51 protein-coding genes (2 of these 51 running past the window's edge) are annotated in these 57325 nt (G+C 61.3%); 27 read left to right on the top strand and 24 right to left on the bottom strand.

Annotated features, from left to right (window positions below):
• Both mpl and J2X66_RS26210 read right to left on the bottom strand, forming a co-directional pair.
• Positions 1-437 carry the 5' end (the start) of a UDP-N-acetylmuramate:L-alanyl-gamma-D-glutamyl-meso-diaminopimelate ligase gene (mpl, locus tag J2X66_RS26215; protein WP_310270450.1) on the bottom strand. The gene continues 913 nt to the left of window position 1, outside the view, so the window shows 437 of its 1350 coding nt (coding positions 1-437); the start codon lies at positions 435-437; its stop codon lies off the left edge, out of view.
• Positions 438-588: 151 nt separating this feature from the next.
• A complete protein-coding gene (locus J2X66_RS26210) occupies positions 589-2502 on the bottom strand; it encodes a sigma-54-dependent Fis family transcriptional regulator (RefSeq protein WP_310270448.1) in 1914 nt (637 codons plus the stop codon).
• Positions 2503-2835: 333 nt separating this feature from the next.
• On the opposite strand from J2X66_RS26210, the gene J2X66_RS26205 reads away from it, so the two are divergent.
• The 9 genes from J2X66_RS26205 to J2X66_RS26165 all read left to right on the top strand — a co-directional run bounded on the left by J2X66_RS26205 (position 2836) and on the right by J2X66_RS26165 (position 12168).
• Positions 2836-4356 (top strand): aldehyde dehydrogenase family protein, encoded by a 1521-nt coding sequence (locus J2X66_RS26205; RefSeq protein ID WP_310270446.1) that lies wholly within the window; start codon positions 2836-2838, stop codon positions 4354-4356.
• Between the two features lie 217 nt (positions 4357-4573).
• Positions 4574-5944: an ethanolamine permease gene (gene eat / locus J2X66_RS26200; RefSeq protein WP_027924316.1), complete on the top strand. Its 1371-nt coding sequence runs from the start codon at positions 4574-4576 to the stop codon at positions 5942-5944.
• Positions 5945-6047: 103 nt separating this feature from the next.
• Complete coding sequence (locus J2X66_RS26195; RefSeq protein ID WP_310270443.1) at positions 6048-7442, top strand: ethanolamine ammonia-lyase subunit EutB; 1395 nt, start codon at positions 6048-6050, stop codon at positions 7440-7442.
• Between the two features lie 8 nt (positions 7443-7450).
• On the top strand, positions 7451-8275 hold the full coding sequence (eutC, locus tag J2X66_RS26190; protein ID WP_310270441.1) for an ethanolamine ammonia-lyase subunit EutC: 825 nt from the start codon (positions 7451-7453) through the stop codon (positions 8273-8275).
• Between the two features lie 115 nt (positions 8276-8390).
• The gene (locus J2X66_RS26185) at positions 8391-8852 is read left to right on the top strand and encodes an N-acetyltransferase (RefSeq protein ID WP_027924319.1); all 462 of its coding nucleotides are present in this window, start codon (positions 8391-8393) and stop codon (positions 8850-8852) included.
• A 223-nt stretch (positions 8853-9075) separates the two neighbouring features.
• Positions 9076-9732: a DedA family protein gene (locus tag J2X66_RS26180; protein ID WP_310270439.1), complete on the top strand. Its 657-nt coding sequence runs from the start codon at positions 9076-9078 to the stop codon at positions 9730-9732.
• Positions 9733-9738: 6 nt separating this feature from the next.
• Entirely contained in the window at positions 9739-10551 is an 813-nt protein-coding gene (locus tag J2X66_RS26175) for a zinc-dependent peptidase (RefSeq protein WP_194940774.1), read from the top strand.
• A 113-nt stretch (positions 10552-10664) separates the two neighbouring features.
• On the top strand, positions 10665-11192 hold the full coding sequence (gene ppa / locus J2X66_RS26170; RefSeq protein WP_027924322.1) for an inorganic diphosphatase: 528 nt from the start codon (positions 10665-10667) through the stop codon (positions 11190-11192).
• A 229-nt stretch (positions 11193-11421) separates the two neighbouring features.
• Positions 11422-12168, top strand: a complete 747-nt coding sequence (locus tag J2X66_RS26165) for a S24 family peptidase (protein WP_310270436.1) — start codon at positions 11422-11424, stop codon at positions 12166-12168.
• 382 nt (positions 12169-12550) lie between these two features.
• Here J2X66_RS26165 and J2X66_RS26160 read toward each other — a convergent pair whose 3' ends face one another.
• The 6 genes from J2X66_RS26160 to J2X66_RS26135 are packed head-to-tail and all read right to left on the bottom strand — an operon-like array spanning position 12551 to position 22725.
• Positions 12551-13366, bottom strand: a complete 816-nt coding sequence (locus J2X66_RS26160; RefSeq protein ID WP_310270434.1) for a DUF2135 domain-containing protein — start codon at positions 13364-13366, stop codon at positions 12551-12553.
• Positions 13367-13369: 3 nt separating this feature from the next.
• Entirely contained in the window at positions 13370-14989 is a 1620-nt protein-coding gene (locus J2X66_RS26155) for a DUF2300 domain-containing protein (protein ID WP_310270432.1), read from the bottom strand.
• A gap of 1 nt (position 14990) precedes the next feature.
• Positions 14991-19556 (bottom strand): alpha-2-macroglobulin, encoded by a 4566-nt coding sequence (locus J2X66_RS26150; protein WP_310270430.1) that lies wholly within the window; start codon positions 19554-19556, stop codon positions 14991-14993.
• Complete coding sequence (locus J2X66_RS26145) at positions 19553-20203, bottom strand: DUF1175 family protein (RefSeq protein ID WP_310270428.1); 651 nt, start codon at positions 20201-20203, stop codon at positions 19553-19555. Before J2X66_RS26145 ends, J2X66_RS26150 begins: the two co-directional genes overlap by 4 nt.
• Complete coding sequence (locus tag J2X66_RS26140; RefSeq protein WP_310270426.1) at positions 20188-21897, bottom strand: DUF2138 domain-containing protein; 1710 nt, start codon at positions 21895-21897, stop codon at positions 20188-20190. The genes J2X66_RS26145 and J2X66_RS26140 overlap by 16 nt, the downstream gene beginning before the upstream one ends.
• 36 nt (positions 21898-21933) lie before the next feature.
• Entirely contained in the window at positions 21934-22725 is a 792-nt protein-coding gene (locus J2X66_RS26135) for a DUF2135 domain-containing protein (RefSeq protein ID WP_310270424.1), read from the bottom strand.
• Positions 22726-23003: 278 nt separating this feature from the next.
• On the opposite strand from J2X66_RS26135, the gene J2X66_RS26130 reads away from it, so the two are divergent.
• The 5 genes from J2X66_RS26130 (at position 23004) to J2X66_RS26110 (ending at position 29487) form a co-directional block, all read left to right on the top strand.
• Positions 23004-24146 carry a Fic family protein gene (locus tag J2X66_RS26130; protein ID WP_310270421.1) on the top strand — a complete coding sequence of 381 codons (1143 nt, stop codon included), beginning with the start codon at positions 23004-23006 and terminating at the stop codon, positions 24144-24146.
• Positions 24147-24316: 170 nt separating this feature from the next.
• On the top strand, positions 24317-24559 hold the full coding sequence (locus J2X66_RS26125; RefSeq protein ID WP_007894317.1) for an exodeoxyribonuclease VII small subunit: 243 nt from the start codon (positions 24317-24319) through the stop codon (positions 24557-24559).
• On the top strand, positions 24556-25443 hold the full coding sequence (gene ispA, locus J2X66_RS26120) for a (2E,6E)-farnesyl diphosphate synthase (protein ID WP_310270418.1): 888 nt from the start codon (positions 24556-24558) through the stop codon (positions 25441-25443). The genes J2X66_RS26125 and ispA overlap by 4 nt, the downstream gene beginning before the upstream one ends.
• A 92-nt stretch (positions 25444-25535) precedes the next feature.
• Complete coding sequence (gene dxs, locus J2X66_RS26115; protein WP_310270415.1) at positions 25536-27434, top strand: 1-deoxy-D-xylulose-5-phosphate synthase; 1899 nt, start codon at positions 25536-25538, stop codon at positions 27432-27434.
• 169 nt (positions 27435-27603) lie between these two features.
• Positions 27604-29487, top strand: coding sequence for a TonB-dependent receptor domain-containing protein (locus J2X66_RS26110; RefSeq protein ID WP_310270412.1), 1884 nt, complete (start codon positions 27604-27606; stop codon positions 29485-29487).
• Between the two features lie 49 nt (positions 29488-29536).
• Here J2X66_RS26110 and J2X66_RS26105 read toward each other — a convergent pair whose 3' ends face one another.
• The 12 genes from J2X66_RS26105 to nrdR form a co-directional block, all read right to left on the bottom strand.
• Complete coding sequence (locus J2X66_RS26105; RefSeq protein ID WP_310270409.1) at positions 29537-30337, bottom strand: cobalamin-binding protein; 801 nt, start codon at positions 30335-30337, stop codon at positions 29537-29539.
• Complete coding sequence (locus J2X66_RS26100) at positions 30337-30756, bottom strand: hypothetical protein (protein ID WP_027924334.1); 420 nt, start codon at positions 30754-30756, stop codon at positions 30337-30339. Before J2X66_RS26100 ends, J2X66_RS26105 begins: the two co-directional genes overlap by 1 nt.
• The gene (gene ribA / locus J2X66_RS26095) at positions 30753-31370 is read right to left on the bottom strand and encodes a GTP cyclohydrolase II (RefSeq protein WP_027924335.1); all 618 of its coding nucleotides are present in this window, start codon (positions 31368-31370) and stop codon (positions 30753-30755) included. The genes J2X66_RS26100 and ribA overlap by 4 nt, the downstream gene beginning before the upstream one ends.
• Before the next feature lie 162 nt (positions 31371-31532).
• Positions 31533-32267 carry a transporter substrate-binding domain-containing protein gene (locus tag J2X66_RS26090; protein ID WP_310270407.1) on the bottom strand — a complete coding sequence of 245 codons (735 nt, stop codon included), beginning with the start codon at positions 32265-32267 and terminating at the stop codon, positions 31533-31535.
• A 21-nt stretch (positions 32268-32288) separates the two neighbouring features.
• Positions 32289-32792, bottom strand: a complete 504-nt coding sequence (locus J2X66_RS26085) for a phosphatidylglycerophosphatase A (RefSeq protein ID WP_123433385.1) — start codon at positions 32790-32792, stop codon at positions 32289-32291.
• Positions 32789-33754: a thiamine-phosphate kinase gene (thiL, locus tag J2X66_RS26080; protein ID WP_310270403.1), complete on the bottom strand. Its 966-nt coding sequence runs from the start codon at positions 33752-33754 to the stop codon at positions 32789-32791. The genes J2X66_RS26085 and thiL overlap by 4 nt, the downstream gene beginning before the upstream one ends.
• Positions 33755-33772: 18 nt before the next feature.
• Complete coding sequence (gene nusB / locus J2X66_RS26075; protein ID WP_310270401.1) at positions 33773-34273, bottom strand: transcription antitermination factor NusB; 501 nt, start codon at positions 34271-34273, stop codon at positions 33773-33775.
• Entirely contained in the window at positions 34270-34746 is a 477-nt protein-coding gene (gene ribE, locus J2X66_RS26070; RefSeq protein WP_003185938.1) for a 6,7-dimethyl-8-ribityllumazine synthase, read from the bottom strand. Before ribE ends, nusB begins: the two co-directional genes overlap by 4 nt.
• 91 nt (positions 34747-34837) lie before the next feature.
• Positions 34838-35929, bottom strand: coding sequence for a bifunctional 3,4-dihydroxy-2-butanone-4-phosphate synthase/GTP cyclohydrolase II (ribBA, locus tag J2X66_RS26065; protein ID WP_310270398.1), 1092 nt, complete (start codon positions 35927-35929; stop codon positions 34838-34840).
• 16 nt (positions 35930-35945) lie between these two features.
• Entirely contained in the window at positions 35946-36611 is a 666-nt protein-coding gene (locus J2X66_RS26060; RefSeq protein WP_027924341.1) for a riboflavin synthase, read from the bottom strand.
• Between the two features lie 47 nt (positions 36612-36658).
• A complete protein-coding gene (ribD, locus tag J2X66_RS26055) occupies positions 36659-37792 on the bottom strand; it encodes a bifunctional diaminohydroxyphosphoribosylaminopyrimidine deaminase/5-amino-6-(5-phosphoribosylamino)uracil reductase RibD (RefSeq protein WP_310270392.1) in 1134 nt (377 codons plus the stop codon).
• Positions 37789-38253 (bottom strand): transcriptional regulator NrdR, encoded by a 465-nt coding sequence (gene nrdR / locus J2X66_RS26050; RefSeq protein WP_003228656.1) that lies wholly within the window; start codon positions 38251-38253, stop codon positions 37789-37791. The genes ribD and nrdR overlap by 4 nt, the downstream gene beginning before the upstream one ends.
• A gap of 127 nt (positions 38254-38380) precedes the next feature.
• Here nrdR and J2X66_RS26045 point away from each other — a divergent pair, with 127 nt between their 5' ends.
• From J2X66_RS26045 to trxA, 3 genes are read left to right on the top strand one after another with little or no spacing between them, the layout of a single operon-like run.
• Positions 38381-38845: a YbaY family lipoprotein gene (locus J2X66_RS26045; RefSeq protein ID WP_027924343.1), complete on the top strand. Its 465-nt coding sequence runs from the start codon at positions 38381-38383 to the stop codon at positions 38843-38845.
• Positions 38842-39498 carry a 50S ribosomal protein L11 methyltransferase gene (locus J2X66_RS26040; RefSeq protein WP_310270388.1) on the top strand — a complete coding sequence of 219 codons (657 nt, stop codon included), beginning with the start codon at positions 38842-38844 and terminating at the stop codon, positions 39496-39498. Before J2X66_RS26045 ends, J2X66_RS26040 begins: the two co-directional genes overlap by 4 nt.
• A 39-nt stretch (positions 39499-39537) precedes the next feature.
• Entirely contained in the window at positions 39538-40410 is an 873-nt protein-coding gene (gene trxA / locus J2X66_RS26035) for a thioredoxin (RefSeq protein ID WP_310270386.1), read from the top strand.
• Here the strand turns inward: trxA and J2X66_RS26030 are convergent.
• Positions 40407-40754, bottom strand: coding sequence for a hypothetical protein (locus tag J2X66_RS26030; RefSeq protein ID WP_310270383.1), 348 nt, complete (start codon positions 40752-40754; stop codon positions 40407-40409). The two genes, trxA and J2X66_RS26030, sit on opposite strands and share 4 nt — an antisense overlap.
• Positions 40755-40889: 135 nt before the next feature.
• Here J2X66_RS26030 and J2X66_RS26025 point away from each other — a divergent pair, with 135 nt between their 5' ends.
• The 5 genes from J2X66_RS26025 (at position 40890) to J2X66_RS26005 (ending at position 44972) form a co-directional block, all read left to right on the top strand.
• Positions 40890-41468: a DUF2796 domain-containing protein gene (locus tag J2X66_RS26025; protein ID WP_310270381.1), complete on the top strand. Its 579-nt coding sequence runs from the start codon at positions 40890-40892 to the stop codon at positions 41466-41468.
• 73 nt (positions 41469-41541) lie between these two features.
• The gene (locus J2X66_RS26020) at positions 41542-42252 is read left to right on the top strand and encodes an ABC transporter ATP-binding protein (RefSeq protein ID WP_027924348.1); all 711 of its coding nucleotides are present in this window, start codon (positions 41542-41544) and stop codon (positions 42250-42252) included.
• A 1-nt stretch (position 42253) separates the two neighbouring features.
• Entirely contained in the window at positions 42254-43519 is a 1266-nt protein-coding gene (locus J2X66_RS26015) for an ABC transporter permease (protein ID WP_310270378.1), read from the top strand.
• Between the two features lie 11 nt (positions 43520-43530).
• A complete protein-coding gene (locus tag J2X66_RS26010; RefSeq protein WP_027924350.1) occupies positions 43531-44049 on the top strand; it encodes a DUF3299 domain-containing protein in 519 nt (172 codons plus the stop codon).
• A 221-nt stretch (positions 44050-44270) separates the two neighbouring features.
• A complete protein-coding gene (locus J2X66_RS26005) occupies positions 44271-44972 on the top strand; it encodes an OmpW family protein (RefSeq protein ID WP_027924351.1) in 702 nt (233 codons plus the stop codon).
• A gap of 54 nt (positions 44973-45026) precedes the next feature.
• On the opposite strand, the gene J2X66_RS26000 is transcribed toward J2X66_RS26005, so the two are convergent.
• Positions 45027-45956, bottom strand: a complete 930-nt coding sequence (locus tag J2X66_RS26000) for an NAD-dependent epimerase/dehydratase family protein (protein ID WP_310270376.1) — start codon at positions 45954-45956, stop codon at positions 45027-45029.
• The gene (locus J2X66_RS25995; protein ID WP_310270375.1) at positions 45949-46833 is read right to left on the bottom strand and encodes a sugar nucleotide-binding protein; all 885 of its coding nucleotides are present in this window, start codon (positions 46831-46833) and stop codon (positions 45949-45951) included. The genes J2X66_RS26000 and J2X66_RS25995 overlap by 8 nt, the downstream gene beginning before the upstream one ends.
• A 234-nt stretch (positions 46834-47067) precedes the next feature.
• On the opposite strand from J2X66_RS25995, the gene J2X66_RS25990 reads away from it, so the two are divergent.
• Positions 47068-51384, top strand: coding sequence for a DEAD/DEAH box helicase (locus tag J2X66_RS25990; protein WP_310270374.1), 4317 nt, complete (start codon positions 47068-47070; stop codon positions 51382-51384).
• Positions 51385-51411: 27 nt separating this feature from the next.
• On the opposite strand, the gene J2X66_RS25985 is transcribed toward J2X66_RS25990, so the two are convergent.
• On the bottom strand, positions 51412-53520 hold the full coding sequence (locus tag J2X66_RS25985) for a mechanosensitive ion channel family protein (protein ID WP_405046809.1): 2109 nt from the start codon (positions 53518-53520) through the stop codon (positions 51412-51414).
• Positions 53521-53747: 227 nt separating this feature from the next.
• Between J2X66_RS25985 and J2X66_RS25980 the strand changes: the two genes are divergently transcribed.
• The 4 genes from J2X66_RS25980 to clsB form a co-directional block, all read left to right on the top strand.
• Positions 53748-54947, top strand: a complete 1200-nt coding sequence (locus tag J2X66_RS25980) for an MFS transporter (protein WP_310270359.1) — start codon at positions 53748-53750, stop codon at positions 54945-54947.
• A gap of 119 nt (positions 54948-55066) precedes the next feature.
• Entirely contained in the window at positions 55067-55993 is a 927-nt protein-coding gene (locus tag J2X66_RS25975; RefSeq protein WP_310270356.1) for a DUF72 domain-containing protein, read from the top strand.
• Positions 55990-56787: an endonuclease/exonuclease/phosphatase family protein gene (locus J2X66_RS25970; RefSeq protein ID WP_310270353.1), complete on the top strand. Its 798-nt coding sequence runs from the start codon at positions 55990-55992 to the stop codon at positions 56785-56787. The genes J2X66_RS25975 and J2X66_RS25970 overlap by 4 nt, the downstream gene beginning before the upstream one ends.
• Positions 56784-57325: the start of a cardiolipin synthase ClsB gene (clsB, locus tag J2X66_RS25965; protein WP_310270350.1), read on the top strand. 754 nt of this gene lie beyond the right edge of the window; 542 of the gene's 1296 nt are visible here — the first part of the coding sequence; its start codon is at positions 56784-56786; its stop codon lies off the right edge, out of view. Before J2X66_RS25970 ends, clsB begins: the two co-directional genes overlap by 4 nt.

Here is a 57325-nt window from a genome sequence, read left to right as displayed (position 1 = left end):
GACACCGAGAAGTTTTGCGGCACGCCGCCGATCAGGAAACCCGGGCTCATGCCGGCGTGTTCCAGCACCCAGGCAAGCATGCTGCTGGTGGTGGTTTTGCCGTGGGTACCGGCGACGGCCAGCACCCAGCGACCTTGCAGCACGTGATCCGCCAGCCATTGCGGGCCGGAAACGTACGGCAGGCCTTTGTTCAGCACGTACTCGACGGCCGGGTTGCCGCGTGACATGGCATTGCCGATGACCACCAGGTCCGGGGCCGGATCGAGCTGGGAAGGATCGTAGCCTTGGGTCAACTCAATGCCCTGAGCCTCAAGCTGAGTGCTCATCGGCGGATAGACGTTGGCGTCGGAACCGGTCACGTGATGGCCCAGCTCCTTGGCCAGAACCGCCATCGACCCCATGAAAGTGCCGCAGATACCCAGAATATGAATGTGCATTAGTCGACCTCGTAAAACATGGCCGCAGGTTAGCGTAGGGAGGGGAAAATCGCACCTTGTCTTTGATGATCGTTCCCACGCTCCGCGGGGTAATGAAGCCAGGGAGGCATTCCCACGCAGAGCCTGGGAACGATCAACTACAGAAGCAGGTCTAGCGCTCGATACCGTGCTTACGCAGCTTTCTATAAAGCGTATTACGGCTGACACCCAACTGCTCGGCGGTATGGGTCATGTGCCAACGCGTATGCTCCAGCGCATTCAGCAACGCCAGCCGCTCGGCATCGTCCAACGGATGCTCGGACGGCGCTTCGACCGCCGATGAAACCGCCGGCCGCGCCTGACGAATCATCGCCGGCAAATCCTCCAGCCCGATTCGCCCGCCGTCACACAACGCCGTCAACGTACGCAGCACATTGCGCAGCTGCCGCACGTTGCCCGGCCAGGCAAACCCCAACAAGGCTTCCCGCGCCGGCCCGTCGATCAAAACCGTTTCCCCACCCGCCTCTTCCGCCAGCAAAAAATCGAGCAACCGGGATTTATCACTGCGATCACGCAACGCCGGCAACGCGACTTCCAGCCCGTTGAGCCGGTAATACAAATCCTCACGGAAGCTGCCATCGCGCACCCGGTCCAGCAGGTTACGGTGAGTCGCGCTGATGATTCGAACGTTGACCGCCTCTGGCTCGCCGCCAATTGGCACTACCTGTCGGTCTTCCAGCACCCTTAACAGCCGGGTCTGCAAGGCCAGCGGCATGTCGCCGATTTCGTCGAGAAACAGGGTCCCGCCATCGGCCTGCTGCAACTTGCCCCGCATGCCTTCCTTGCGCGCGCCGGTAAAACTGCCGCCGCGATAACCGAACAGTTCGCTCTCGATCAGGCTTTCAGGAATGGCCGCGCAGTTAAGGGCGACGAAAGCTTTTTCCGCTCGTTGACTGGCCTGGTGCACGGCTTTGGCGAAGGCTTCTTTGCCGGAACCGGTTTCGCCGTTGATCAGTAGCGGTACATCGCGCTCGAACACTCGCAGCGACTTGCGAAAATCTTCCTGCAGCGCAGCATCACCGATGCAGATGCCCGACAGCCTTGGACGTTCGGCAATCGCCGGGCTTTGCACCACCGGCACCGGGATGCTGCGCGGCTGCCCGCGTAAAACCGCAAACAGACTGCGACCGTCACGGGTGCGCAGCGGCCAACTGGCGCTGGCATTCACACTGGCACGACCGAGCAACTCATCCAGCGAGCAATCGAAAAACGCTTCCACCGGTTTGCCCAGCAGGCCGCCACGAACGTGCCCGAGCAGGTTCAGCGCACTTTGATTGACCGCACAGATCCGCCCTTCCCCGTCGAACGCCAGCAGGCCTTCGCTGAACAGCCCTACGGACTCGGCCTGCAAGTGAAAACGCAGCAGCCATTGATTGTCGAAATAGCGCAGGAAATAGCAGCTTTCGATCATCTTCGCCGACAGATTGACCAGGGCCATGGTGTGGAATTGACTCTGGCGCGAGACATCGTGGCGCGCCGATGACACGTCGAGCACCGCCAGCAATTCGCCATGGGGGTCGAACACCGGGCTCGCCGAGCAGGTCAGGCCGGTGTGGCGACCGCGAAAATGTTCATCTTGATGGATGGTCAGAGACTGGCGTTCCACCAGGCAGGTGCCGATGCCGTTGGTGCCTTCGCAGGCCTCGCTCCAGTCAGCGCCAAGCCAGAGGCCGGCACGCTCGAAAATCTTCCGTTCGGCGGGGGCGGTGACGCAGTTGAGGATCACGCCACGGGCATCTGTCAGCAGCACCGCGTGGCCGGCGCCGGAGAGTTGTTGATGGAGGCTGGTCATTTCATTGCCGGCAATCTGCAGCACTTGCTGCAAGCGTTCGCGGCTCTCCAGCACTCGGCCATGTTCCAGCACCGTGGGCGCGATGGTCAGGGCCGGGTCGAGGTGATAGTCCTCAAGACAGCGCAGCCAGGAGCGGGCGATGGACGGATCGCTGCCGGGACCGTGCAGGTGCGATTTGCCCTGAGTGACGGTCAGGACTTGCCGGGCATGGCGACTCAAATGGTTGTCGTGCATTTCTTATTATTCTCCCCGGGAGTTGTGCTGGAGCCCACTGACGGGTCGGCACAAAGGGTGACGTGTGTAGCAACTGAGGCCGAGCATCCTCCAGCCGAACGCACATTGCAATGCTGGCAAGACCCGTCAGTCACACCCTGTGCCACAAGCGGTACAAAGTGTCACGACGGCTGTACCGAAAGCGTCACAGCGTGCATCCGCCGGTCCGACAAAAACCACGCAAGGCCTTGATTTTTCTGACCTGCAAGGCGGTGGCCCGACCTTTGCTCTACGCTTATAGCAAGCGCACTTGCGCGTTTCTCTAATAAGTACAAAGCCAAGGAGAACATCACCATGCGTTACGCTCACCCCGGTACTGAAGGCGCTATCGTTTCGTTCAAGAGCAAATACGGTAACTACATCGGCGGCGAGTTCGTCGCGCCTGTCAAAGGTCAGTACTTCACCAATACCTCGCCAGTGAATGGCCAACCGATTGCCGAATTCCCACGTTCCACCGCCGAAGACATCGACAAGGCCCTGGACGCCGCCCACGCCGCCGCTGATGCCTGGGGCGCCACTTCCGCCCAGGCGCGCTCGCTGGTGCTGCTGAAAATCGCCGACCGCATCGAGCAAAACCTGGAACTGCTGGCAATCACCGAATCCTGGGACAACGGCAAAGCCGTCCGCGAAACCCTCAACGCCGACATCCCGCTGGCTGCCGACCACTTCCGCTACTTCGCCGGTTGCATCCGCGCGCAGGAAGGCAGCGCCGCCGAGATCGACGGCAACACCGTGGCTTATCACATCCATGAACCGCTGGGCGTGGTCGGGCAGATCATCCCGTGGAACTTCCCGATCCTGATGGCCGCCTGGAAACTCGCCCCGGCCCTGGCCGCCGGTAACTGCGTGGTGCTCAAGCCTGCCGAGCAGACCCCGCTGGGCATTACCGTATTGGTCGAGCTGATTGGCGACCTGCTGCCACCGGGCGTGCTGAACATCGTGCAAGGCTTCGGCAAAGAAGCCGGCGAAGCGCTGGCCACCAGCAAACGCATCGCCAAAATCGCCTTCACCGGCTCGACCCCGGTCGGCTCGCACATCATGAAATGCGCTGCCGAAAACATCATTCCGTCCACCGTGGAGCTCGGTGGCAAGTCGCCGAACATCTTCTTCGAAGACATCATGCAGGCCGAACCGACCTTCATCGAAAAAGCCGCCGAAGGCCTGGTGCTGGCGTTCTTCAACCAGGGCGAAGTCTGCACCTGCCCGTCGCGCGCGCTGGTGCAAGAGTCGATCTACGACGACTTCATGAAAGTCGTGATGAAAAAAGTCCTGTCGATCAAACGTGGCGACCCGCTGGACACCGACACCATGGTCGGCGCCCAGGCGTCCGAGCAGCAATTCGACAAAATCCTTTCGTACCTGGAAATCGCCAAGGGCGAAGGCGCCGAACTGCTGACCGGCGGCAAGGTTGAAAAACTCGAGGGCAACCTGGCGACCGGGTATTACATCCAGCCGACCCTGCTCAAGGGCACCAACAAAATGCGCGTGTTCCAGGAAGAAATCTTTGGCCCGGTGGTGAGCATCACCACCTTCAAGGACGAAGCCGAAGCCCTGGCCATCGCCAACGACACCGAGTTCGGCCTCGGTGCCGGCCTCTGGACCCGCGACATCAACCGCGCCTATCGCATGGGCCGCGCCATCAAGGCCGGTCGTGTGTGGACCAACTGCTACCACCTGTACCCGGCGCACGCCGCGTTCGGCGGTTACAAAAAGTCCGGCGTCGGCCGTGAAACCCACAAAATGATGCTCGACCATTATCAGCAGACCAAAAACCTGCTGGTGAGCTACGACATCAATCCGCTGGGCTTCTTCTAACCCGGCGCGATATCGCGTAACGGCCATCGCGAGCAAGCTCGGCTCCTACAGGATTGCGTTGTACCTGTAGGAGCATGGCTTGCCAGCGATGGCGCCCTCCATGACACACCAACATCGCCATGGCCGCTCTGGCACGGGCCTTGCGTGCCCGCTTCACAGCTAAAACGTCGTACCGCAAGTCCAAAAGATCAAACAATAAAAAAGACAGCGAGGACTTATGACTTCTTCCACACAGCTCAAACCCACACTCGGCACCCTGCACCTCTGGGGTATTGCCGTCGGCCTGGTGATTTCCGGCGAGTACTTCGGCTGGAGTTACGGCTGGGGCACCGCCGGCACCCTGGGCTTTCTCGTCACCGCCCTGATGGTGGCGACGATGTACACCTGCTTCATCTTCAGCTTCACCGAATTGACGACCGCGATTCCCCACGCTGGAGGGCCATTTGCCTACAGCCGGCGGGCGTTTGGCGAGAAAGGCGGACTGATCGCCGGCATCGCCACCCTGATCGAATTCGTGTTTGCCCCCCCGGCCATTGCCATGGCCATCGGCGCCTACCTGAACGTGCAATACCCGGAACTGGACCCCAAGATCGCCGCAGTTGGCGCGTATTTCGTGTTCATGGGCCTGAACATCCTCGGCGTCAGCATCGCGGCCACCTTCGAATTGGTGGTCACCGTGCTGGCGGTCGCCGAGTTGCTGGTGTTCATGGGCGTCGTGGCACCCGGCTTCAGCTTCAGTAATTTCGTGCTCAATGGCTGGTCGGGGTCCAATGAATTCACCATCGCCTCCATTCCCGGGATCTTTGCCGCCATTCCCTTCGCGATCTGGTTCTTTCTCGCGATCGAAGGTGCGGCGATGGCCGCTGAAGAAGCCAAGGACCCCAAACGCACGATTCCCAAGGCTTACGTCAGCGGCATTCTGACCCTGGTGTTCCTGGCCATCGGCGTGATGGTGATGGCCGGCGGCGTCGGCGACTGGCGCCAACTGTCGAACATCAACGACCCGTTGCCCCAGGCGATGAAAGCCGTGGTCGGCAACAATTCGAGCTGGATGCACATGCTGGTCTGGATCGGTCTGTTCGGCCTGGTGGCGAGCTTTCACGGGATCATCCTCGGCTACTCGCGCCAGTTCTTCGCCCTGGCGCGGGCCGGTTACCTGCCGAGTGGTTTGGCCAAACTCTCGCGCTTCCAGACCCCGCACCGCGCCATTCTGGCCGGCGGCGTAATCGGCATCGCGGCGATTTACAGCGATGGCCTGGTCAACTTGCAAGGCATGACACTGACGGCAGCGATGATCACCATGTCGGTATTCGGTGCCATCGTGATGTACATCATCAGTATGCTGAGTCTGTTCAAGTTGCGTAAAACCGAACCGAACCTTGAGCGCACCTTTCGCGCACCGGGCTACCCGATTGTTCCGGGGATCGCGCTGTTCCTGGCGGTGGTGTGCCTGGTGGCGATGGCGTGGTTCAACACGCTGATCGGCTGTGTGTTCCTCGGTTTCATGGCCGCCGGTTACCTGTATTTCCAGCTGACCGCCAAGCAACGCGCCGACGCGCCGGCCGATGCGATGCTCGAAGGTATCTGAGTTGCACCAGCGCCGGGCCAATCCCCCGGCGCCTGCCCTATTTGGGGTCGACTTACCCTTGCTCCTACAGGTCATCATTTCAAAATAAGGAGGACACCATCCCATGGCCGCATTTGCCCACTCCGTCGGCGCTCAGACCTACCGCTTCGAGAGCCTCAAGGACGTCATGGCCAAGGCCAGTCCGGCGCGCTCCGGGGATTTCCTGGCGGGCGTCGCCGCGCTCAACGATGGCGAGCGTGTGGCCGCGCAAATGGCCCTGGCTGACATCCCGCTGAGCCACTTCCTGCAGGAAGTACTGATTCCTTATGAGTCCGATGAAGTCACCCGACTGATCATCGACACGCACGACACACACGCCTTCGCCATGGTCAGCCACCTCACCGTCGGCGGTTTTCGCGACTGGCTGCTCAGCGATGCCGTCGATGAACAAAGCCTGCGCGCGCTCGCCCCCGGCCTGACCCCGGAAATGGTCGCCGCCGTGTCGAAGATCATGCGCGTCCAGGACCTGGTGCTGGTCGCGCAGAAAATCCGCGTGGTCACGAAGTTTCGCGGCACCATGGGCTTGCGCGGACGCTTATCCACCCGCCTGCAACCCAATCACCCCACCGACGAGCCCGCCGGTATCGCGGCGAGCATCCTCGACGGCCTGCTGTACGGAAACGGCGATGCGATGATCGGCATCAACCCGGCCACCGACAGCATCGCCTCGATCTGCGCCATGCTGGAAATGCTCGACGCGATCATCCAGCGCTACGAAATCCCGACCCAGGCCTGTGTGCTGACCCACGTCACCACCTCGATCGAGGCAATTAATCGCGGCGTTCCGCTGGACCTGGTGTTCCAGTCGATTGCCGGCACCGAAGCGGCCAACGCCAGTTTTGGCATCAACCTGAATGTCTTGAAGGAAGGTTACGACGCCGGTTTGAGCCTGAATCGCGGCACGCTGGGCCAGAATCTGATGTATTTCGAAACCGGCCAAGGCAGTGCGCTGTCCGCCAACGCCCACCACGGCATTGATCAGCAAACCTGCGAAACCCGCGCCTACGCCGTAGCCCGTCACTTCAAACCGTTTTTGGTCAACACGGTGGTCGGCTTCATTGGCCCGGAATACCTCTACAACGGTAAACAGATCATTCGCGCCGGCCTCGAAGACCACTTCTGCGGCAAGTTGCTGGGCGTGCCAATGGGCTGTGACATCTGTTACACCAACCACGCCGAAGCCGACCAGGATGACATGGACACCCTGCTGACCTTGCTGGGCGTCGCCGGGATCAACTTCATCATGGGCATCCCCGGTTCCGACGACATCATGCTCAACTACCAGACCACCTCGTTCCATGACGCCCTCTACACCCGCCAGACGCTGGGCCTGAAACCCGCGCCGGAATTCGAGCAGTGGCTGACGAAAATGGGCATCTTTACCCAGGCGGACGGCAAAATTCACTTCGGCGACAGCCTGCCCCCGGCCTTCCGCCAGGCGATGGCGCAATTGGGATGAGTGCTTTCATGGATAAACCACCCGTTGATCCGCAGAACCCGTTGCTGGAGTTGCGCCGGCTGACACCCGCGCGGATTGCCTTGGGGCGCACAGGCACCAGCATGCCAACCAGCGCCCAACTGGATTTCCAGTACGCCCATGCGCAGGCGCGGGATGCCGTGCATTTGCCGTTCGACTCGGCGGGGCTCCGCGCTCAACTGACCGAGATCGGGCGCGACAGTTTGTTGCTGCACAGCGCCGCCACGAACCGGGACAGCTATTTGCAGCGCCCTGATCTGGGGCGCAAGTTGAGCGATGAGTCCGCGCAGACGCTTCGAGCGTATGCGGCGGCCAATCCCGGCGACATCGATCTGGTGATTGTGGTGGCCGACGGATTGTCGGCACTGGCCGTGCATCGCCATACCCTGCCGTTTCTCTCACGCCTGGAAGAACAGGTGCTGGCCGAAGGCTGGTCCGTGGCACCGGTGATGCTGGTGGAACAGGGCCGCGTAGCGGTGGCCGACGAGATCGGTGAACTGATGGGGGCGAAAATGACGGTCATCCTGATCGGTGAACGCCCCGGGCTCAGCTCCCCCGATAGTCTGGGTTTATATTTCACTTACAATCCAAAGGTTGGCCTGACGGATGCTTATCGCAATTGCATCTCCAACGTTCGACTCGAAGGCCTGAGTTACGGCATGGCCGCTCACCGTTTGCTGTATTTGATGCGGGAAGCCTGTCGTAGACAGTTGTCGGGGGTCAATCTCAAGGACGAAGCACAGCTTCAGACGCTGGAATCGGACGCCGGTACGGACATGAAACGAAACTTCCTGCTGGGGCAGACAGATGCCTGAACCGTTTCCGCATTGCGTTTGCGAATGGGTTTCAGGCAGGATCGACGAACGGCCGCCACGGGTTTCCCATCGCCGTCAACGCACGTAAGACAGCCACTTGAAGACGAGACCTACCATGCGGATTATTCAAGCGACCCTCGAACACCTGGACCTATTGGCGCCAATGTTCGTCAAATATCGTGAATTTTATGGATCCCTGCCGTACCCGGACTCGTCCCGAGCGTTCCTCGAAAAACGCCTGCGCCGCAAAGAGTCGGTGATTTATCTGGCGTTGTCCGATGACGACAGCAACAAACTGATGGGTTTCTGCCAGTTGTACCCTAGCTTTTCGTCCCTTTCGCTGAAGCGTGTATGGATCCTCAACGACATTTATGTCGCCGAAGACGCCCGCCGCCAATTGGTCGCTGACAACCTGATCCGTACCGCGAAAAAAATGGCCAAGGAAACCAATGCCGTGCGCATGCGCGTTTCCACCAGCAGCAACAACGAAGTCGCGCGTAAAACCTATGAATCCATCGGGTTCAAGGAAGACACCGAGTTCAAGAACTACGTGTTGCCGATCAGCGACGAGCTCTGAGCCCCAGCCGTCCACTGTGGGAGCCAGCTCGCTCCCACAGAAAACCTGCCTGGACCATCGGTCTAATGCGACATTCCCCGCTACAAACTGAACGCTCTTTTCACTTTTCAGTCCGTATAATCCCGATCTTTCCGACTTGTAAGAAAAACTACACCCCCATGTAGTCTTATACGCAGTCATCCGCACAGGCCTGCTGAGTCGGGCCGTCACCACAGGTGCCCCCATGGATTTCAACCCGATCGACATTATTCTGCATCTCGACGTTTACCTCGACATGCTGGTGACCAACTATGGGACCTGGATTTACGCCATCCTGTTTCTGGTGATTTTCTGTGAAACCGGTCTGGTGGTCATGCCGTTCTTGCCGGGCGACTCGCTGTTGTTCATCGCCGGTGCCGTGGCGGCCGGTGGCGGCATGGATCCGGTATTGCTGGGCGGCCTGTTGATGCTCGCGGCGATTCTCGGCGACAGCACCAACTACCTGATTGGTCGAACGGCCGGCGAAAAACTGTTCAGTAACCCGGACTCGAAGATCTTCCGCCGTGACTACCTGCAACAAACCCACGATTTCTACGAAAGGCACGGCGGTAAAACCGTGACCCTGGCGCGTTTCCTGCCGATCATTCGTACCTTTGCACCGTTCGTCGCCGGTGTCGGCAAGATGCCTTACCCGCGGTTCTTTTTCTTCAGCGTGCTCGGCACGATCCTCTGGGTCGGCGGCCTGGTGACCCTCGGTTACTTCTTCGGCAACGTACCGTTCATCAAGAAAAACCTGTCGTTGCTGGTGGTCGGCATCATCCTGCTGTCGCTGGTGCCGATGATCATCAGCATGGTCCGCAGCCGCCTCGGCAACGCCGCGTCCAAAGCCCAATCGCGCTGACAGGTGATGTGGTCGCTTAGCGCCTGGCGTCGCCAGCGCACCCTGGCCAAGCACCCGATTGCCGACGACATGTGGCAGCGGGTGCGCCATCACCTGAGCTTCCTCGATGGCATCAGCGCCACTGAAGACCAGTGGTTGCGCGAAGCCAGCGTGCTGTTCCTCGAAGACAAACACCTGACCGCCCTGCCCGGCGTCGAACTGCACCAGGAGCAGCGCCTGCTGCTGGCCGCGCAGGCACAATTGCCGCTGCTGAACCTGGGCGATTTGAACTGGTACCAGGGTTTCCACGAAATCATCCTCTACCCCGACGACTTCCTCAGCCCCCAGCGCCATCGCGATGCCAGCGGCGTCGAGCACGAGTGGGACGGCGAACACAGTGGCGAGGCGTGGCAACAGGGCCCGATCATCCTCGCCTGGCCGGGCGTGATGGCCAGTGGTGGCTGGGAAGGCTACAACCTGGTCATCCACGAACTCGCGCACAAACTCGACATGCTCAACGGCGTCGCCAACGGCCTGCCGCCGCTGCACCCGGACATGCGGGTCAGCGATTGGGCCAAGGTGATGCAAGAGGCCTACGACGACCTCGACCGGCAACTGGAGCGCAATCCGGACGCCGAAACCGCGATCGATCCGTATGCGGCGGAAAACCCTGCCGAGTTTTTCGCCGTCACCAGTGAATACTTCTTCAGCGCTCCGGATTTGCTGCATGAGGCTTATCCCAAGGTGTATGAACAGCTGAAGTTGTTTTATCGACAGGATCCACTGAGCCGGTTGCAGCAACTTCTGGCCGAGGACCCGGTCTATCAGGCACGCGACTAAGGTCTACACGACTTCTGGTACATGGCGTCATCGGCGGAATATGCCTATAATCGCCGCCACTTTTTGGTCAATCCGGCCAAGTGTTTTTGGTCAACTAACGGGGGCACCGCCCAATGAGCTACAGCAAGATTCCGGCTGGCAAAGACCTGCCGAACGACATCTACGTCGCGATCGAGATCCCGGCCAACCACGCGCCGATCAAATACGAAATCGACAAAGACAGCGATTGCCTGTTCGTTGACCGTTTCATGGCCACCCCGATGTTCTACCCGGCCAACTACGGTTATATCCCGAACACCCTGGCTGACGACGGTGATCCCCTCGACGTGCTGGTCGTGACCCCTTACCCGGTTGCTCCAGGTTCGGTGATCCGCGCTCGTCCAGTCGGCATCCTGAACATGACCGACGACGGCGGCGGCGATGCCAAAGTCATCGCAGTCCCACACGACAAGCTGTCCCAGCTGTACGTCGACGTGAAGGAATACACCGACCTGCCTCCACTGTTGATCCAGCAGATCGAGCACTTCTTCGCGAACTACAAAGATCTCGAAAAAGGCAAATGGGTGAAGATTGAAGGCTGGGCCGGCGCTGATGCCGCCCGCGAAGCGATCACCAAGTCGGCTGCCGCCTACAAAGGCTAAGACGCCATTGGCCTTGCGCCACTGACGACTTGAAAAAAACCCCGGTTGATCCGGGGTTTTTTGTGGGCGCTCACAAAGGGCTTTAAACAGCGTGTTTATCTTTTCGCCGCTGCGGTTTTTCTCTGTTTAATTTGTTCCAAATACGTCTTACATCCGGTCGTAAATTTCCCTCGAAATTTGAACGGTTCGTTTATTCAAAGCCCCGCCCTGCGCCCGTAGACTCGTGTTTATGAAAAAGAACACTAGCGGCCCACGGTTCAAAGCATTGCTCGAAAAAGCCAAGATCACGACGACAGGATTTGCCGCTTTTTTCGACACGGAAGCTCAAAACATCCACAACTGGTACACCCGCGGTGTGCCCGCTTACCGCATGGAAGAGGTTTCCAGATTACTCTCGGTCAACAGCCACTGGCTCAAAACCGGCGAAGGCCCGGAAGACGCCAAACACCTGCGCCTGCTCGACGAGTCCGGCAACACCTTCGACGCCCAGGCGATTCGTGGCATCTACACGGTGATCGAGCCGACCGACGTCGAACTGCCCCTCTACAAAGAAACACCCATCGCCCCCGGGTCTCACAAAACCCACATCGTGGAAGACACCGGCCAATTCATCCGCCTACCCAAAAGCCACCTCGACTCCCTTGAAATCAACCATGCCGATGCGATCTGTATTCACATGCTCGGTAATAGCATGGGCGCGAGAATTGAGGACGGCTCGATCCTCGCCATCGACCGTGGGCTGACCAAAGTTATTGATGGGGAGATTTACGCCCTCGACCATGACGGGATGCTGCGCATCAAATACCTGCACCGGATGCCCGGGAATGCGCTGCGGTTGCGCAGCTACAACAAAACCGAGCACCCGGATGAGATTTTCAGCGCAGAGCAGATTGATAAGCAGAACATCAGGGTGCTGGGCTGGGTGTTCTGGTGGTCGACGCTCAACAAACGGCGACCGTCAGTGCCGTTCCTGTAAACACCCGCCGTCGCGCCCACATTGGAATGCGATCAAATGTGGGAGCGAGCCTGCTCGCGATGGCGGCTGAACATTCACCCTACAAACCCGGACGGGTGACTGAACTCAATGCACCAATCGCTCTACACCACACTCCACGCTGGGAATTTCCTCAAATAATCAGTATGCTGCGCCCCACATTTGCGCATCGACCCGCCTCGCGGCGGAGAATCGCACCGACAAGGCAGATGATCTTCTCGCCGAGTCCCACAGCCGGACGCAAGATCCGGGTGTACGTTTTGAAGGCTGGCGCGGTTTACCAAAAATGAACCAAGCCAGTCCCCGAGAAGCCGGCCACAAGCCGGCTTTTTAATGCCTGCGATTTGAGAACCTTCGTGCAACGTCACGGATAACTAAACGACTTAACCAACGTCAACTCCCCCACCGCCCGCATCGGCACCAGAAACGTCTCCATCTTCTCGCTCGGCGTCCCTTCCTCGGTAATCACCGTCACCTGCGCAGTCGTCAGCGGCTGAACCGCATCCTCCTGTCCTTCCTCATCACTGCTATACCCACCGCCAAAGTAATTCACATACACCAGATACTGCCCTTTGATCGGCGCCGGCATGGCAAAGATCTCCGGCCCATACCCGGTCGTCACGTCAACATCCAGCGCCGCACCATTCGGCGCAACTCGATCGCCGTACCAGATGTGCGCCCCATCCGGCGTAATCAGGTGTAAGTCGAGGTCGGTGCCGTCACTGTCCCACGACAATAACACCCGCAACTTGGCCGGTGTCGCACCGCCACTGGCATTGAGGAACTGCGTGCGATGGCGCTGCTGCCCATCGGGGCTGCGCACTTCGACGCTGTTGCTGCCATTGGGAAACGAAAACGGCCGATCAAAGCGGCCTGCCGGATCAATCTTCAGCGGCATGCTCACGCCGTTGACGATCAAGCGACCAGGCTCCTTCGACTTGGGCGTGGCTTTGATCTGGCCGCTGATGCGCGCGGTGTTGGCCTGCCCTACCGGGGTGTTCACCGACGAAGCGGGATAGTTGACGGTCTGGCGAAAGTTTTCGCCTTCGCCCTCTACCGCGCCCGTGCGCCAACCGCCGACGGGGGTGTCGAGTTTGACGGCGGCGTCTGCGGCGAAAATCGTCGGCATCGCGCAAAAAGTACAGAGGAACAGGAGGACCTGTGGATAACGGAGTTTCATGGCCTATTCCAGCAAGAGGTGGCGGGCGAGCCCTTCGATGTAGGTTTCATCCTGGCCGTTGGGGTGTGCTTCGAAGGCCAGGTGCAGGTATTCGTGGGTCAGGTCGAGGCGGTCTTGCAGCGAGAGCACGCCGCGCACGTAAATGCGCTGGCGTTCGCGGTCGACGTAGGGACGACCGAAAGCCAGGCGGCAGACGGCGAAGGTGCTGACTTCGTTGTAGCCGACCTCGCTTTCCAACCGCGCACGCCAGCCGCGGCGCTGGGTTTGCAGCCAGTCTTGCGCGGCGGGCAGCGCTTCGCAGGAGGCGACGGGGTTGTCCCAGCGGCTTAGACTCGCGCGTGGGTAGGCGTGCAGCAGGATCGCGTCGTAGCGCTGGCCGGCGTTGGCTTGTTCGACGGCTTGTTGCCAGGACAGTTTGTCCGGGCCGGGTTGGTCGGAGTGGTAGGTGACGGTGCTGCCGGCCAACACGAGATCACTGGTCCATGCGGCGATGTTGCGTGATTCAAGCGTGGCCGGGCGCGGGGCGACGCGTTGGCGGCTGCTGCTGTCGTCGATGCTCAGGCAGTCGCCACTGCGCGTGGCGTTTTGCAGCAGATAAGTGCGGATGGCGACGGCCAGGGCTTTGGCGGCTTCGGCAGGTTCGGGCTTGGCTTCGCGCTGGAGGACGCGGGCGACGTATTCTTCGCGGTCCAGACGGGCGACGAGTTTGTCCTTGAGCAAAAAAAGTTCGCCGTCGCTGTGAATATCCAGTTGGTTGCCGTTGCTGAATTCGACGCGGTAGTCGCCCTGCAATGGCCCGGAAGACACAACACGATCTCCCGCCAAAACGCGCTCGATCGGATAGCGAGAAAACAGTCCGACTTCGACGCAGCGTCCCGTGTCCGCTGGCCAGTCAGTCGGCAACACCGAAGCCAACGCCTCAGCGTAATGACGAAGCACCATTTGACTGGTCCCGCGCCCACCCGCCCAGATCGGCGTGCTATCCGTTGTCCAACCGGCAAAACCGCCCTGACGCGACGACGGATCCTGATCCCCCAGCCAGCTCCAGGTTTTCACCCGCAACCGGCCACCGAGTTCGCCCACCACATTGCCGTCGGCGGCATTGAGCACCACGTCCAGCAACACCCGCCGCGCCTGATCCTGCGCGGGCATCACGGCCAACACCTTGAGCAATTCAGCGACGGACACTCGCATAGAGGGTTTTAACGACGGCAGATCCAGCAACCACTCCGGCGCCTGTCGCGCCTGCCAATACGTGCGCCAGTCAGCGGCAGTGATGCCCAAGCGTGCCGGTTCAAAATACAAACCGCACGATTTCACCAACGCCTGATCACGCTCGATCGTGCCGCCGGCGGTGCAGCAATAAACCTCGTCCTTCGACTGCCCACGACATTCATAGGCAGGCTCATGGGCGCCGGTATCCACCAGCCAACCGTACACAAACAACTTCCACAAGCTGCCCAACGGCGCCTGCACATCAGCGGGCAACGGCTCGCGTGAAATCACCTGAGTCCGGTTCAACGAAATCAGTTCACCCTTGAAGCCCAGCCGCAGCGGTTCGTCCTGCGCTGTCGCCAGCGCAGGAATCAAACACAGCAGCAACCAGACCAGAGGCCGGGTCATATCAGTTAACCGTGACCTGACCGAGGGCCGGTTTCTGTTCCTGCGCCTGATGTTGCGGCGCATACACCTGAGTGAAACGCACCGGCGGCAGATTGAACTGGCCCTTCTGCGAGAAGCGCACCAGATGACGCAGGCGCAATTCACCGCTCAAGGCATCCACCGGAATCGCGTAAGCCATCTGACCCGGCTCAAAACGCGCCTTCTCAAGCGCGGTCGGTTCGGTGCCAGCCTTGCCCATCAACTTGATGCCCCACGTCGTGCGCTCGACGTCCGCTCCCGGCGGCAGCGGCACTTCGAGCATGCCGTAGCGCAGCGGTTTCGCCGCTTTGCTGGTGATGATCACTTCGTCCAGGTACAGGCTGTCGCTGGACAACGGCTGGGTGCCGACCGCTTCGAGTTTGAAGGTGAAGGCTTCGTCGCCTGGCACCAGACGCGACAAGCGACGAGTGATGGTCACCGCCATCGGATCGACCGCAGGTTGTTTGGTCTGGAAGCTCAACGCGGCACGCAATGGCCGCTCCTGTGTCCCGGTCAGCGACAACACCGCGGGCACCGACGATGAACCCTGCCACGTCCAGTACATCTCACCGGTATCGCCGTACTGTTTCTTCCAGCCGTCACCCGGCGCCAGTGCGATGGTTGGCGAAGCCTGTTCGATACTGCGTTGCAGCCAGGTCAGCGCCAGCGCGCGTTCCAGCGTCGATTGCTGGGGCAGCAAGCGTTGCAGCAACGCTTGAGCGTGGACCTGATCGAAGGGTTGCAGCGACAGGTTCAACGCTTCGGCGAACGGCTGCGAGCTGACCGCCAAACGCTGCTGCGCATCCGCCAGTTGACGATTGAAAGTTTCCGGCTGTGTCACTTTGGACTGGCGCGCCAGTGATGCCGTCAACACGCGCGCAGCGGCCAGGCCCAGCGCCGAGTCCGGATCGCTCATGACAATGCTGTCTTCGCCATCCTCCATCAGGTTCGCGGCATTGCCCTCGCCCGCTTTCGCCAGGTCATCCATCAAGCCGCTGAGCAAGGTGTTCACCGGCAATTGCATCTGTTTGGCGAACGACAGGATCAGCGCGCGCTGCAACAACGGCGTGTTTTTGGCCTGTTTCGAATACACCTCCAGCACCCGCTGCCAATGCTCCGGCGGCAAGCTCAGATCCAGCACCTTGCTGGCGTTCCAGTCGGCGTAATAGGCGTAAGCGGTGAGGAAGGCATCCGGCTCGCCGTCCATGCCCCACCAGGTGAAGCTCGCCGAAGGCCCGGCCATTTGCACCAGTCGCAGGCGGCTGTTTTGCATGATCAGGCGCAAACGGTCGCGGATCTGCGGGTTCGAGGCCAGCGTCGGATAGGCGATGCTCAGCGGCAGCAAACGGCTGGCGGTCTGCTCGACGCCGCCGTACGGATAGCTCAACAGATCATCCAGCGCCGAACGGAACAGCGCTTGCGGACTGTCATCCAGACGCAGGCGAATATCCGTCGCGTCGGCCGGCAGCGTCAGCGGTGTATCGCCACTGGCGACATCCAGACTTTGGCTTTGCGTGACCTGCCAACCTTCACCGGTCGCGGTCAGGCGCACGGTCAGCGCGTCAGCGGTTTTGCCGTCCTGCACCAGTTCGGCGGTCCACTCGCCACTGGTCAACGAGAACTCCGGCAGCGCGATGTAGTTGATGCCGTTGTTCAGGGTCACTGGCACTCGCTGATCGGTGCCGCCGAAATGAATCACCAGTTCAGCCTTGACCGGTTTCTCGGCCTGGCTGAAGGCGAACACCCCGAGACTCGGCTTGTCGCCGCTACGGAATTTGGTCGGGCCGCTCCACTTCAGGTACAGCGGTTTTTCCGAACGCACGAACTGCTTCTTCTGCCCAACTTGCCCGTCATCGGCGATGGCCCGGGCGGTGATGCGCCAGCGGGTCAGCGAGTCCGGCATCTTGAAGGTGAAGCGGGTTTTGCCGTTGGCATCGGTGATTAATTCCGGCTGCCACGCGGCGGTGTCGACGTCTTCGCGACGCGGCCGCTCCAGCACTTTCACACCCCGCTCGCTGCGGTTGGCTTTACCCGGTGCGCCAGGGCTGCCCGGCAGTGCCACGTCGTAGCTGATGAACGACAGGCTCGCGCTGGTGCGCACGTTGTTGCGGCGCGGGTGGTAGAAGAACTGGTCGATGGTCGGCGCGACTTCCGGTTGCAGCGCATAGACCATTTCGTCGACCACGCTGACCGTCAGGTGCGCCGCAATCGGCTTGCCGGCGAACTGCGTGGTCAGGTCGACCGACACGGTATCACCGGGTTGATACGCCTCTTTATCGGTGGCGATGGCCACGTCGATTTGCGGCGCGACGACCTTGATCCCGGCGTTCTGGAAGCTGTATTGACCACCCTTGGTGTAGAGCACGGAGAAAGTCAGGTTCGGCGCGAAATTGTCCTTCACCGGGATGCGCGCGCGGTATTGGGTGTCGCTGAGTTTTTCCATCTTCAGCCAGTCACTGCCCTTGGACAGCAGCGCGGTGGCCTCGACTTTGTCACGCTCCAGCGACAGCAAGGCATCGCTGATCGGCTCCGGGAACGTGATCAGTGCGAGGGCTTCATCACCGGCCTTGTACTCGGGTTTATCGAGGACGATTTCCACGGTGCCTGGCACGGCTTTTACGCCGTCGCCGGTGACCGAATGACTGGTCGCACCAATGACTCGACCATGGTCATCTTTCAACGTCAGGTTGTAGGTGCCGGGACGCTCGAAGGCCACGGTGAAACCTTTGTCTTTGGCGGCCAGTTTGCCGTCGCCGGAGGTCTGGTCTTCCAGACGCACCCAGCTGTAGCTGCTCGGCGTCACGGTTTTGCTCTGCTCGTTGGCGCCCTCATTGACGAAGCTGAACGCAACCTTGTCGCCCACCGCACTGAATCGCTGCGGCGCGCGCAAACTGAAACTTGCCGCGCCACGGTCGATGAGGATTTCCTTGGTGGTCTTGACCCGATACGCCGCGCCATCGCTGGCAAACACGGTGAGCATGTAGCGGCTCGGTTTCTCGGCGGCCGGCAGGTCGAGGGTCGCGTTACCCTTGGCGTCGGTGGTCAATTCGGTGCTGGTCAGCTCCACCGGGAATTGCCCGAGGTATTGCAGTTCGTTGTCGACCATCGACAGTTGCTGGGCGCGCAGGCTCAGGCTCAACTTGGCGTTGGCCACCGGTTTGCCGTCCGGGTACAGCAGCACCAGACTGCCCTTCACCGGTTCGCCGGTGCGGTAATCCTGCTTGGCCAGGTTCAGGGAAATTTCGAAGTGCGGCTTGATGTATTCAGCCACACGGAACGCACTGCTGTAGGCCTGATCCTTGTAGCTGAATCGCAGTTCATAACCGCCCGCCACCGCATTGTCCGGCAACTGGAAACGGCCTTGGGTGCCGGCCTTGGAATCGAGCTTCAGCGCCAGCGATTGCAGCGCCGTGCCAGTGGCATCGAGCACGGTCACGTTGACGTCAGCTGCTGTCGGCGCCACCGAGTCCCGGGCATTCTTGAACTCGCGACCGACGATCTTCAGCGACACCCAATCCCCCGGCCGGTACAGCGGCCGGTCGGTGAAGGCGTAGAGTTTGGTGTCGTAGATTTCGCTGTCGTAGTAGAAGTTTTCGGAGACAAACACCCCGCCCTCTTCGTCCTCGCCAATCACGAACGAACGCTCGGGGCTGACGTGTTTCAGGCGCAACAAACCATCGCTATCGGTGGCGCCGCTGCTCATCACGCCGAGGCCATCGGTCCACAACACATTCACTTTCGGCACCGAACTGCCTTCGTGTTTGCGCGCAGCCCACACCACCAGTTCATCACCGGCGATCTTGCTCACGGCCACGGTGTTCGAGACGAAGACCATCGTCGTTGCGCGGTACTTGCCGATCAGCGCTTCCACCAGGTACAGACCCGGTTTCAGGTTGCCCAACGGGATGTACACGTTACCCGGTGCGACGCTGACGAACTCGCTGGAAGAACCGGCGAGGTTCACGCCCTCAGGCGGCTGGATCGGTTTCGCTTGCCACAGCGGATAGCGGAATTGACTGACCACCGGCAGGCCCGGGATCAGGGCGAATTGCGGCTGTGCGTCGTAAGGCGTTGGCGCGGCGATGGCGGTGCCCATTTTCAGTTCCGGCACTTCCTCGGTGACTTGCTGACGGGACTCGTAGGAAAACGCCCGTTGCATCACGCGACGGGATTTGCGGTACCAGTTGTCCCACAGGTACGCGAGGGTATTCGACAGCCCTTCACCCTTGAACTGGCCATCGCTGACCACGCGGTGCAGGTTCTTCTGGCGCTTGAGGAAATCCAGCGGCTTGTCGATGCGGTACACGCGAATGTCGGCACCGCCGTAAGGCTCCATGCGGAACCGACGATAATCGCGACCCGGCGCTTCGAGGCGAACCATCGCCTGTTCGTCGCTGGCGAAACTGCTGTCGGCCAGCAGGAAAAAGCTTTCACCGGCCACCGGCGTGTAGCCGCTCGGCGCGACGGTGTCTTCGGCGTTGACCGCCGAAAACGGCAGCAGCAAAACCAACAGCAAAGGCAGAAAACGCAACATGCGGGCACCGATCATTGTGAGAGAAAATTCAGTCGATAGACGCCGATGAAGTTGGGGTTGGCTGCGTCGGGTATCCATCGGGTGTCCTTCCATGTCATGAGTTGCTGCAGGCTTGCCGAACGCATGCCGTTGTCAGTGGGGGTGGTGGTGCCGGTGTGATAGGCGATATAGCGGCCCATCCAGATCATCAGGTGCTGGTCGTCGCCCTGATCGAAAAACATCAGGTCGCCGGGCCGGGCTTGCGCCACGTCTCGACTCACCAGATGGCTGTTGAACTGAATCAGCTTGATCGCGTTGACGTACGGCCCGACCTTGCCGCCGCCCTGCTGCCACTGCTGGGCGAGACCGCGTTGCGCCTCGCTCAACTGCAGTTCCGGCGGCAGGTAACGATTGGACAAGCCATTGCTGCGCAGCCATTTGTCGTCATGGACTTTCAACGCTTCGTTGGCAGCGAACCGCACCAGCCCCGCGCAGTCCTGCTGATACCAGCGCGGGCTCGGGCCTTGGGTCAGTTGTTCCTGGGCGATGCGCACGAACCAGGCGCGGAACACCTGGGATTGCTGCGGATCCAGCGGCGCTGCCTCAGTGGCAAAGGCGCGACTGCCCAGCAACAGCGCCAGCAGGCCGAGGCCGCGGATGAGTGCGGTCACAGGGCTTTCCATTCCAGCGGCAGCCATTGCCAATGGCCGTCGGGCTCGCTGCCTTCAGGCAAGGTCAGGGCGTACTTGCCGTAGCCGCCGAGCTTGCGCAGTTTCGGGATCAGGTAGGTTTGCGCGGCGTTGTAAAACACCGGTTCCATGTCCTGCGGCAGGCTGTCGAGGGTTTCCTGTTGCATCAGTTGCGCCATCGAATCCGGGCCGAAGTAGACCGGCATCAGCAGGTCTTTGGGCACCACGTCGGCCATCGGCGGGAAGCGCTTGTCGAGGGTGCCGAGGGCTTTGTCGACGAGCTTGTCGTCGAGGGAAAACAGCAGCGTCGAGCCGTGACGGGCCAGACTGACTTTCATGAAGGCCTTGCCGGAGATCGCGTCCGGATCTTCAGCGTCCTTGGCTTTGTAGGGACCGAAGTTGGAGCTGACCTGACGCTGCCATTGGTGGGTTGGGCCGTCCTGTTTTTCGATCACCGGGAACACGTGTTCTTCAACATTGGGCTCATAGGCCCCGACCATCGAGCCGAACAAAGTGCCGAGGTCACCGTCGAGTTTGGCGCTGTCCTTGTCATTCAGGCTGGCCACCAGCAACGGCGTGTACAGACGCGAATCGGCGTACCAGCACAAGCCTGCCGCACCCGCCATGTGTTCGGTCAACGCCTGGGCCACCGGCTCTTCGGCGCCGAGTTTCACCAGCAACGGTTTCTGCTGTTCAGCGGCCAGCGGCAAGGCCACGCAGGCACTGGCGCCCATCGGCATGGCTTGCCAGATCGGTTTGAAATCGAAGTCCGGCTGATCGTCCAGTTCATCCATCGCAAGGAAGCTGTGCCAACCCTTGTCGTCCATGTCGAAACGCAGCCCGGCGAAATTCGGGATGAAGCGCTGGTAACCCATGGCCAACACGCTCGAATTGACCGACAGGCGTTGCTTCACTTCCGGCGCACGCAGTGGCAGGCCGAAGGCTTCGGGGAACAGTTTGTCGCCGTTGAGCAACGCGGCGATAGCCGTGGTCGAGACACTGCCGCGCTCATCGCTTGAGCCGTTGCTCGGGTCGTAGAGTTTGGCGGGATTGGACAGCACCACCAGTTTGTCGCCATGGGAGGCGAACACCAGCGCTTTGTTGTTGTAGGTGAGCTGATACAGCGCCACGTCGTCGGCACCGACTTTCACAACACTGAGTTGGGTCAACTGCGAATCGTCCAGCGCCACTTTGGCCAGCGGTTCCAGCACCTTGGCCAGGCCACCGCGATCCATCACCAACAGGAAATCCTTGAGCCGGCCATCCGCCCCGCGCCACAGCGCCACGTCGGCCGGTTGATCGAAGAGTTGCTCGATCAGGCTGTCCTGCAATTTCAGGTCATGTTCGTAGATGATCCGCCGCAGACTGCCGATCAGGCCGAGGCGATCGACGTGCGCTTCGTAATAGAAGACGAAATCTTCGGTCAGCGTTTCCTTGAGGAACGGCACCGCCAGCAGGTCCTTGGGCAATTGGCTCAGGGAATGGGTTTCGAGCAGACCGTCCGGCCGGCTCATGCCCAGTTTGTCACTGGCCAATTGCGCCGGCGGAGCCTTGGGTTTGTGCATGAACCACCCCAACCCGCCCGCGACGCCGGCCACCAGGGCCAAGCCGACCAGCAGCGCCGGCCAGCGGCGAGGAGTTTTGGCGGCTGGTGTTTGCGCAGCCGGAGATACAGTGTTATCGCTCATGTTCACAACGCCCAATTCATCCGTGGTGCGGGATGCTTAATAGTTGAAAGTCTTGACCAGCAACAGGTCACCGATGGCCCGCAGGGGCACGATGAAGGTCTCGCGTTTTTCGTCGACGGTGTTTTCGTTGAGCACCAGGTTGATTTGCGAGGTGATGACCTCGTTCTGGTTACTGGTCTCATCGAAGTTATAGCCTTCGCTGCCGAAGTTGCCCCAATAGTTCACATAAACCAGGTAGGTGCCATGCAGCGGCGCAGTCATGGTGAACATTTCCGGGCCGGGGCCATCGACGCCGTCCGGGTCGAGGCCGCCGCCATTGGTCAACGCCGTGTGGGCGAAAAACGCATGCTGGCCGTCGGGGGTGATGATGTGCAGGTCGAGCTCGGCTTTCGGGTCGTCCCAACCGAGCACCACGCGAATCCGTGCCGGCGTGCGCAGGTCATTGGCTTCATAGAATTGAACGCGCTTGAGCGACTTGCCTTCGGCACTGCGCACTTCGACGCTGTTGGAACCCGCGCCAAACGCGTACGGCCGGGCGAAACGCCCTTCGTCGTCGGTGTACAGGTTCAGTGGATTGCCGTTGACCGCGAGGGTGTGCGGACCGCGTTGCGTGCCGATGGCCTTGAGCTGGCCTTCGATCATCGTGCGATTGCGCTGCACACCGCGGTCGATGGGCGGCGTGGGGTAGGCGACTTGCGGATTTTCGCTGCGATCAAGCAGGCCGTTATAGCGCCAGCCGCCGACCGGCTCCGACAGCTCAGCCGTCGGCTCGGCCCAGGCGGCGCTCGCGCAGGCCAGCCCCATCAACAGCAAAAGAAATGAACGCATGTGACGCCTCCTGCCATGCATAACGAAACCTTGCGCCCGATCCTCGGCGCGTTACAGATCCAAATACTGCGTTTCGTCAGAAAGACCCGTGACTATTGGGTCGTAGAAGGCGCGAAGGTTAGCGATTCGGCAGTTTTTTAACAATCGGATACCTCTTGATTTGCTGTAGGCATCACGAAGAAGTGGGGACGTGAGCCGAATAGCGACCTTATTCGGCTCACAAGATGAGCCGAATAAGGCTATTATTCGGCTCATTCACTTTGGAGTTACCCGTGGTCATGGCACCTCACTGGATTTGGCAACAGCCCGACTGGCCGAATTTCACCTGGCAATCCGAACGCCTGACGCCGCTATTGCGTGAGTGCGTACAGGCGCAAGGCCGGTTGATGGGCATGGCCAGTTCCGTGGATCGCTCACTCAGCGCACAGAACGAAATGGACGCGCTGTTACAAAACATCGTGACGTCTTCAGCCATCGAGGGTGAACAGCTCAACGTGGGCTCGGTCCGCTCGTCACTGGCGCGGCGCCTGGGCCTGGGGGTGGTCGATGGCGATAAAGTCAGCCAACGCAGCGAAGGGCTGGCGCAGTTAATGCTCGACGCCACTCAACGCTTCGCACAACCGCTGACACTGCCGCGGTTGCTGGAGTGGCATACATGGCTGTTTCCCGATCAGGACATGAATGTTGCCGCCCGTTCGATCCATATCGGCGAGCTGCGTGGCGATGAGCCGATGCAGGTGGTGTCCGGGCGACTGGACAAACCGACCATTCACTACGAAGCACCGCCACGCCTTGGGCTTGAACAGCAGCTCGATACGTTTCTTGCCTGGTTTGCAGCCAGCCAGAAGCAGGACGGGCTCGATCCCTTGTTGCGGGCCGGCATCGCGCACTTCTGGTTCGTCACCCTGCACCCCTTTGACGACGGCAATGGTCGCCTCACGCGAACCATTACCGATCTCGCCCTGGCTCAGGGAGAGGCGCAGGCGATCCGCTTCAACGCCATGTCAGCGAGCATCCTGGACGACCGCTCCAGCTATTACCGAGTGCTGGAAACCTGCCAGAAAAGCTCCACGGACATCACCGAGTGGTTGCAATGGTTTCTGCAAACCCTGCTGCGCAGCTTGCAGCAGGCCATGACGCGGATCGAAGCGGTACTGGGCAAGGCGCGCTTCTGGCAGGCGAATCGGGACGCAAAACTGTCAGCCGAGCAGATCAAGGTACTGAATCGCATGCTGGACGGTGGGAAGCGAGGCTTCGCGGACGGGATCAGCGCGGCTCAATATCAAGCCGTGGCGAAAGTATCGAAAGCCACCGCCACCCGCCATTTGACAGAGTTGCTGGAGAAGGGTTGTCTGCAACGCCTGCCCGGTGGCGGGCGTAGTACTCGCTATCAGGTCAGCTATCCGGATGACTCAGCATAATTAAGCCATAGGGTGAGCTTTAGCAGCTGGCGAAGCCTGCTGCTACAAAGGATGCGGTGCAGGTGATCCGGTTGCCGCCGGTGCTGTCGCCGAAATGCCCGGCCCATTTGCCCATAACCCCCATGTCTGCTAGTGTCGCGCCGGTTTAACGTCAACCGGAAATAGCCGCCATGGCCCGCAAAAAAGCTGCACTGGATTTCGAACAATCTCTCGCTGACCTGCAAACGCTGGTAGAGCGTCTGGAGAACGGCGAACTGTCGCTGGAAGACTCGCTGACGGCTTTCGAGCAAGGCATCGGTCTGACCCGCGATTGCCAGGCGGCGCTGGCCCAGGCCGAGCAAAAGGTTCAAGTGCTGCTCGAGCGTGATGGCGAGCTGGCCGAGGAACCCTTCGACGCGGATCAGCCAGAATGATTGCAGCGTATTCGGCGACCAGCCAGGCCCGTGTCAACGCGGCACTGGAAACCCTGTTCAACGCACCCAGCCCCGAGCTCGCCCGTCTCTATGAAGCCATGCGCTACAGCGTGATGAATGGCGGCAAACGTGTACGACCGTTATTGGCTTACGCGGCTTGCGAAGCGCTGGGCGGCAAAGCCGAGCAAGCCAACGGCGCGGCCTGCGCAGTGGAGCTGATTCACGCGTATTCCCTGGTACACGACGATTTGCCGGCCATGGACGACGACGATCTGCGTCGCGGCCAGCCGACCACGCACAAGAAATTCGATGAAGCCTGCGCCATCCTCGCCGGTGACGGCTTGCAGAGCCTGGCGTTCAGCGCCCTGCTCGACCCGCGCCTGAACGCAGCGGACGCCGAGACCCGCCTGCAGATGGTCAGCGCCCTGGCCGTCGCGGCAGGCCCGGCGGGCATGGTCGGCGGTCAAGCCATCGACCTCGGTTCGGTCGGCCTCAAGCTCGATCAAAAAGCCCTTGAGTACATGCACCGGCACAAGACCGGCGCGCTGATTGAAGTCAGCGTCAAACTCGGCGCCCTGGCCAGCGGCCGTGCCGAGAAGGACGAACTGAAAGCGTTGCAGACTTATGCACAGGCCATTGGCCTCGCTTTTCAGGTGCAGGACGACATTCTTGACGTCGAAAGCGATACCGAAACCCTCGGCAAACGCCAGGGCGCGGACATCGCTCGCGACAAACCAACCTACCCGGCCCTGCTCGGCCTCGACGCGGCCAAGGCTTACGCCCTGGAACTGCGCGATCAGGCCCTGCACGCACTGCGACCGTTTGACGCGGCCGCCGAGCCTTTGCGCGACCTCGCCCGCTATATCGTCGACCGGCGTAGCTGACAGCGTATCGGCCAAGTTAAAAGCAACGCGTGGGCAGGGGGCGATGCATCAGGTAAACTGCCGCATCTTTTATACCTATAACGATTCGCCTGATGCCCACGACGTTTCATGAGATTCCCCGCAAGCGCCCGACCACGCCCTTGCTCGACCGTGCCAACACGCCGGACGGCCTGCGCCGGTTAGGCGAAGCCGAGCTGGAAACCCTGGCCGATGAGTTGCGCCTGGAATTGCTCTACACGGTCGGTCAGACCGGCGGGCATTTCGGTGCCGGCCTGGGCGTCATCGAGCTGACCATCGCGCTGCATTACGTCTTCGACACCCCGGACGACCGGCTGGTGTGGGACGTGGGTCATCAGGCTTATCCGCATAAAATCCTCACCGGCCGTCGCGAGCGCATGGGCACCCTGCGCCAGAAGGACGGTATTGCGGCCTTCCCGCGTCGTTCCGAGAGCGAGTACGACACCTTTGGCGTCGGCCACTCCAGCACCTCGATCAGCGCTGCGCTGGGCATGGCCATTGCCGCCCGCCTGCAAAACAGTGATCGCAAAGCGATTGCCGTGATCGGCGACGGCGCGTTGACCGCCGGCATGGCCTTCGAAGCGCTGAACCACGCGCCGGAAGTGAACGCCAACATGCTGGTGATCCTCAACGACAACGACATGTCGATCTCGCGCAATGTCGGCGGCCTGTCGAATTATCTGGCGAAGATCCTTTCCAGCCGCACTTACGCCAGCATGCGTGAAGGCAGCAAAAAGGTCCTGTCGCGCCTGCCCGGGGCCTGGGAAATCGCCCGGCGCACTGAAGAATACGCAAAAGGCATGCTGGTTCCCGGCACGCTGTTCGAAGAACTGGGCTGGAACTACATCGGTCCTATCGACGGCCATGACCTGCCGACCCTGATCGCGACGCTGCGCAACATGCGCGACCTGAAAGGCCCGCAGTTCCTGCACGTCGTCACCAAGAAAGGCAAAGGCTTCGCACCAGCGGAAGTCGATCCGATCGGCTACCACGCCATCACCAAGCTCGAACCGCTGGACGCTCCGGCCGCTGCCCCGAAAAAGGCCAGCGGACCGAAGTATTCCGGTGTATTCGGTGAATGGCTGTGCGACATGGCCGCGTCTGATCCGCGTCTGGTGGGCATCACCCCTGCGATGAAAGAAGGCTCCGACCTGGTGGCGTTCAGCGAGCGTTTCCCGCTGCGCTATTTCGACGTGGCGATTGCCGAGCAACACGCGGTGACCTTCGCCGCCGGCATGGCCTGCGAAGGCGCGAAACCAGTGGTGGCGATTTATTCGACGTTCCTGCAACGCGGTTACGACCAACTGATTCATGACGTCGCGGTGCAGAACCTCGACGTGCTGTTCGCCATCGACCGCGCCGGCCTGGTGGGCGAAGACGGCCCGACTCACGCGGGTAGCTTCGACCTGTCGTTCCTGCGCTGCATCCCCGGCATGCTGGTGATGACGCCCAGCGACGAAAACGAACTGCGCAAAATGCTCACCACCGGTCACCTCTACAACGGTCCGGCGGCGGTGCGTTATCCGCGCGGCGCGGGTCCGAATGCGACCATCGAGAAAGACCTGCAACCGATCGAAATCGGCAAAGGCATTGTTCGTCGTCAGGGCAGCAAAGTCGCCTTCCTGGTGTTCGGCGTGCAATTGGCCGAGGCGCTGAAAGTCGCCGAGACGCTGGACGCGACGGTGGTCGACATGCGTTTTGTCAAACCGCTGGATGAAGCGCTGGTTCTCGACATCGCTGGCAGCCACGAGCTGCTGGTGACCGTCGAAGAAAACGCAATCATGGGCGGTGCTGGCGGCGCGGTCAGCGAATTCCTTGCCCGCGAGAACGTCCTCAAGTCGATCCTGCACCTGGGCTTGCCGGACCTCTATGTCGAACACGCCAAGCCTGCACAGATGCTGGCCGAGTGTGGGCTGGACGAGGCAGGGATCGAAGCGGCGGTGCGCGAGCGCCTGCAACTGCTCAAGATTTAACCTGCTGGATATACGCAATCCCCTGTGGGAGCGAGCCTGCTCGCGATAACGGACTGACAGTCAACAATTCCCTGACTGACACACCGTCATCGCGAGCAGGCTCGCTCCCACATTGGTTTTTTGTGATCTTCACATTTTGTTCGCTACAACGCGCCACAACGGACTGCCGATGAAACTCTCCCCCCTCGCCCTGACGCTGACCCTGCTGCCGGCCGGCCAACTGCTGGCCGACTCCTTCGAACGCGATCAAGCGTTGAAACTGCCCGACGTGCTGATCACCGCCAACCGTCAGGTCGAAGCGCGCAACGACAGCAGCGCCGCCAACACGGTGTTCACCCGAGAAGACATCGACCGCCTGCAACCGAACAGCATCACTGACCTGCTCAGCCGGGTGCCGGGCGTGCAAGTCGCGCAAACCGGCGGGCGCGGCAGTCTGCCAGGGGTTTACATCCGCGGCACCCAGTCAGCGCAAAGCCTGGTGCTGGTGGACGGTCAGCGCATCGGCAACTCGACCTCGGGCGACAGCAACCTGCAGCACATCAACATCGAACAGGTCGAGCGCGTGGAAGTGCTGCGCGGCTCCCGTTCGGTGATTTATGGCAGCGATGCTATTGGCGGGGTGATTCAGATTTTCACCCGCCGCGGCGACGAGCAAGGCCTGCAACCGCGGATGCACGTGGGTTTTGGCAGCAACCAGACCTGGGAGCGCAGCCTTGGGCTGTCCGGCGGCGACGACAAAACCCGCTTCAACCTCGGCGCCAGCCTCAATGAAACCGCCGGGATCAATCGCACGCACGAGTCGTACCCCAGCGACAGCGATCACGATGAATACCGTAATCAATCAGTCAGTTTCAGCGTCAGTCACGCGCTCACCGATGACTTGGAAATCGGTGCCAACGTGCTGGATAACCGGGGCAAAAGCGAGTTCGACAACCCGTTTGGCCGCTTCGATACCACCACCTTCGAGTCCGTACAGCAACAGCCTTACAGCGACTTCGAGGTGAGCAGCGTCAGCAGTTACATCGATGCGCGGGTTAACGACATCTGGAAAACTCGCGTCGAATTCGGCCACAGCGAAAACCGCGAGAAGACCCTCGATAAGCTCAGCGATGAACGCAGCGTCTTCAACACCTACCGCGACTCGGTGAACTGGCAGAACGACCTGACGCTCAACGACCGCAATAGCCTGCTTCTGGGCGGCGACTGGTACGAAGACCGGATCAACAGCACTACCGTGTTCGATGAAGACAGTCGCTGGAACCGTGCGGCGTTTGTCCAGCATCACTATCGGGCGGACAGCTTCTCCACCGAGCTGGGCTTGCGCCACGACGATAACCAACAGTTTGGCGGCCAGAACAGTTGGAGTGGCACCCTTACCTTGCCGGTGAATCCGGACAACGACGTGCTGCTGACCTACAGCGAAGGCTTTCGAGCGCCGACGTTCAACGACTTGTACTATCCGGACTTCAGCAACCCGGATTTGAAACCCGAAACGTCGAAAAGCTATGAACTGCAATGGCGCAGCCAGTTGACGGAAAACAGTCGCCTGGAAGCGTCGCTTTACCGCACAGACCTTGAAGACGCGATTATTTTCGGCAGCAACTCGCGGCCAGAGAACGTGGCGTCGGCGCGGATCAACGGTTTCGAAGCCGCACTGAAACAGGAACTGTTCGGCTGGCAGAGCAACCTTGGCGTGGCGATCATTGACCCGCGCGACCGCGATACCGGCCATACCCTGGCCCGTCGTGCACGGCGGACATTGAGCCTGGACCTGGATCGACAATTTGATCGCCTGGGCCTCGGCGCCAGTTGGCAAGCGGTCAGCAGCAGTTACGACGACTTGAACAATCAACAACCACTGGGTGGGTATGCGTTGCTCGGATTGCGCAGCAGTTGGGAGCTCGATCGTGAGATCAAGCTTGAGCTGAAGCTGGATAACGCGCTGGATAAGGGCTATAGCCGGGCGCTGTATAGCTATGAGGGCAGCCAGTATGGGTATCGCGAGGAAGGTCGGGCGTTGATGTTTGGGGTGACCTGGACACCGAAAATCTGATCTGAAGTCAGTGGTGTCAAGGCTTGCCCATGATGGCCGCGCCTCGGTCTCAGCGGTCTGGTGCGATAAGCTGGCAAAGCTTGGCTGTGGCCTCGACCATCTGCCCACTCGGCCGCTCCAGTCCCTTGTCCGACACCAGCAGCAATTGCCCCCGCGTCACCGCCGCCACCTGCGGCCACGCCTTCCACGCGTCGAGCTGGGCCTGATCACTGGCCAGAATCACCTCGGGATTGCGCTGCAACACCGCCTCGACACTGACCTGCGGCGCCGGCAATGTCTGATCGGCAAACACATTGCGCGCCCCACACACTTCCAGCGCATCACTGATGATCTGGCCACCCCCCACGGTGTACAGCGGCCGATCCCAGACCTGATAAAACACCCGCAACGGCTCGTCCCGTCGATAACGCTGGCGCAGGTTATCCAGTTTTTGTCGCAGGTCGGTCGCCAACGTCACGCCCCGCTCTGGCCGGCCGAGTTGCGTGGCGATGGCTTCGATTTGTGCAGCGAGTTGGTCGAGGGTGTGGGGTTCGGCGACGTAGGTGGGAATGTCCAGGCGCTTGAGCTGCTCACGCTGGGCGGGGCCAACACTGCCCGGCCAGAGCAGCAGCAAATCGGGTTTGAGACTGAGCAAACGCTCCATGTCCAACTGACCGTAGCGACCAACGGAAGGAAGGTCTTTGAGCTCGGCAGGACGCTCACCGGCATCCAGCACGCCAACCAGCAGGTCGGCTGAACCCAGTTCAACCACGATTTCAGAAAGAGATGGCGCCAGGCTGACGACCCGTTCGACGGCAGCCGCCGAGCCGCTGGCGGCCAACAGCAAAACCGCCAGCCAGGCCCGACGCATCAGCCGAGTTGACGCGGAATACGGTAGAGGTAGAACAGCACCGTGGTCGACAGTGCCAGCAGCACCAACGGCACGGCTTCGAGGCCGACGAACACCGCCAGTGCGCCAATCCAGGCCGGCAATGCAGCTGCCAGGAACGCGGTACGTCGCTTGGCGGCCAGGACGATCCAGGCAGCGGGTTCTTCAGGCGTATCGAGGGCTTTTTGCGTAGCGATCAGGGCGTGCTTGTAGCCACCGAAAAACTTCAGGCTGACAAACATCGACGCCACACCCGCGATGAACAGCGGCATCGCCAGCACCGGCAGGATCGCCTCGCCCTGACCGAACACGCCATTGATCACGAACAGCGGCAACAACGCCAGCGCCAGATATTGCCACCAACTGAACGACAACCGTCGCCGAACCTGACCGCGGGTCACGCCCGATCCGCCTCGCCCTGATGCTCGTTGCCCATCATGTGGTCGAGCTTGCTGGCCTTGGTCGCCAGGTAGAGTTTGTTGTGCGGGTTGTGACCGGTGTGCAGCGGCACGCGCTCGGCGACCACGATGCCCATGTCGGTCAAGGCTTTGACCTTGCGCGGGTTGTTGGTCATCAGACGCAGGGATTTCACGCCCAGGTGCTCAAGCATCGGCAGGCACATGGCGTAGTCGCGCTGGTCGGCAGCAAAGCCCAGACGCTCGTTGGCTTCAACGGTATCCGCGCCGCCGTCCTGCAACTCATACGCCCGGATTTTGTTCAGCAGGCCAATGCCACGGCCTTCCTGACGCAAATACAGCAACACGCCGCGGCCTTCACGGGCGATGGCCTGCAACGCGGCTTCAAGTTGCGAGCCGCAGTCGCAACGCTGGCTGAACAAGGCATCGCCCGTCAGGCATTCGGAGTGCAACCGGCCGAGTACCGGGGCACCGTCGGCGAACTCACCCAGACTCAGCACAACGTGCTCGCGCCCGTTTTCTTCATCGAGAAAGCCGTGCATGGTGAATTGCGCAAAAGGCGTTGGCAGCTTGGAAGCGGCGACGAAAACGACAGGCACCGGTGTGCTCCTGATCAATAAGTACTGGAGATTCGCAGACGCGGCATTGTAACAGCAGGTTCCTACAGACGCTTAGGCTGAATTATGGGGCATAACGATCAAAATGTTAGATCTCAGCCCTCTGACGCCCGATGTGTGCAGGCTCTGTAGCAGGGTCCGCGTTCAGTTCGCGTCGAACGGGTAAGGCTGTTTCCAGCGTTCGAAGATCGGTTTCAGTGTGCCGTTTTTTACCAACAGGTCCATGCGCTGGTCGAACAACGCCATCAACGTTCGGGCCGTGGGCGTATTGGCGAAGCACAGGTACAGCGGTAATTCAGCGATAGGTGTGCGACGGAACTGGGCAGGATCCTTGGCCCGTTTGACGATGTAATCAATCTCGGTCAGCGCGTCGATGTAAAAGTCGGCGCGGTTGTGCATCAGCATCGACAAAATGCCAGTGCGTCGTACGACTTCGTTGTAACGCTGCACATTGGGCAGGTATTTCTGGTATTCGTAACCGCGAACCCAGGCCAGACGATAGTTGCCGAGTGTCTGCGGGTTCGGTGCCGGATTACTCGCCAGGCCCAAGGCATAGATGTGATCGGTGTCGTAATTCCAGCGTGGATAAAGCACATCGCTGGCCTCGTCACGATAAGAACCGACACAGGCATCCACTTCACCGCGCTGGGCCAGGCCCACGGCGCGGGTGTACGGCTCAGTACGGAAGTCGAGTTTGACCCCGGCCGGCTCGAAGATAGCCCGCATCACGTCCCAGCCCAGGCCATGCCCGTCAGCAGCGGTATAGTTTTCCCATTCTTCGCTGGCCAGATGAATCACGGACGGCGTCGGCGCGGCATCCCCCGCCTGGGCGAGCGAGCAAACCATTGCAAAAACCACCGCCAACCAGCACCGAACCATCCCAGTCCTCTGCTTCGCCCGTCAGGCGAAAATCCTTACCAGCCCTTGCATCGCCAACCACGCAAATACACCGGCCAGCACGTCGTCGAGCATGATCCCGACGCCGCCATGGACATGCCGGTCGATCCAGCGAATCGGCCACGGCTTGAGAATGTCAAAGAAGCGGAACATCAGGAAACCCGCCAGCAACCAGTACCAACCTTCCGGCACCAGCCACAGGGTGATCCACATCCCGACCATTTCATCCCAGACGATGCCCTCGTGGTCATGCACGCGCAAATCGTCGGCCACCTTGCCGCACAGCCAGAAGCCGAACAGCATGGTGATGCCCAGCATCAGCCAGTAGGCCCAATCGGGCATCATTTGCCACAACGGGATAAAGGGTAGCGCAACTAACGAACCCCAGGTGCCCGGTGCCTTCGGAAGGGTTCCCGAGCCGAAGCCGAACGCCAGGAAATGCCAGGGATTGCGCCAGACCGAAGGCGGTACGAACTCCGCCGGGACCTGTTTGGGATGATCTGTCACGGTGTCTCCCGAAAATGTTGATAACCCCGGGTTTGCGGGGTGATGTCTTGTCCATCGGCATCCAGCAGCGCTACGCCCTGCCCCGTCACGACACACCCGACCACATGGATAGGCCAGCCTTCTGCCAGCAATGCCGGCAACTCGACGGACGGTAGGGTGAAGGCGAGCACATAATCATCGCCGCCGCTGAGGGCTGCGGTTTCGGCAGCTGATTGACCGAGAAAGGCCACTAACGCAGCCGACACGGGCAGCTTACTCCGCTCAAGCTGAATGCCGACCTTCGACGCCTGCGCGATGTGACCGCAGTCGGCGAGCAGGCCGTCGGAGATGTCCAGCGCCGAGGTGGCCTTACTACGCAGAGCCTGACCCAGCGCCAGTTGCGGCTGCGGTGACCAGTAATGCGCCAGCAGCGGCTCGGCAACGGCGGCGTCAGCCGTTCGCTGACCCAACACCAGAGGCAATGCCCCGGCCGCATTGCCCAACTCGCCACCCACGCACAACAAATCGCCGGGCTGGGCGCCGCTACGGGTCAGCGCCTGAGCGGCCGGCACACGACCGAACACGGTCATGGTCAGGCTCAGCGGCCCTCGGGTGGTATCGCCGCCCACCAGCGCCACGCCGCAGCGTTGCGCCATGAGGTTCAAACCACGGGAGTACGCCTCCAGCCAATCGGCGGTCACCGTCGGCAAGGTCAGGGCAAGGGTAAAGGCAATGGGGGTGGCGCCCATGGCAGCCAGGTCACTGACGGCCACAGCCAGCGAGCGCTGACCGAGCAGAAACGGGTCGCAGGGGTCTGCGAAATGCACACCGGCCACCAGGGTGTCGGTGGAAATGGCCAACTGCTCCCCGGGGGGAACAGCCAGCAAGGCGCAGTCATCGCCGATCCCGAGGGCAACGCCTTCGCCGCCTTGCGCACAGGGCGCGGCGGCGAAAAAATTGCGGATCAGCTCAAACTCGCCCATCGCGATATCAAGCGCAAATCAGCGCTTGAACGCCTTCACTTCAGCTTCACGCAGACGTGGGGCCAGCTTGTCGAGTACACCGTTGACGAACTTGTGGCCGTCGGTGGAACCGAAGACTTTCGCCAGCTCGATACCTTCGTTGATCACAACGCGGTAAGGCACGTCGACACGCTCGAGCAATTCCCAGGTGGACAGGCGCAGAACGGCCAGTTCAACCGGGTCCAGTTCTTCGATGGTGATGTCCAGGCAAGGCGTCAGGGCTGCATCGATCTTGTCCTTCTGAGCCGGAACCCCGTGAAGGATTTCGCGGAAGTAGGCACCGTCGACATCACTGAAATCGTTATCGACCCGGAACTGCGCTTCGATCTCGTTCAAAGACTGCTTGGCCATGTGCCATTGGTACAGCGCTTGGGTCGCGAGCTGACGGGCTTCGCGACGCTTGACGCTTTTCGATGGCTTGCCGGCATCCGCAGGCTTTGGATCGCGCGGGTTGAAACGATCGCTATCGTCGCTAATCACTTGGCCTCCAACTGCGCCAGCAGGCTGACCATTTCCAGAGCGGACAGGGCAGCTTCGGCACCTTTGTTACCGGCCTTGGTGCCGGAACGTTCGATGGCTTGCTCGATGGAGTCAACGGTCAGCACGCCAAATGCGACTGGAACGCCGAACTCCATGGACACCTGGGCCAGGCCCTTGGTGCATTCGCCTGCCACGTATTCGAAGTGCGGAGTGCCGCCACGAATGACCGCGCCCAGGGCGATGATTGCCGCGTATTCGCCTTTCTGAGCGACTTTCTGCGCAACCAGCGGAATTTCGAAGGCGCCAGGTGCGCGGATGATGGTGATGTCGCTTTCGCTTACGCCGTGGCGAACCAGGGCATCCACTGCACCGCTGACCAGACTTTCAACGACGAAGCTGTTGAAACGGCCCACTACCAAAGCGTAGCGGCCTTTAGGGGCGATGAAGGTACCTTCGATGGTCTTCAGGGTCATTCGTTAGATCTCTTAAAGAGCCGGGACGCGCTTTCTACGCGTCCCTCAGTGATTTGTTAGCCGCGAATCAAGGACCGGAAACAACCGGTCATTATTCGGAGGGCACGTATTCTACAACTTCCAGATCGAAACCGGATATCGCATTAAATTTCATTGGCGCACTCATCAGGCGCATTTTGCGCACGCCCAGGTCCCGGAGGATCTGCGAACCGGCACCGACGATGCTGTAGGTGGTCGGCTTTTTCACGGCCGCCTGATCGGCGGTTTCGCGAATGTGCGCCAGCAACACATCGCCATCGAGCGGGTGACCGAGCAACAGCACCACACCGCTGCCAGCCTCGGCAACCGCAGCCATGGCGGCGCGCAGGCTCCAGCGGCCTGGTTGCTTGACCATCAGCAGGTCGCGCAGTGGGTCCATGTTGTGCACGCGAACCAGGGTCGGTTCTTCGGCACACACATTGCCCAGGGTCAGGGCCATGTGCACGTCGCCTTCCACGGAATCACGATAGGTCACCAGGTTGAATTGGCCCAGTTCGCTGTCCAGCGGCTGCTCGGCAATCCGCTGAACGGTACGTTCGTGGATCATTCGGTAGTGGATCAGGTCGGCGATGGTGCCGATCTTGATGTCGTGTTCAGCGGCGAAAGCTTCCAGCTCGGTGCGGCGGGACATGGTGCCGTCGTCGTTCATCACTTCGCAGATCACACCGCTCGGCTCGAAACCGGCCATGCGCGCCAGGTCGCAAGCGGCTTCAGTGTGGCCAGCGCGGGCCAGGGTGCCACCGGCCTGGGCCATCAGCGGGAAGATGTGGCCGGGGCTGACGATGTCTTCAGCCTTGGCGTCTTTGGCTGCGGCCGCTTGCACGGTGCGTGCGCGGTCGGCGGCGGAGATGCCGGTGGTCACGCCTTCAGCCGCTTCGATCGACACGGTAAACTTGGTGCCGAAGCCGGAACCGTTGCGTGGCGCCATCAATGGCAGCTTCAGCAGTTCGCAGCGCTCGCGGCTCATCGGCATGCAGATCAGGCCACGGGCGTGCTTGGCCATGAAGTTGATGTGCTCGGGCTTGCAGCACTCGGCGGCCATGATCAGGTCGCCTTCGTTCTCGCGGTCTTCGTCATCCATGAGGATGACCATCTTGCCTTGGCGGATGTCTTCAACCAGTTCTTCGATGCTATTGAGCGCCACAAGGCACCCCCTTGAGTCAGGATTTGAGGTAGCCGTTGGCGGCCAGAAAGCTTTCGGTAATGGTGCTGCCGGCAGTCGACTCTGCGGCCTTGTCACCCAGCAACAGACGCTCCAGATAACGCGCCAGCAAGTCGACTTCCAGGTTTACCCGGCGACCTGGCTGGTACGACGCCATGATGGTTTCGCTCAGGGTGTGCGGAATGATCGTCAGCATGAACTCGGCGCCATCGACCGCGTTCACGGTCAGGCTGGTGCCGTCGACAGTAATCGAGCCTTTATGGGCGATGTACTTGGCCAGTTCTTTCGGCGCGCGGATGCGGAATTCCACGGCACGCGCGTTTTCGGTACGGGCAACCACTTCGCCCACGCCATCGACATGACCGCTGACCAGATGCCCGCCGAGGCGAGTGGTCGGGGTCAGGGCTTTTTCCAGGTTCACCGGACTGCCGCTCTTGAGGTCGTTCATGGCGGTACAGTCGAGGGTTTCGCGGCTGACGTCGGCGGCAAAGCCGTTGCCCGGCAGTTCTACCGCGGTCAGGCACACGCCGTTGACCGCGATGCTGTCGCCCAGCTTGACGTCGCTCAGGTCGAGCTTGCCGGTTTCTACGTGGACCCGCACATCACCGCCCTTTGGGGTCAATGCACGAATACTGCCGATGGATTCGATGATGCCGGTAAACATGAGGTTCTCCTCGAGAACAAAGCCAGCGCTGTAGCGATGGCCGGGAATTATACCCTCGCTACTGGCGAAGGAATGGCAGTGACCCGCCAGTCATCGCCAACCGCGCGAATTTCGGTGATTTTAAGTTCGGGAGCATCCTTCATTTGCGCGAGCGGCCAGTCGAGCAGCGGCCGCGCCGAAGAACCGAGGAACTTGCCGGCGATGAAAATCTGGAATTCATCCACCAGGCCTTGCTGCGCGAAAGCACCGGCCAGACGCGGCCCGGCTTCGACCAGCACCTCGTTGACGTCACGGGCGGCGAGCGCGACCAGCAGTTGGCGCAGATCAACCTGACCGTCGACGCCGGGCACGATCAGGCATTCCGGGCCATTGGCGTACTGCTCCTCTACCGCCACGCAAGTGGCGACCAACGCCGGGCCAGCCTTGAAAAACGGCGCATTCAGCGGCACCCGCAGGCGACCGTCGACCAACACGCGCAGCGGCGGACGGCTCATGGCCAAAGCGGTTTGCTCCGCATCCAGGCCTAATTCGTCAGCGCGCACAGTCAACCGGGCGTTGTCCGCCAGCACCGTGTCGGCGCCGGTCAGCACGACGCTGGCTTGGGCGCGCAGGCGTTGCACCGCCGAACGCGCGGCCGGGCCGGTGATCCATTGGCTTTCGCCGCTTTCCATCGCGGTGCGACCGTCCAGGCTCATGGCCAACTTGACGCGCACGAACGGCAAGCCGTGTTCCATGCGTTTGAGGAAGCCCTGATTGAGCTTGCGCGCCTCGCCTTCCAGCACGCCGCTTTCGGTGGCAATTCCGGCCTGGGCCAGGCGTTGCAGACCGCGACCCGCGACTTCCGGGTTCGGGTCCTGCATCGCCGCGACCACCCGGGCGACCCCGGCATTCACCAGTGCATCGGCGCAGGGCGGCGTGCGGCCGTGGTGGCTGCACGGTTCCAGCGTCACGTAGGCCGTGGCGCCACGGGCCTTGTCGCCAGCGGCGCGCAGGGCATGGACTTCAGCATGCGGCTCGCCGGCGCGCACGTGCCAGCCTTCGCCGACAATCTGCCCGTCCCGCACAATCACGCAGCCCACCCGAGGGTTGGGGTGCGTCGTGTAATGACCCTTGCGCGCCAGTTCCAGCGCGCGGGCCATGTAATGAGCGTCGAGGATGGCGTGTTCGGCGGGCATATTCATTCTTTCACCGGCTCACGGGCCAGGCGATCGATCTCTTCGCGGAACTCGTTGAGGTCCTGGAAGCGGCGATACACCGAAGCGAAGCGGATATAGGCGACTTCGTCGAGCTTCTGCAGCTCGGCCATCACCAGTTCACCGACCACGAGGGATTTGACCTCGCGCTCGCCGGTGGCGCGCAGTTTGTGTTTGATGTGTACCAGCGACGATTCGAGGCGCTCGACACTCACCGGGCGCTTCTCCAGCGCTCGCTGCATGCCGGCACGCAGTTTTTCTTCGTCGAAGGGCTGACGGCTGCCGTCGGTTTTGATCAGGCGCGGCAACACCAGTTCGGCGGTCTCGAACGTCGTGAAACGCTCGCCGCAGGCCAGGCATTCACGCCGGCGGCGCACCTGTTCGCCCTCGGCGACCAGACGCGAGTCGATGACCTTGGTGTCGTTGGCACCGCAGAAGGGACAGTGCATGGTGGCAGGCAACAAAAAAAGGGAGGGCCATGGTAGCGCATCCCGGTGGCAAGACAAGCCATAGGGTTTACGGTATACAGACGCCTATAGAGCTTGATCCATGGATTTCACCTTGCTGGAGCCGTAAATGTCCTTAAGACCGCTCGTTTTGCTCAGTCTTTTCAGCCTGCTGGTGGCCTGCAGCAGCGATGCGCCCAAGCCCCAGCCACCGACGCCAGGGCCCGCCCCGCAGGCAGCGCAGAAAAAAGCCCAGGAGTCGGCCAATCTTGGGCCGCTGCCCGCGTACCAGCGTGAATTGAGCGGCACCTTGCAAGGCGTGCCGGCCGGCGCCGAAGTCGAATTGGCGCTGCTGGTGATCGATGAAAAGGATCGCCCACAGCAATTGCTTGCCAGTTCCACCTTGATCGGCACCAATCAAGCGCTGCCGTTTCACCTGCGCTTCAACCCGGATTCATTCCCGGTCGGTGCCCGCGTTGAACTGCGCGGCCGCGCCAGCCAGTCCGGCCAGCTGATTCTGCATCTGCCGTCGCAGTTCATTTCCCAGCCGACCACGCAGGCCTTGGGTCAGCTGCAATTCGTCAAAGCGCCATGATTGCACCGTTCGACCTGCAACAGGCCTTGGGTGAGCTGCTCGGTGATGCGCAGCTCGTGCCTGTCGCATTGCCCGAGACCGACCTGAAACTCTGGCTGATCGACGGCGACAACATGGACCGCGCGTTCAGCCCCGAAGAAACCCGACGGATCCTGCATGAACCGCCCTACTGGAGTTTCTGCTGGGCCAGTGGTCTGGCGGTGGCGCGTTATCTGGCCGAATTCCCGGAGTGGGTCAAAGGCAAGAGAGTCCTGGATTTCGGTGCCGGTTCGGGGGTGGCGGGGATTGCCGCCGTGAAGGCCGGCGCGCTGGAAGTGGTGGCCTGTGACCTCGACCCGCTGGCGATTGCCGCGTGCCGGGCGAATGCCGAACTCAATGACGTACAGCTCACCTACTCGACCGACTTTTTCGCCGAGGCCGACCGGTTTGACCTGATCCTGGTCGCCGACGTGCTCTACGACCGCGCGAACCTGCCATTGCTCGATGAGTTTTTGACCCGTGGCAAGGAGGCACTGGTGGCGGATTCGCGGGTCCGGGATTTTCGTCACCCGTTGTATCAGCGCATTGAAATGCTGGAAGCGATGACCCTGCCGGATCTGGCTGAACCTGAAGAGTTTCGGCATGTGAGCCTCTACCATGCGCGGCGTGCCTAGCCTTATAGTTGCCCCATTCACGCTTTTACGAGATCCCCCATGAGTCAGGAAACGCCGTACATCTTCGACGCCACGACTGCTGATTTCGACCAGTCGGTGATCGAGAACTCTTTCCACAAGCCGGTGCTGGTGGATTTCTGGGCCGAATGGTGTGCGCCCTGCAAAGTGCTGATGCCATTGCTGCAGACCATTGCCGAAAGCTATCAGGGCGAATTGCTGCTGGCCAAGGTCAACTGCGACCTGGAACAAGACATCGTCGCCCGTTTCGGCATTCGCAGCCTGCCCACCGTGGTGCTGTTCAAGGACGGTCAACCGGTCGACGGCTTTGCCGGTGCGCAACCGGAATCCGCCGTGCGGGCGATGCTTGAGCCCCACGTTCAGATGCCGCCACCCGCAGCGACCGACCCGTTCGAACAGGCCCAGGCGTTGTTTGACGAAAGCCGTTTCGCCGACGCCGAAGCGGTGCTCACAGTGCTGTTGGGCGAAGACAACACCAACGCCAAGGCACTGATCCTCTACGCCCGCTGCCTCACCGAGCGCGGTGAATTGGCTGAAGCGCAAACCGTGCTCGACGCGGTCAAGAGCGATGAACACAAAGCGGCGCTGGCCGGTGCCAAGGCGCAGATCCAGTTTCTCGGTCAGGCCAAGGATTTGCCGGATGCGGCAGACCTGAAAGCGCGCCTGGCGAAAGACCCGCAGGACGATGAAGCGGTGTATCAACTGGCGATTCAGCAACTGGCTCGCCAGCAATACGACGCGGCGCTGGATGCGTTGCTCAAACTGTTCATCCGCAATCGCAGCTACAGCGAAGGGTTGCCGCACAAAACCCTGCTGCAGGTGTTCGAACTGCTGGGCAATGACCATCCGCTGGTGACCACGTACCGCCGCAAGCTGTTCGCTGCGCTGTACTAAGCCGGTTCGATCCAGCTGTAGAGCGGCGTATCCCCGCCGCTCGACACTTTCACATCGGCGCTATGGCGCAAGCGCACCAACAGGCGCTTGCCCGACACCGCGCTGCCGGTCAGCCCTTCCAGCTGATCGAGCAAATCCGGCCCGCTCAATTGCCCGGCCTTGCGCAGCAGGTCCTTGGCGATCTGCCACAACGCTTCATCCTGAGTCACCGGTTTGGCCGGGGCGACACTGGCCTCGGGCTTGCTCACCTGCAACTGCGCGCCGAGCTTCGCCCAGTCACCGTCATCCATCTCCAGCGTCAAATCCACCGGCCAGTCGCCGATGCTCCCGCGAATTCGCAACATAGGTCCGCTCCTGCACATTTCTGACCGGCATGCTCCCATGGGACTTGTGCAACGCCAAGCAGGCGGTCAAACTCTTCGCACTTACGTTATAAGATTACATAACAAATTATTCATTTTACTTTTCGGAGACCCGCCATGCGCCGTCTGCTGCTCGCTTTGCCGTTTGCCTTGTTGCCGTTGGCCGTCGCCCACGCCGCCGATGAACATGATCATGAGCACGGCAGCCTCGGCGCCCACGAACATGGCGTCGGCCGCTTGAACGCAGCGCTGGACGGCCAGACCCTGGAGCTGGAACTGGAAAGCCCGGCGATGAACCTGGTGGGTTTCGAACACGCCGCCACCACGGATGCCGACAAAGCCAAGGTCGTCACCGTCCGCGCCCAGCTGGAAAAACCGCTGGCGTTGTTTAATCTGCCGAAAGCCGCTGGCTGTGTGGTCGCCATGCAGGAACTGGAGAGCCCGCTGTTCGGTGACAAGCCGGACGCCGACGATGATCACGCTGAAGATGCCAAGGACGAACATCACCACGATCACAGCGAAATCCACGCACACTATCAATTCACCTGTGCAGCGCCCGGCGCCCTGAAAACCCTGGACCTGGCGACTATTTTCAACACGTTCCCGGCCACCCGGAAAATTCAGGTACAACTGATCGGCCCGAGCGGGCAGCAAGGCGTTGAAGTGACCGCGAAGGCGGCGGCCCTCAAGTTCTGAGCTCACTGAAATCTAATGTGGGAGCGGGCTTGCTCGCTCCCACAGGGTTCACCACCAATCTGACCGGTTTCACATGACCCAAGCACTCATCGAACTGTCCGACCTGGGCTTCAGCTGGCCAGGTCACCCGCCGTTGCTGGACATCCCGGCGTTTCGCCTGGAGCCCGGCGAAACCCTGTTCCTCAAAGGCCCCAGCGGCAGTGGCAAAACCACCCTGCTCGGCCTGCTCGGTGGCGTGCAGAAACCTGATCGCGGCAGCATTCGCCTGCTCGGCCAGGAACTGACCGAACTTGGCGCCGGTGCCCGCGACCGTTTCCGCGTCGACCACACCGGCTACATCTTCCAGCAATTCAATTTGCTGCCGTTCCTGTCGGTGCGCGAGAACGTCGAACTACCCTGCCACTTCTCCAAATTACGCGCCGAACGGGCGAAGCAGCGCCACGGCAGCGTCGATCAGGCCGCGGCCACCCTCCTCGCCCATTTGGGTTTGAAGGACGAAAGCATCCTCAGCCGCCGCGCCGACTCGCTGTCCATCGGTCAACAACAACGCGTGGCCGCTGCACGAGCGCTGATTGGTCAGCCAGAACTGGTCATCGCCGATGAACCAACGTCGGCGCTGGACTACGACGCTCGGGAAAACTTCATTCGCCTGTTGTTCGCCGAATGCCGTGAAGCCGGGTCGAGCCTGTTGTTTGTCAGCCATGACCAGAGCCTGGCGCCGCTGTTCGATCGCAACCTGTCGCTGGCCGAACTCAATCGCGCCGCCACCCCGTCCGAGGTCTGAGATGTATTTGTTTCGTCTAGCCATGGCCAGTCTGGCTAACCGGCGCTTCACCGCGATTCTCACCGCGTTCGCCATCGCCCTGTCGGTGTGCCTGCTGTTGGCGGTTGAGCGCGTGCGCACCGAAGCCAAAGCCAGTTTCGCCAGCACCATCAGCGGCACCGACCTGATCGTCGGCGCGCGTTCGGGGTCGGTGAACCTGTTGCTGTACTCGGTGTTCCGGATTGGCAACGCCACCAACAACATCCGCTGGGACAGCTTCGAACACTTCGCCAACAACCCGAAAGTGAAGTGGGCAATCCCGATGTCCCTCGGCGACTCCCATCGCGGTTACCGCGTGATGGGCACCACCGAGGCCTACTTCGAGCATTACCAGTACGGCCATCAGCAACACCTGGAACTGGCCGACGGCCGCGCCTTCGCCACCGATCCTTTCGAAGTGGTACTCGGTGCCGAAGTCGCCGACGCGCAGCACTACAAACTCGGCGACAAACTGGTGCTGTCCCACGGCGTGGCGGTGATCAGCCTGGTCAAGCACGACGACAAACCGTTCACCGTGGTCGGCATCCTCAAGCGCACCGGCACCCCGGTGGACCGCACGTTGCACATCAGCCTCGGCGGCATGGAGGCGATTCACATCGACTGGCACAACGGCGTGCCGGCCCGAGGCGAAGGCCGGATCAGTGCCGATCAGGCGCGCAACATGGACCTCACGCCGCAAGCGATCACGGCGTTCATGCTCGGTCTCAACAGCAAGATTTCGACCTTCGCGGTGCAACGCGAGATCAACGAATTCCGCGGTGAGCCGATGCTGGCGATCCTCCCCGGCGTGGCACTGCAAGAGTTGTGGAGCCTGATGAGCACGGCGGAAAAAGCCTTGTTCGTGGTCTCGCTGTTCGTGGTACTGACCGGGTTGATCGGCATGCTCACGGCGATTCTCACCAGCCTGAATGAACGTCGGCGGGAGATGGCGATTCTGCGTTCGGTGGGGGCCCGACCGTGGCACATCGCAACGTTGCTGGTGCTGGAGGCATTTGCGTTGGCGTTGGCCGGAGTGATTGCCGGCGTGGCGTTGCTGTATGTGTGTATCGCCGCCGCCCAGGGCTACGTGCAAGCCAATTACGGCTTGTACCTGCCGCTGGCGTGGCCGAGCGAGTATGAATGGAAGCTGCTCGGTGGCATCCTGATCGCCGCTTTGCTGATGGGCAGCGTGCCGGCCTGGCGCGCGTATCGCCAATCGTTGGCCGATGGCCTGTCGATCCGACTATGAGGACGTTGAACATGCCCCGCGCCGTACTAGCGCTGCTAATGCTGGTCGCCTTGCCCCTGTGGGCGGCCGAGCCGAAAGACCTGACCTGGTCAGAAATGATCCCGCCGGACGCCGCGCCGGAAGTGCCGAATATGACGCCGCTGCACGACTTGTCGCAGATGAGCAGCACCCTGGCGGCCGAGTCGGCACCCGCCGCCAAGCAGGACATGCCGAATGCGCCGGTGGTGAAGAGCCTGGATGGCCAGAACATTCGCCTGCCGGGCTACATCGTGCCGCTGGAAGTCAGTGAAGACGGGCGGACCACGGATTTTCTGTTAGTGCCGTATTTCGGCGCCTGCATCCACGTGCCGCCACCGCCGTCGAACCAGATCGTGCATGTGAAAAGCGAAGTCGGCGTGAAGCTGGATGAGCTGTATCAGCCGTACTGGATCGAGGGGGCGATGCAGGTCAAGGCGTCCACCAGCGAGCTGGCGGATGCCGGGTATCAGATGGAGGCGGACAAAATTTATGTGTATGAACTGCCGGAGTGAATCCGGTGGTCATGTGTGATCTGACAGATAGTTATCGCGATCAGGCTCACTCCTACAGGGATCACCTAAATCCTGTAGGAGTGAGCCTGCTCGCGAAGGAGCCCTCAGAGCCAACACAAAAACCAACCCATCACCGTTTCATTGAGCTGAATCAAAAGACCGTATCAGAGCGCTTTGTACCATTGGACATCGAAAATTTTTAACGTCCTTTGGAGCCCTCCATGCACAAGTCCTTGCTCAGCGCTTCGCTGTTTGCCTTAGCGCTCACAGCCCCGCTCGCCCATGCCTTCGAGGCTGGCGACATCCTCATTCGTGCCGGTGCCATCACTGTCAACCCGAAAGCCGACAGCTCCAGCGTCAAGGTCGACCAAGGCCCGCTGGCCGGTACCAACCTGGGTGGCAAAGCCACCATGGACAGCGACACGCAGCTGGGCCTGAACTTCGCGTACATGATTGACGCCCACTGGGGTATCGAGCTGCTGGCGGCTACCCCGTTCGAGCATGAGGTGAAACTCAAAGGCACTTCTTTGGGTTCCGCGGCCAACGGTAAACTCGGCACCCTGAAACACCTGCCGCCGACCTTGAGCGTTGTGTACTACCCGCTCGACTCGAAGTCCGATTTCCAGCCGTACCTCGGCGCCGGTATCAACTACACCGTGATCTATGACGAACACGTCGGCAGCGAAGCCCAGGCCAAGGGCTTCAGCAATTTCGAGGCTGAAAACTCATGGGGCCTGGCGTTTCAGGTCGGTGCTGACTACATGATCACCGACAACATCCTGCTCAACGCCCAAATGCGCTACATCGACATCGACACCCGCGCGACCGTCGAAAACGACTCGCTGGCGCCTGGCACACGTGCCAAGGTCAATGTTGACGTAGACCCATTCGTTTACATGGTTGGCCTGGGTTACAAGTTCTAAGCCCCCATAAAAAAAGGCGCCTCAACCGGCGCCTTTTTTGTGGCTGTAAAAAACTCAGCGTCCCAGCAGCCGTGCCAAACCAACACTCATCGGTGTCTGCCCGCAAAAGCTGAAGCGCTGCAGCAAACGCTGGTTGTTCGCCCGGGAATGGCGGATGTCGCCAGAACGCGCCGGGGCATAGCTGATCGGCGGCAACTCGCCCACCACCGCTTCCAGCGCCTGGAGCATTTGCTTGAGGCTGGTCGCCTGGTTCCAGCCGACATTCACCGCGCCGACTTCAACCTGTGGTTTTTCGACGGCTTGCACCAGCAGGTCCACCAGATCCTCGACGTAGACGAAGTCGCGCGTTTGTTCGCCATCGCCGAACACGGTGATCGGCAGGCCTTTGTGTGCCCGCTCACTGAAAATGCTGATCACCCCGGAATATGGCGAGGACGGGTCCTGCCGGGGGCCGAAGATGTTGAAGAAGCGGAAGATCACCGGTTCCAGTGCATGCTGGCGCCGGTAGAAATCGAAGTAGTACTCGCTCGCCAGTTTGTCCGACGCGTACGGCGTCAACGGCGCTTTGGCGGTGTCTTCATCGATCGACTCACCTTCGCCATTGTTGCCGTACACCGCCGCGCTGGATGCAAACAGCACGCGCTTGACGCCAGCCTGGCGCATGGCTTCGCAGACATTCAGCGAACTGATGAAGTTGCTCTGATGCGTCTTCACCGGATCATCCACCGAAGCCTGTACCGACGCCACTGCGGCCAGGTGCGCCACCGCGCTGCATCCGAGCATCGCCTGAGCCACCAGCGCAGCATCGGCGACGTCGCCGACGATCAATTCAAGGTGGGGGTTATCCAGTGGCAGGTTGCTGCGTTTGCCAGTGGACAGGTCATCGAGAATCCGCACCGAATGGCCCTTGGCGAGCAAGGCATCGGTCAGGTGCGAGCCGATGAAACCGGCGCCGCCGGTGATTAAAACGGGTCCGTCAGCCATGGCGATAAAACCTGTCCAGTAAGCCCGGGAGCGCGGCGCGCCAGGCGCGAGGCTTGATCCCGAACGTGTGCAAAATTTTCTTGCAGGCCAGCACTGCGTGCTGCGGCTCTTCGGCGGCATCCGGACGCGCGGCGTGCGCCTGGGCGGTCGGTGCTTCGATGGCCAGCGGATGCAGACTGCGTGCTTCGGTCAGGATGGCCTGCCCCAGTGCCAGCGGCGTGGTCGCCTCATGCCCGGCGTAATGATAGGTGCCCCACAGCGGCGCTGCACAATCGAGTTGCTTGAGCACCGAAATGATCACCCGGGCCGCGTCGTCGACCGGGGTCGGGTTACCCCGGCGGTCATCGGCCAGCAGCAGTTCGTCGGGGGTTTCGGCCCGCGCAAGGAAACGCCCGAGCGTGCCGTCAGGGCTGTCATCGAGCAGCCAGCCGAAACGCAGCAAGACGTGCTGCGGGCAGGTTGCGCGAACGCTTTGTTCGATGCGCCACAGCGCCTGACCGCGTAGCCCCAGCGGCACCGGTTCGTCTTTTTCGCTGTAGGCGGTGGCGCGGGAGCCATCGAACACTCGATAGCTCGAAGGTTGCAGCAGCACGATGTTGTGATGCTGGCACAGTTCGGCCAGACGCTCGACCGCGCGCTCCTGCCCGGCCAGACGCCCTTCGCTGACCGTCTCCGCCTGAAACCAGTCGAAGTAGTAGGCGAGGTTGATCAGCGCGTCCGGGCGGGTGTCGTCGAGCAGTTGCGTCAGGCTCGCGGCATCCCAGCCGTCTTGTGGGGGGCGGGGGGCGAGGAAACCGATGTCTTCCTCCGCACCGAGGCGAATCAGCGCCTGCCCAAGGGCATTTCCGCCGCCCAGTAACATAAGGCGCATTCGCATAGAGTCAGCAGGCCCAGTCTGATTGGAACGATGGCTTTATCGACACGGCCCGCGGGCAATGCCGTTGATAGTTGCCGGAATCGTTGCATTTTGCGGGTTTAGTGCGCAACCGTCATCCGTAAAGTGTAGTGATCCTGAATCTGCGCTGTCCATGCTCGCGATGAGGCCAGAGGGCTCAACGCAAATCCCGAGCGGTACTTGCAACTTGCCCAGCCCACCCGCATAAATCACTTCATGAATCTGCCAATCCCCACGGACAGCGCCCTGGCAGGCTTCCACCCCGCCGTCAGCGCCTGGTTCAGCAGCACCTTCCCGACGGTCACCGCCGCCCAGGCCCGGGCGTGGCCGTTAATTCGTCAGCGCCGCTCGACCCTGATCGCCGCGCCCACCGGCTCCGGTAAAACCCTTACCGCCTTCCTCGCCGTCATCGACGACCTGGTTCACCGCGGCCTGGAAACCGACGTCGGGCTGCCAGACAAAACCCTGGTGGTCTATGTCTCGCCGCTCAAGGCCTTGTCCAACGACATCCAGATCAACCTGCAAAACCCGCTGGCTGGAATCACCGCGCAATTACGGGCGATGGGCTTGCCCGAACTGCAGATCAACACCGCTGTGCGCACCGGCGACACCCCGCAGAAAGACCGCTCGGCCATGCGCAAGACCGCGCCGCACATTCTGGTGACCACCCCGGAATCCCTTTACGTGCTGCTCGGCTCCGATTCCGGCCGGCAGATGCTCGGCACCACGCGCACCGTGATCGTCGATGAAATTCACGCCATCGCCGCCAGCAAACGCGGCAGCCATTTGGCCCTGAGCCTTGAACGGTTACAGGCGCTGTGTGCAGAACCGCTGGTGCGCATCGGCCTGTCCGCCACGCAAAAACCCATCGAAGCAGTGTCGCGTTTTCTGGTGGGCCGCGACCGTCCATGCGCCATCGTCGACATCGGCCACGCCCGCCCACGGGATCTGGACATCGAAGTACCGCCCGTGCCGTTGTCGGCGGTCATGGCCAATGACGTGTGGGAACTGGTCTACGACCGCCTCGCCGCCCTCGCCCGCGAACACCGGACCACGCTGATTTTCGTCAATACCCGGCGCCTCGCCGAGCGTCTGAGCCGGCACCTGAGCGAACGCCTCGGCAAAGACGCGGTGGCCGCGCACCACGGCAGCCTGGCCAAAGAGTTTCGTCTGGACGCCGAGCAGCGGCTCAAGCGCGGCGACCTGCAAGTGCTGATCGCCACCGCTTCGCTGGAGTTGGGTATCGACATCGGCGACGTCGACCTGGTGTGCCAAATCGCCTCGCCGCGCTCGATTTCCGGGTTTCTGCAAAGAGTGGGTCGCTCCGGACACCAGATCGGCGGTACGCCCAAGGGCCGCTTGTTCGCCACCACCCGGGACGACCTGATCGAATGCGCCGCGCTGCTCGATTGCGTGCGGCGCGGCGAACTCGACACGCTGCAGATTCCTACCGCGCCACTGGACGTACTCGCACAGCAAATCATCGCCGAAGTCAGTTGCCAGGAATGGTCGGAGCAGGCACTGCTGGAGACGTTCCGCAACGCTTCGCCATATGCCGGGCTCGACGAAAAACATTATCAGGCGCTACTGCACATGCTCGCCGAGGGCTACAACGGTCGTCAGGGCATCCGCAGCGCTTACCTGCACCGCGACGCCGTGACCCGCACCCTGCGCGGTCGCCGGGGCGCCAAGCTGACCGCCGTGACCAGTGGCGGAACCATTCCGGACAACGCCGACTACAGCGTGTTGCTGGAGCCTCAAGGCCTGAACATCGGCAGCGTCAACGAAGACTTCGCGGTGGAAAGCATCGCCGGGGACGTGTTCCAGCTGGGCAATACCTCCTACAGGATCCTGCGGGTCGACACTGGTAAGGTCCGGGTCGAAGACGCTCAGGGCCAGCCGCCGACCATTCCGTTCTGGCTCGGTGAAGCGCCGGGGCGCAGCGCGGAACTGTCATTTGCCGTCGCCCGTTTGCAAGCGCACCTCGACGAACTGCTCGGCGCTACACCGGGCAACCTGCAACCGGCCCTCGACTGGCTGACCGACACCCTCGGCCTGAACCTCGCCAGCGCCGAGCAACTGGTGGATTACCTCGCTCGTGCACGCCTGACGCTCGGCGCCCTGCCGTCACAAGACACACTGCTGATGGAGCGGTTTTTCGACGAGTCCGGCGGTACGCAATTGATCATTCACACCCCGTTCGGCAGCCGCATCAACCGCGCCTGGGGCCTGGCCCTGCGCAAGCGTTTCTGCCGCACCTTCAACTTCGAATTGCAGGCCGCCGCCAGCGAAGACGCGATCGTGCTTTCGCTGTCCACCAGCCACAGTTTTGAACTCGACGACGTCTGGCGCTACCTGCACAGCAACAGCGCCGAGCACATCCTGATTCAAGCGGTGCTCGACGCGCCGTTGTTCGGCGTGCGTTGGCGCTGGAATACCGGGGTCGCCCTGGCCCTGCCGCGCTACAGCGGCGGACGCAAAGTGCCGCCGCAGATTCAGCGGATGAAAAGCGAAGACCTGATCGCCAGCGTCTTCCCCGATCAGATTGCCTGCGTGGAAAACCTCGCCGGCGAGCGCGAAATTCCCGACCATCCGCTGGTGGAACAGACCCTCGACGATTGCCTGCACGAGGCGATGGACAGCGAAGGCTGGCTGACTCTGTTGCGGCGCATGGAACGTGGCGACGTGCGGCTGATCAGTCGCGACTTGCCAGCGCCGTCCCCACTGGCGGCGGAAATCCTCAGCGCCCGGCCCTACACCTTTCTCGACGATGCGCCGTTGGAAGAGCGCCGCACGCAAGCTGTGCTCAACCGGCGCTGGACCGACCCAGAGTCGACCGATGACCTCGGCGCGCTGGATGCCGAAGCGATTCAAGCGGTACGCGATGAGGCCTGGCCGACGCCCACCGGCGTCGATGAAATGCACGAGGCGTTGATGAGCCTTGCGTGCATCACCGACACAGAAGCGCAGGCCAATGCGCACTGGCTCGATTGGCTGAACGCCCTGGCCGACAGCGGGCGCGCCAGCCGCTTGCAGATCAACGCCAGGCAATCGTTGTGGCTGGCTCTGGAGCGACTGACTTGCTGGCAGGCGATTTATCCACAGGCGATTTTGTTGCCTGAACTGCGAGCGTTGCCCGGTTTCAATGAAGCCTGGGCGCCCGAAGAAGCCATCGTTGAAGTGATCCGCGCACGGCTCAGCGCATTCGGGCCATTGCCGCTCAGCGCGATTGCCGACCCGCTTGGATTGGCGGCCAATCACGTCACCCAAGCCTTGGCGCAACTGGAACGCGAAGGCTATGTGTTGCGCGGCCGGTTCACGCCCGGCGCGGGTGATGAGCAATGGTGCGAGCGGCATCTGCTGGCGCGTATTCACCGCTACACCGTCAAGCGATTGCGCCGGGAAATCGAGCCAGTGGCGCTGCAGGATTTCATGCGTTTCCTGTTCGACTGGCAGCACTTGTCGTCGGCGACTCAGGGCCAGGGCAGCGCGGTTTTGCCGGCGATCGTCAGTCAGTTCGAAGGCTACCCCGCCGCCGCATCGGCCTGGGATAGCGACATCCTGCCAGCGCGGATCAAAGACTATTCGCCAGGTTGGCTGGACGATCTTTGCCGCAGCGGAAAACTGGTCTGGACACGCCTGAGCGCACACAACAAAGCCGCCAGCACCGCGCTGCGCAGCACGCCGATTCTGCTGCTGCCGCGCAGTCAGGTCCGGTTGTGGAGCAGCTTGACCGAGCAGACACCGGTCAGCGAACTGTCACCCAAAACGCAAAAAGTTCACGAAGCGCTCAGCCAACACGGCGCGCTGTTTTTCGATGAGCTGATTCACGAAGCTCATCTGCTTCGCGCGGAACTGGAAATCGCCTTGCAGGAACTGGTCGGCGCCGGACTGGTGAATGCCGACAGCTTCGCCGGGTTGCGGGCGCTGATCACCCCGGCCAGCAAACGCCAGAATCGCAGCAGCCGACGCGGGCGCGGGGCGTTTATCGGCGGGATGGACGATGCCGGACGATGGGCCTTGTTGCGCCGAGGGCCGGTCGCGGCAGTTGTGGCTAACCAGCGTCCAGCGCCCACACCTGTCGAAACGCTGGAACACATCGCCATGACGTTGCTGCGACGCTACGGCGTGGTGTTCTGGCGTTTACTGGAACGAGAGGCGGATTGGCTGCCGAGCTGGCGCGAATTGCTGCGCACCTTTCATCGGCTGGAGGCGCGGGGCGAGATACGCGGCGGTCGGTTTGTCAGTGGTTTGGCCGGCGAGCAATTTGCGTTGCCCGAGGCCATTCCACTGTTGCGCGAAGTACGTCGACGACCGCATGACGGGAGTTTGATTGCGGTGTGCGGGGTCGATCCGCTGAACCTGGCAGGGACGCTGTTACCGGGACCGAAGGTGCCGGCGTTGGCGAGTAATCGGTTGGTGTACCGCGATGGGTTGCCGGCGGCGGCGGAGATTGCCGGCAAGCTGCATTTTTGGCTGGAGCTGGATCAGGTATCGAGAGCTGAGTTGCATAGCAAGCTGATCCGGCATTGAGGGTTCCTGCACCGGCCTCAATACAAATCACTGGGTTCGCGGCTGATCCGGCAGCAACACCGCCGAATGCTCCTGCGCCAATTCGTCATCCCCATCCATCTGCCGCTGCGGCATAAATACCTGCTGTGGATAAGTCTGCGCGAAGTGCACCCAAGGACTGTTATCCACAAGCTTTTTCAATCGCTGGTTAAACGCCCGGCTCACCGCATATTGCCCCCCCGACACGGTACGGAACTGCGCCGTCAGCACCACGCCATTGAGGTCCATTTTGTCGACCCCGAAGACGTCGAGCGGCCCTTGCAGGTTGTACTTGAGAAACGGGTCGTCGCTGATCGAATGCCCGGCCTCACGGATCAACTCGATCGCCTTGTCGACGTCGGTGTCGTAGGTGAACTGCACCGAGAAGAACGCGTAAGCAAATTGCCGGGATTGATTGGTCACTGCCTTGATCTGGCCGAACGGCACCGAGTGCACAAAACCCTTGCCGTCACGCAGGCGCAAGGTGCGGATGGTCAGGCCTTCGACCGTGCCGGCATGCCCGGAATCGAGCACCACCCAATCACCGATCGACAAGGTGTCTTCGATGATGATGAACAGCCCGGTGATGACGTCCTGCACCAGTTGCTGGGAGCCGAAACCGATGGCCAGCCCCACCACCCCGGCACCCGCCAGGAATGGCGCGACGTTGATCCCGAGATTGGCCATTGTGGTGATCGCACAGATCACCACCAGCAGGATTTTGATCGCATTGCGCAGCAGCGGCAGGATGGTTTTCACCCGCGTACTCGGCTGGCGTGCGGAACGTTTGTTGACCGGTGGTTTCAAGGCCTCCTGAATCGCCGTGTCGAGCACCACCCAGACCATCCAGGTCACCAGAAAAATCAGACCGATGCGGCTCAGCGAATCACTGATCGCGCGTCCCACCGTATTGCTCATCGCGAACTCCAGGAGTGACACCCCCCAGATTCGCCCCAGAATATCGATGAACACAATCGCCATGCCGATCCGCAGCAAGGCGTGTGAAAGGCTCAGGAAACGCTCTTTGTAGGCATTGCTGCGGCGCACCGCTTGCTCGCTGCGGGACTTGAACAGGTGATGCAGCGTCGTGCTGAGGAACACCGTGGCGATCAACAATATGGTCGTGAACAGTGCGCTGCGCAGCACCTGCTGATTGTCATCGCTGATGCTGATCAGGTTCATGACCGAGACCATCACCATCAACAGAATCGGCCAATACCACAGGCCGGAAAAGATCCACAGCGTCTCGCGCAATGCCGGCTGTTTGAGGCGCTGGGCCAACGGCAGAATGCGGATCAGGTGCGCGACCGGTCGGCGCATCTTGACCACCAGCAGACCAAAGGAAATCGAGGCCCCTAGCCCCGTCAGCACCGCGATGCTGCTGGTGAGGTTGTTGCCCAACTGATGGGCAATCTGCGGGCTGGTCAAGGCATCGCTGATCGCCACCAGAAAGCCGATTCCGAATAGCGGCCGAGGGCTGTACTGACGAAGGATCTGCACCGCCCGACGCTTGTGTCCGGTGTTGAACAGGACCACCAATGTGAGCACCAGCGAGGCCGCGAAAATACCGCTGCTGGTGGCATAGGCGAAACACAACGCCAGCGCCCGGCCGGCTGAAACGGGCAGGAAGTGACTGACAAAAATCGTCAACGGCAGGCTGATCAGCGCCGGAAGGCTGAACGGCAACACATAACCGAGCACGGCCTGGCCGCGTTCACGGGTGAGCAGCAGGCGGTGCTCGCTCAGTCGCGTGGCGAGCATTCCACCGAGCAGCCAGAGCATCGCAAAGACGCTCATCCATACACCGGACAAAATCAGGAAATCCCCCGCCACGCTCCAACTGGAACGCGCCGAGGGACGATTGACCAACTGATCCACTTCATCGGCCGCACGGTCGGCGCGCAGACGCCAGGCGTCGACCAGGCCCTCGTTGAGATCGAGTTTGCTCTCGACCTCATCGATGCTCGAACTGATTGCCCCCAGCAAACCGCCCTGGACCAGCGGCTCCGGGTGAGCCGGTGGCGTCGCAGCGGTGCTGTTCGTCTGCAGGCCCGGTAACGTTGCCGCGTGCACTCCGAGGCTGCCCGTCATGAAAATTAGCGCCAGCAGTATCGCCATCTTGAACTGATGCAAAACGCGGTGCTCCTTTTGAATCGTCGAAATGAAACGAAAGATCGCAGCCTTCGGCCGCGCCTACAAGCGTAGATCGGCAACACGCCTGAAAGGTCTCGAATCTTCGATCTTTGCCTGGCGGTCAATTATCAAATGCCGATCCCGGTATTTTTCCGCACAACCCAACCCCGGACACTGCGCTCCATTCACTCAAACCCACCGGAGTTGCAGTCATGCCCATTGCCTTGCTCGCGCTGACCCTCAGCGCCTTCGCCATCGGGACGACCGAGTTCGTCATCGTTGGCCTGCTACCCACCATCGGCGCCGACCTTGGCGTCAGCCTGCCGTCCGCCGGCCTGCTGGTCAGCCTCTACGCCTTGGGCGTGGCCGTCGGCGCCCCGGTGCTGACCGCCCTGACCGGCAAAGTCCCGCGCAAAATGCTGCTGCTGTCGCTGATGGTGCTGTTTACCCTCGGCAATTTGCTGGCCTGGCAAGCGCCGAGCTACGAGTCGCTGATCATTGCGCGGATCGTCACCGGCCTGGCCCACGGGGTGTTTTTCTCGATTGGCTCGACCATCGCCACCAGCCTGGTGCCCAAGGAAAAAGCCGCCAGTGCGATTGCCATCATGTTCACCGGCCTGACCGTGGCGCTGGTCACGGGTGTGCCGCTGGGGACGTTCATCGGTCAGCATTTCGGCTGGCGTGAAACCTTCCTCGCGGTGTCAGCCTTAGGCGTGATTGCCTTCATTGGCAGCCTGATCTATGTGCCGAAAAACATCGCCCACAGCAAACCCGCTTCGCTGTTGCAGCAATTGCAGGTGCTCAAGCAACCTCGCCTTCTGCTGGTGTACGCCATGACGGCGGTGGGTTATGGCGGTTCGTTCATCGCGTTCACCTTCCTGGCGCCGATTCTTCAGGACATTTCCGGCTTCAGCGCCGGCACGGTGAGCCTGGTGCTGCTGGTCTACGGCGTTTCGGTGGCGGTGGGGAACATCTGGGGCGGCAAACTGGCGGACAAACGTGGCCCGATCAGCGCGCTGAAAATCATCTTCGCCTTGCTCGCGGCGGTGCTGTTCACGTTGACGTTTACTGCCGGCAATCCATGGCTGGCGCTGGTCACGGTGCTGGTGTGGGGCGCCGTCGCGTTCGGCAATGTGCCGGGCCTGCAAGTGTATGTGGTGCGTCAGGCCGAACATCACACGCCACAGGCAGTGGACGTCGCCTCGGGGTTGAACATTGCGGCGTTTAACCTCGGTATTGCGGGGGGTGCGTGGGGTGGTGGTTTGATCGTTGCGCACATGGGGTTGATTCATACCGCGTGGATCGGTGGCCTGGTGGTGTTGGTGGCCATGGCGCTGACAGCGTGGAGCGGTCGGCTTGACCGGTTGGGGCCGGTGTATCAAGGTTCAACCCGAATCGTCGCCGGACATTGATTACTCCCACATTTGATTTGTATGAGGGCGTACCGTCCGTAGTCCCGTCGAAACTTTCTCGCCCGCCCGGCAGTCATCCAAAGACAGGGCTGTCCGAGGACCATCAGACGGGAGGCGACATGGCGGCGATTCATATCGGCATTTCAGGCTGGCGTTATGCGCCTTGGCGGGGGAATTTCTACCCAAAGGGGCTGACCCAGAAGCGCGAATTGCAATTCGCCTCGCGGGCGGTCAACAGCATTGAAATCAATGGATCGTTTTACGCCTTGCAACGGCCGGAACGTTACGCCGAGTGGTACGCCGACACCCCGCCGGGTTTCGTCTTCAGCGTCAAAGGCCCGCGTTTCATTACCCACATCAAACGCCTGCGAGATATCCATCATCCACTGGCAAACTTCTTCGCCTCTGGGCTGCTGGAGCTCAAGGAGAAACTCGGCCCGATCCTTTGGCAATTCCCGCCCAACTTCAAATTCGATGCCGGTGTGTTCGAAAGCTTCCTCGAACAATTACCCCACGACACCCAGCAGGCGGCCGCCCTCGCCCGTCAGCACGATTCGCACCTGAACGGCCACACCAGCCTCACGGCGTACAAGAAAAAACCTGTACGGCATGCCGTGGAAATCAGAAACGAAAGCTTTGTCGACCCGACGTTCATCCGTCTGCTCAAACGCTACAATGCCGCGCTGGTGATTGCCGATACGGCGGGTAAATGGCCGTACCGTGAAGACCTCACCAGCGATTTCGTCTACCTGCGCCTGCACGGTGCCGAAGAGCTCTACGCCAGCGGCTACACCCCGCAGGCGCTGAAACGCTGGGGCGACCGGATCGACGCCTGGGTGCATGGCCAGCAACCGTCGGACGCGCAATTGATCGCACCTCGGCAGAAACCCAAGGCCCGCAAATCCCGCGAGGTGTTCTGTTATTTCGATAACGACATCAAGGTCCGCGCGCCCTTCGATGCGCGGCGCCTGCTCGAGCGCTTCCACCTCGACAACGAACTCGCCACCGCCCCCGGTGAGCCGGCAGCGGAAGGCGTACTGCCATGAACGTTCCCGAGCCGCTCGACGCAGCGGATGAGCCGTCCCCCATCCTGACCGCCGTGCGCCGTTTCACGGTGCTGACGGTCAATACGCACAAAGGTTTTACCGCGCTGAACCGGCGTTTCATCCTGCCGGAGTTGCGTGAAGCGGTGCGCAGTGTGTCCGCCGACGTGGTGTTTTTGCAGGAAGTCCACGGCGCCCATGAGCAGCATCCGATGCGCTACAGCAACTGGCCGGCGATGCCGCAGTACGAATTCCTCGCCGACACGTTGTGGCCGCAGTTTGCCTATGGCCGCAACGCGGTTTACCCGGCGGGCGATCACGGCAATGCGCTGCTGTCGAAATTCCAGATCATTCGCCACGACAACCTGGACGTGTCGATCAGCGGCCATGAAAACCGTGGCCTCCTGCATTGCGTGCTGCGCCTGCCCGGTGACGGTCAGGAAATCCACGCCATCTGCGTGCACCTGGGACTGCGCGAAAACCATCGCACCGAGCAACTTAAACTGTTGAGTCGACGCCTCGCAGAGTTGCCGGACGACGCGCCGGTGATCGTGGCCGGGGACTTCAATGACTGGCGCCAGCGCGCCGATGTGCTGCTCAAGCCGTGTGGCCTGCGCGAAGTGTTCGCCGAACATCACGGCAAACCGGCGCGCAGTTTTCCGGCACGCCTGCCGGCGCTTCGACTGGACCGCATCTACGTACGCAACCTCAAGGCTCACCGTCCGCAGGTGCTGGCCGCCCGCCCCTGGTCCCACCTTTCCGACCACGCACCGCTGTCGGTGGAGATCGAACTATGAGCATCCCGTCGATGGAAGAAACTCGTGTGGAACGTCTCTCCACCCCCCAGACCACCGGTGAACCCGGCGTGGTCGATGTGGACTACGGTTGGCAAGGCAACAACCGGGTCGAGTTGCTGGAAAACGGTGAAGCGTATTTCCCGAGGGTGTTCGAGGCCATGCGTCAGGCCACCACGGAAATCCTCCTGGAAACCTTCATCGTGTTCGAGGACAAGGTCGGCAACGAGCTGCAGCAAGTGCTGATCGACGCGGCCCGGCGCGGCGTGCGGGTCACCGCCAGTCTCGACGGCTTTGGCTGCGGCGAATTGAGCACCGGGTTCCTCGCCGCGTTGAGCGAGGCCGGCGTGCACATCCAGATATTCGATCCGGCACCGAAGCATCTGGGCATTCGCACCAACTGGTTCCGTCGGCTGCACCGCAAGATCGTGGTGGTCGACGGCACGATTGCCTTCATCGGCGGGATCAACTTTTCCGCCGATCATTTGGGCGACTTCGGTCCCGAAGCCAAGCAGGATTATTCCGTCGAAGTGCAAGGGCC

The organism is Pseudomonas sp. 3296 (genome assembly GCF_031456615.1).
GTDB lineage: Bacteria > Pseudomonadota > Gammaproteobacteria > Pseudomonadales > Pseudomonadaceae > Aquipseudomonas > Aquipseudomonas mucoides.
The sequence above is the reverse complement of the archived record's forward strand: the minus strand, read 5'-3'. Positions and strand labels throughout refer to the sequence as shown.

Excerpts from the sequence above, each read along its gene's own strand:
- thiL (WP_310270403.1), bottom strand. The coding sequence starts at position 33,754 with ATGGGCGAGTTTGAGCTGATCCGCAATTTTTTCGCCGCCGCGCCCTGT.
- ribE (WP_003185938.1), bottom strand. The coding sequence starts at position 34,746 with ATGACCCTGAAGACCATCGAAGGTACCTTCATCGCCCCTAAAGGCCGC.
- J2X66_RS25970 (WP_310270353.1), top strand. The coding sequence starts at position 55,990 with ATGAACGTTCCCGAGCCGCTCGACGCAGCGGATGAGCCGTCCCCCATC.
- J2X66_RS26020 (WP_027924348.1), top strand. The coding sequence starts at position 41,542 with ATGACCCAAGCACTCATCGAACTGTCCGACCTGGGCTTCAGCTGGCCA.
- J2X66_RS26130 (WP_310270421.1), top strand. The coding sequence starts at position 23,004 with ATGGCACCTCACTGGATTTGGCAACAGCCCGACTGGCCGAATTTCACC.
- trxA (WP_310270386.1), top strand. The coding sequence starts at position 39,538 with ATGAGTCAGGAAACGCCGTACATCTTCGACGCCACGACTGCTGATTTC.
- J2X66_RS26045 (WP_027924343.1), top strand. The coding sequence starts at position 38,381 with ATGTCCTTAAGACCGCTCGTTTTGCTCAGTCTTTTCAGCCTGCTGGTG.
- J2X66_RS26165 (WP_310270436.1), top strand. The coding sequence starts at position 11,422 with ATGAAAAAGAACACTAGCGGCCCACGGTTCAAAGCATTGCTCGAAAAA.
- J2X66_RS26005 (WP_027924351.1), top strand. The coding sequence starts at position 44,271 with ATGCACAAGTCCTTGCTCAGCGCTTCGCTGTTTGCCTTAGCGCTCACA.
- J2X66_RS25985 (WP_405046809.1), bottom strand. The coding sequence starts at position 53,520 with ATGGCGATACTGCTGGCGCTAATTTTCATGACGGGCAGCCTCGGAGTG.
- J2X66_RS26150 (WP_310270430.1), bottom strand. The coding sequence starts at position 19,556 with ATGATCGGTGCCCGCATGTTGCGTTTTCTGCCTTTGCTGTTGGTTTTG.
- dxs (WP_310270415.1), top strand. The coding sequence starts at position 25,536 with ATGCCCACGACGTTTCATGAGATTCCCCGCAAGCGCCCGACCACGCCC.
- ispA (WP_310270418.1), top strand. The coding sequence starts at position 24,556 with ATGATTGCAGCGTATTCGGCGACCAGCCAGGCCCGTGTCAACGCGGCA.
- J2X66_RS26195 (WP_310270443.1), top strand. The coding sequence starts at position 6,048 with ATGGCCGCATTTGCCCACTCCGTCGGCGCTCAGACCTACCGCTTCGAG.
- J2X66_RS26180 (WP_310270439.1), top strand. The coding sequence starts at position 9,076 with ATGGATTTCAACCCGATCGACATTATTCTGCATCTCGACGTTTACCTC.
- J2X66_RS25975 (WP_310270356.1), top strand. The coding sequence starts at position 55,067 with ATGGCGGCGATTCATATCGGCATTTCAGGCTGGCGTTATGCGCCTTGG.
- J2X66_RS26060 (WP_027924341.1), bottom strand. The coding sequence starts at position 36,611 with ATGTTTACCGGCATCATCGAATCCATCGGCAGTATTCGTGCATTGACC.
- eutC (WP_310270441.1), top strand. The coding sequence starts at position 7,451 with ATGGATAAACCACCCGTTGATCCGCAGAACCCGTTGCTGGAGTTGCGC.
- J2X66_RS26105 (WP_310270409.1), bottom strand. The coding sequence starts at position 30,337 with ATGCGTCGGGCCTGGCTGGCGGTTTTGCTGTTGGCCGCCAGCGGCTCG.
- ribD (WP_310270392.1), bottom strand. The coding sequence starts at position 37,792 with ATGAATATGCCCGCCGAACACGCCATCCTCGACGCTCATTACATGGCC.
- J2X66_RS26000 (WP_310270376.1), bottom strand. The coding sequence starts at position 45,956 with ATGGCTGACGGACCCGTTTTAATCACCGGCGGCGCCGGTTTCATCGGC.
- J2X66_RS26110 (WP_310270412.1), top strand. The coding sequence starts at position 27,604 with ATGAAACTCTCCCCCCTCGCCCTGACGCTGACCCTGCTGCCGGCCGGC.
- J2X66_RS25995 (WP_310270375.1), bottom strand. The coding sequence starts at position 46,833 with ATGCGAATGCGCCTTATGTTACTGGGCGGCGGAAATGCCCTTGGGCAG.
- J2X66_RS26145 (WP_310270428.1), bottom strand. The coding sequence starts at position 20,203 with ATGGAAAGCCCTGTGACCGCACTCATCCGCGGCCTCGGCCTGCTGGCG.
- J2X66_RS26185 (WP_027924319.1), top strand. The coding sequence starts at position 8,391 with ATGCGGATTATTCAAGCGACCCTCGAACACCTGGACCTATTGGCGCCA.
- J2X66_RS26135 (WP_310270424.1), bottom strand. The coding sequence starts at position 22,725 with ATGCGTTCATTTCTTTTGCTGTTGATGGGGCTGGCCTGCGCGAGCGCC.
- J2X66_RS26125 (WP_007894317.1), top strand. The coding sequence starts at position 24,317 with ATGGCCCGCAAAAAAGCTGCACTGGATTTCGAACAATCTCTCGCTGAC.
- J2X66_RS26040 (WP_310270388.1), top strand. The coding sequence starts at position 38,842 with ATGATTGCACCGTTCGACCTGCAACAGGCCTTGGGTGAGCTGCTCGGT.
- J2X66_RS25980 (WP_310270359.1), top strand. The coding sequence starts at position 53,748 with ATGCCCATTGCCTTGCTCGCGCTGACCCTCAGCGCCTTCGCCATCGGG.
- nrdR (WP_003228656.1), bottom strand. The coding sequence starts at position 38,253 with ATGCACTGTCCCTTCTGCGGTGCCAACGACACCAAGGTCATCGACTCG.
- J2X66_RS26010 (WP_027924350.1), top strand. The coding sequence starts at position 43,531 with ATGCCCCGCGCCGTACTAGCGCTGCTAATGCTGGTCGCCTTGCCCCTG.
- J2X66_RS26175 (WP_194940774.1), top strand. The coding sequence starts at position 9,739 with ATGTGGTCGCTTAGCGCCTGGCGTCGCCAGCGCACCCTGGCCAAGCAC.
- J2X66_RS26160 (WP_310270434.1), bottom strand. The coding sequence starts at position 13,366 with ATGAAACTCCGTTATCCACAGGTCCTCCTGTTCCTCTGTACTTTTTGC.
- J2X66_RS26155 (WP_310270432.1), bottom strand. The coding sequence starts at position 14,989 with ATGACCCGGCCTCTGGTCTGGTTGCTGCTGTGTTTGATTCCTGCGCTG.
- J2X66_RS25990 (WP_310270374.1), top strand. The coding sequence starts at position 47,068 with ATGAATCTGCCAATCCCCACGGACAGCGCCCTGGCAGGCTTCCACCCC.
- J2X66_RS26015 (WP_310270378.1), top strand. The coding sequence starts at position 42,254 with ATGTATTTGTTTCGTCTAGCCATGGCCAGTCTGGCTAACCGGCGCTTC.
- eat (WP_027924316.1), top strand. The coding sequence starts at position 4,574 with ATGACTTCTTCCACACAGCTCAAACCCACACTCGGCACCCTGCACCTC.
- J2X66_RS26025 (WP_310270381.1), top strand. The coding sequence starts at position 40,890 with ATGCGCCGTCTGCTGCTCGCTTTGCCGTTTGCCTTGTTGCCGTTGGCC.
- ppa (WP_027924322.1), top strand. The coding sequence starts at position 10,665 with ATGAGCTACAGCAAGATTCCGGCTGGCAAAGACCTGCCGAACGACATC.
- J2X66_RS26030 (WP_310270383.1), bottom strand. The coding sequence starts at position 40,754 with ATGTTGCGAATTCGCGGGAGCATCGGCGACTGGCCGGTGGATTTGACG.
- J2X66_RS26210 (WP_310270448.1), bottom strand. The coding sequence starts at position 2,502 with ATGCACGACAACCATTTGAGTCGCCATGCCCGGCAAGTCCTGACCGTC.
- J2X66_RS26090 (WP_310270407.1), bottom strand. The coding sequence starts at position 32,267 with ATGGTTCGGTGCTGGTTGGCGGTGGTTTTTGCAATGGTTTGCTCGCTC.
- J2X66_RS26140 (WP_310270426.1), bottom strand. The coding sequence starts at position 21,897 with ATGAGCGATAACACTGTATCTCCGGCTGCGCAAACACCAGCCGCCAAA.
- J2X66_RS26205 (WP_310270446.1), top strand. The coding sequence starts at position 2,836 with ATGCGTTACGCTCACCCCGGTACTGAAGGCGCTATCGTTTCGTTCAAG.